The following is a 53759-nucleotide window of genomic DNA, read 5'->3' as shown; positions in this document are numbered from 1 at the left end:
GAGCACGGCTCCGCCCAGCCCGTTGCTGCGCGAGCCGCCGTACCCGCCGCGGCCGTAGCCCACGGGGGAGTCGTAGAAGCGGTCCACGTCCATCTGGGCCGCACGCTGGGCGGAGTCGGCCAGCCGGATGGACTCGTTGGCCTCGGTGAGGGCGCGCTCGGGGTCCGAGTCCCGCAGCCGCTGGGCGAGCTCCAGGTGGCGCTCGGCCTCCGCGAGCTCGGTCCGCGCCTGGGCCCCCACCCCGCCGCGGCGCGCCCACACGTAGTCGGACGCCGTGGTCAGGCTCGCCTGCGCGCTCACCAGCGCGTGGGAGAGGGTCTCGCGGGCGGAGCGGGCGCGGTCGTTGGCGTCGCGCACGCCCTGCAGCCCCTTGTCCAGCTCGGCCTTCGCCTGGGCGAGGCGTCGGGTGGCGCCCACCGGGTCGTAGTGGCCCGAGGACATCTGCTGGGTGACGGTCTGCAGCACGGAGCGCACTCCCGCGGCGGCACCGGCGAGCTCCGGGCGGGAGCCCTGCCGGACCAGGCCCTCGGCCTCCGCGACGTCCCGCTGGGCGATGCTCACCGCGTCCTTGAGGGACTCCTCGGCGCGGGAGAGTTCCCGGCGCGCGTTCTCCACCGAGGTGACGAGCCCCTCCGCCTGGCCCTGCGCCTCCTCCGCCGCGCGGATGTTCAGCACGGCCTCGGATACGCGTCCCGCGTCCAGGTCCTGCTGGGCGCGCGCGGTCGCGGAGTCCGCGAACTCGAGCCGCTCCCGCGCCTGCTGGCCGTTGTCCCGCACGGGTGCCAGGGCGGCGTCGTCGTAGCGGGAGTGCAGGGACACCAGCAGGGACTCGGCGTCCTGGAGGCGGGGGCGGGTGCCCGCCACCGCCGCGCGCACGGCCTGCAGCGCGTCCGGGGCGCGCGTCTCCAGCTGGCGCAGCTGGGAGAAGTTCTGCTCCTGCTCGGCCAGCGGCGCACGGGCCTGGCGGGTGCGCTCGATGATCTCCCCGAGCCACGCCCGCTGCTCGGCCTCGGTGTCCGGGATGTCGTCGTCCAGCTTCTGCTGCAGCTCGAACGAGGCGCGCATGTGCTCCTTGGCGCGCGCGAGCGCCTCCTCGAACGGACGGGTCTGCTCGCTGCCGTACTGCAGCTGCGCGAACGCGAGCTCCTGCTCGGAGTGCTGGATGGCGTTGTCCGCCTCCACGAGCGCCGAGCCCGCCTGCTTGTGCAGCTCCGGCAGCGGCACCTGCGGCTGCTGCGGGGCGCGCTCGCCCTGGGCGGCACCCGTCTGCTGGGCCCCGTCCCGACGACGACGCCGCGAGCGCGCCACCCCGAACGCACCCACCCCGATGGCCGCCGCACCACCGGCCACCACGAGGGCGGTGACACCGACGCCCGTGCCGCCCAGCTCGTGGTTGATGCCGTCGACCGCGCCCTGGGCCGCGCCGTCCCAGTCGCGGGTGCTCAGGGCGGGAGCGATGTCGTCGTTGTAGATGGTCTTCTGGTCCTCGCGGGAGAGGGGGCCCGCGGAGCTGGCGGCGAAGCGGGCCTGGCGGCTCGAAGTGGCCACGGCCAGCACGGCGTCGTTGGTGCCGAAGCCGTTGGCCTTGGCGAAGTCCTGCACCCACTGGTCGGGATCGGTGGGGTCGGTGAAGCGGTCCACGTAGACCACGTAGAGCGTGATGTGGTGCTTCTGCGCCACCTCCGCGATCCCGCTCTCCAGCTGCGAGGTGTTGCCCAGCACCCCGGCCTTGTCCACCACGCGCACTCCGGCGTCAACTGTGGAGGGCGCTTCGGCGACGGCCGCGGGGACGGCCAGGAAGTACGCCCCCGACAGTGCGGTGGCCGCCAGTGCGCGGCGCCAGACGGTGCGTGAGCTCATGTCCTGTGTTCTCCTCGTGGTCAGCCCGGACGGGCCCAGGGCGGTCGTGGAGGGCTTCGACGCACTGCGGTCCGCTCCACAGAATACGCGGTGGGCCCACCACGGTCACCCGCTCAGGCGGCACCGGGTGGACCATCAGGAAACTCCCCGAAATCCGCCAGTTCTCACAGCCCCAGCACAGTCGGGCGGGGCATACTGGGCGTCCTGACCGCGCCGGAGCGCACACCCGGACAGAGGCTGACCAAGGAGAGAACATGGCTGATTCCCACGATCCCCGCACCGGGGACGATCCCCGGCGTCCCGTGCCCCGGTACGGGGAGTACGGTCCCGCGGGAGCCGGATCCGGCAGTGACGGCTCCCCGTGGCGGTCCCGGGACGCCACCGAGCCCATCCCGTCCGCCGGACGCGGCGACGACTCCTACTACGGCGTCCAGAACGGGGGCTCGAGCGCCCCCGGCTACTCCTACGGCTACGACGGCGGCCAGGGCGGCGGGAACGTCCCGCCGTACTCGGGCGGACCCGGCCAGGGCGGCTATCCCGAGGGCTCTCCGCAGGGCGGCACCGCCACGGCCAGGAAGCGCACGTTCGGTGCCGGGACCATGGTGGCCGGACTCGCGCTCGCGGGTCTGCTGGGAGCCGGGGTTGCCGTGGGCACGGGAGCCGTGGGCACCGAGAACTCGTCCGCCACGAGCACCAGCAGCTCCCCGGTGATCGTGAACGACACCGACTCCGTCAACGAGATCACCGCCGCCACGCAGAAGGCGTCCCCGTCCGTGGTGACCATCTCCGCCACGTCCGGCAGCGAGTCCGGCACCGGCTCCGGCGTGGTCCTGGACGACCAGGGCCACATCCTGACCAACACCCACGTGGTCACCCTGGACGGGGCGAGCTCCGACGCCAACCTGGAGGTCCAGACCTCGGACGGCTCCGTGCGCAAGGCCACCACGGTGGGCACCGACCCGGAGTCCGACCTCGCCGTGATCAAGGTGGACCCGAACGGCCTCACCCCCGCCGAGTTCGGCGACTCCGGCAAGCTCAACGTGGGTGACGCCGCGATCGCCATCGGCGCACCGCTGGGGCTGAGCGGCACCGTCACGGACGGAATCGTCTCCACCCTCAACCGCACCATCGCGGTGGCCTCGTCCGCCGCGCAGGACACCCCGGACGACTCCTCCCAGCAGAGCCCGGGCGGACCCCAGGACTTCTTCTTCAACTTCCCGGACAACGGGCAGTCCGGATCGCAGTCCGCGAAGTCCAGCGTGTACCTGAACGTGCTCCAGACGGACGCGGCCATCAACCCCGGCAACTCGGGCGGTGCGCTCGTGAACGCCCAGGGCCAGGTGATCGGCATCAACGTGGCCATCGCCTCCGCCGGGGGCTCCTCCTCCAGCGACTCCACGGCCGCGGGCAACATCGGCGTGGGCTTCTCCATCCCGTCGAACACCGCAAAGCGCGTGGCGGACGAGATCATCAAGGACGGCAAGGCCACGCACGGCTACCTGGGGGCCTCGGTCTCCGCGTACACGCCGTCGGGGAGCACCTCCGAGGCGTTCTCCTCCGGCGCGAAGGTCCGTTCGGTGGCCTCCGGCTCGCCCGCCGCGGACGCCGGGCTCAAGGCCAACGACGTGGTCACCAAGTTCAACGGCAAGTCCATCACGGACGCGGACGCGCTCACCGCAGGGGTGCGCGAGCTCGCGGCCGGCTCCACGGCGGAGATCACCTACCGCCGCGGCAACGACGAGCGCACCGCCACGGTCACCGTGGGCGACGCCGCCGCGCAGCAGAGCAACTGACGCTCCTCACCGGGGCGGGTCCGGGCTCCACCGGCCCGCCCCGGTGGGTGCCGCGCCCCGCAAGGCCGCGGGCGGCGTCGTCCCGAGCGGTGCGCGGGTGGTTCACACGCCCTGGGGAAATCCCAGCTGGCGCCACGCCTCGTAGAGGGCGATCGACGCCGAGTTGGCCAGGTTCAGGGACCGCCTGCCCGGGAGCATGGGGATCCGCACGCGCTCGGCCACGTGCTCGTCCGCGAGAACCGGCTCCGGCAGCCCCGTGGACTCCCGGCCGAACAGCAGCACGTCCCCGTCCCGGTACTCGAGATCGGTGTGCCGTGTCCCGGAGTGGGACGTGAACGCGATGACCCGCGCGTCCCCGAGCCGCTCCCACAGGTCCTCGACCGTGGGGTGCACGTCCATGACCGCGAGGTCGTGGTAGTCCAGTCCGGCGCGGCGGAGGTTGGCGTCGTCGAAGTTGAACCCCAGCGGCTCCACCAGGTGCAGGCGTGCGCCCGTGCACGCGGCCAGGCGGATGGCGTTGCCGGTGTTGCCGGGGATCTCGGGGGAGTGGAAGACGAAGTGCAGCATGGCTGCGAGTCTAGGGCGGCACCGGGCCGCCGCGGGTCGGGGCGTCGGGGGCGTTCGTAGAATGGGGCCATGCCCGCACCCCGCGTCTACATGGACCACGCCGCCACCACCGACATGCTGCCCGAGGCCGTCACCGCCTTCGTGGCCCAGGCCCAGCGCGGCGGAAACCCGGCGTCCCTGCACGCCGGGGGCCGCTTGGCCCGCATGGCCCTGGAGACCGGGCGGGACGCCGTGGCGGCGGCGCTGAACGCGGAACCCGTGGAGATCATCCTCACCTCGGGCGGCACCGAGGCGGACAACATGGCGGTGCTCGGGCTGTACCGGGCCGCGCGCGAGGCCGAGCCGCGGCGCCGCGTGATCGCCCTGTCCACGGTGGAGCACCACGCGGTCTCCGAGGCCGCCGAGTGGCTCGCCGCCCACGAGGGTGCGGAGCTCGTGTGGCTCGGCGTGGACGCGACCGGCCGGGTGGACCCGGGAGCGCTCGAGCAGCTGCTCGCCGAGCGCGCGCAGGAGGTGGCCCTGGTCACCGTGATGTGGGCCAACAATGAGGTGGGCACGGTGCAGCCCGTCCGGGAGCTCGCGGCGCTGTGCGAGCGGGCGGGGGTCGCGTTCCACGTGGACGCCGTGCAGGCGTTCTGCGCCGTGCCCGTGGACGCCCACCTGCCCGGGATCAGCACGCTCGCGGTGTCCGCGCACAAGCTGGGAGGGCCCATGGGAGTGGGCGCGCTCTACGCGCCGCGAACCGTGAAGCTCTCGGCCACGAGCTTCGGTGGGGGACAGGAGCGCAGCGTGCGCTCGGGGACCGTGAACGCCGCGGGGGCGGCCGCGTTCGGCGCGGCGGTCGAGGCCGCCGGGCGGGACGCCCGCACCGAGTTCCTGCGCCGCGCCACCCTGCGCGACACCCTCGTGGCGGGCATCCGCGAGCGCGTGCCGGAGGCCGTGCTGCGCGGTCCCGAGCCCGGCTCCCCGGAGGAGGAGTGGGAGGCTCCCACCCGGCTGCCCGGCAACGCCCACTTCACCTTCCCGGGCTGCGAGGGCGACTCCATGCTCTTCCTGTTCGACGCCGCCGGGGTGGCTCTGTCCACGGGCTCCGCGTGCAGCGCGGGGGTGCCACGTGCTTCCCACGTGCTGCTGGCCATGGGGGTGGACGAGCAGACCGCCCGCGGCGCGCAGCGCTTCTCCCTGGGACACTCCAGCACCCCCGAGGACGTCGCGGCGGTGCTCGACGCCCTGCGGGATGTCCACGCCCGGGCCAGGGCGGCGGGGCTGTCCGGGCACGTGCCCGGGTTCTCTGCCTGAGGAGACCTCCGCCGCGGCGCACCACCCGGGGCGGCCGTGGCACGGGGAATAGCACCCGGGAGAGCGGCGTTGTGCCAGGGATCCCACGAGAGAGACTCCAGGAAGGGAACTGCGTGCGCGTACTTGCAGCGATGAGTGGCGGGGTGGACTCCGCGGTGGCCGCGGCCCGCGCGGTGGACGCCGGGCACGACGTGACCGGTGTCCACCTGGCCCTGTCCCGCACCCCGGGGACCCTGCGCACGGGCGCGCGCGGGTGCTGCACCATCGAGGACTCCCGGGACGCGTGGCGTGCCGCCGAGAAGCTGGGGATCCCGTACTACGTGTGGGACTTCTCCGAGCGCTTCCAGGCGGACGTCGTGGACGACTTCGTGGCCGAGTACGCCGCGGGGCGCACCCCCAACCCGTGCATGCGCTGCAACGAGAAGATCAAGTTCGCGGCCCTGCTGGAGAAGGCCCTGGCCCTCGGCTTCGACGCCGTCTGCACGGGGCACTACGCCAAGGTGGTCACCGGCGCGGACGGGCACAAGGAGCTGCACCGCGCCGCGGACTGGGCGAAGGACCAGTCCTACGTGCTGGGCGTGCTCACGGCCGAGCAGCTCGAGCACGCACTGTTCCCGCTCGCCGAGACCCCCTCCAAGGCCCAGGTGCGCGCCGAGGCGGAGCAGCGGGGGCTGTCCGTGGCGAAGAAGCCGGACTCCCACGACATCTGCTTCATCCCCGACGGCGACACCCGGGGCTGGCTCGCGGACCACATGGAGCTGGAGCCCGGCCAGATCGTGGACACCGAGGGCCACGAGCTCGGGGAGCACCGCGGCGCCCAGGCCTACACCGTGGGACAGCGCCGCGGGCTGCACATCGGCCGCCCCGCTCCGGACGGCAAGCCCCGGTTCGTGCTGGAGATCCGGCCCAGGACCAACGAGGTGGTGGTGGGGCCCGAGGCGCTGCTGGCCATCGACGTCATGGAGGGCATCCGCCCCTCCTGGGCCGGTCTGCCACCCCGCGAGGTCCAGGCCCTGCGGGCGGACGGCCGCTCGGAGGAGTTCGCGGTGACGGTGCAGGTGCGCGCCCACGGGGACCCCGCGCCTGCCAGCGCGTGGCTCACCCGGGAGTCCGGTGAACCGCGTCTGCACGTGCGGCTGGACGAGTCGCAGCGCGGCGTGGCACCGGGACAGACCATGGTGCTCTACCAGGGCACCCGCGTGCTGGGCCAGGCCACGATCGACGCCGCGTACGCGGACCGCGCGGCGGTTCCCGCGCGCTGACCCGCGTCCACTGGGGCCCGTGCGGCACCCCGTTTAGAGTGGGGGGATGACCCCCAGCAGCGATCCCGCCGACCACGCACCCGTCGACCCCGCCGCGAGTGCCGCCGCGCGCCAGGCCCCGGACTCCGCGCTGGAGCAGCTGAGCGCCATCCGCGGGACCATCGACAACATCGACGCCGCGCTGATCCACATCCTCGCGGAGCGCTTCAAGGCCACGCAGCGCGTGGGGCGCCTCAAGGCCGAGAACGACCTCCCGCCCTCCGACCCCGAGCGGGAGAAGGCCCAGATCCAGCGGCTGCGCCACCTCGCGGAGGCCGCGCACCTGGATCCGGAGTTCGCGGAGAAGTTCCTGACCTTCATCATCAGCGAGGTCATCCGCCACCACGAGGCCATCTCCGAGGACCGCCGGCGCGGCACGGACGCATGAGCGCCTTCGCCGCGGACGCGACCACCGCCACCCTCACCCGGGCCCTGCGGGGCACCGACCCCGTGGAGGCGTTCACCGTGCTGCGCGGTGAACTGGGCGCACCCCACCGGGCCGCCGTGCCGCTGCTGCCCGAACGCGGTCCGCAGGCGGAGCTCGCGGCGCGCACGTGCGCCGTGCTGGACTCCCTGTACGCGGACCGCCAGCCGCACGGGTGGCGTGTCAGCGGGGTCCCCGGAGACGACTCCCGCCAGGCGCGCGCATTGCTCGCGAGCGACCTCAACGTGGTGGCGGACGTGCTGGGCGCGGAGTCCGGTGCGGACACCGGCCCCGTGGTGTTCTCCCTGCTGGGCCCGGTGTCCCTGGCCGCCACCGTGCACGTCCACAACGGGGAGAAGCTGCAGTCCGACTCCGGTGCACGGCGGGACCTCACGCAGTCGTGGTGCTCCGGGCTTCCCGCTCTCCTGGCGGGTCTGCGCCGCAACACGGACGGGCGGGACACGGTGCTCGTGGTCGAGGAGCCCCACCTGGAGCCGGTGCTCTCCGGCACCATCCCCACGGCCAGTGGCTACCGCACCCTGCGCTCGCTGCCGCCCCACGAGGTGCGCGCCGCCCTCACGGACGCGGTCTCCGCCGCGCACGCCGCCGGCGCGACCGTGGTGCTCGCCGCCGGGACGCCCACCGCGCGCTGGGCCCGCGACACAGGTGCCGACGCCGCCGCTCTCGCCCTGCCCCCGCTGGACCCCGTGCTGTGGGAGCCCCTCGCCGCCCTGCACGAGGCGGGGGTGGGCCTGTGCCTGGACTCGGTCCCCGTCACGGGGCGCGGGCCGGTGCGCCCGCTCGTGGAGCGGGTGGTGCGGCCCTGGAGCGAGCTCGGGATGGACCCTGCGGCGCTGCTGGGGACGGTGCTGGCGCCGTCGTCGGAGATCTCCACGCTGACCCCGCCCGAGGTGCCCGGCGCCCTGCGGCGGCTCACCGACGTGTGCAGCGCGCTCACGGAGGTGTGCGGCGAGGGATGAGCCCTCCCAGGCCGTAGACTTCCACCGGTAGGACGCGGGGCGTCGGCCTCGGCCGCCCCCGCCGGCACGTACGAGGGCGAAGGCGGGCATGAAGGCGCGAATTCTGGTGGTGGACGACGACGCCGCGTTGTCCGAGATGATCGGCATCATTCTGTCCTCGGAGGGCTTCGAGCCGGTGCACTGCTACGACGGTTCCAGCGCGCGGGACGTCTTCCGCGCCTCGGAACCGGACGTGATCCTGCTGGACCTCATGCTGCCCGGGATGGACGGCATCCAGGTGTGCCAGCAGATCCGGGCGGAGTCGGACGTTCCCATCGTGATGCTCACCGCCAAGTCGGACACCGCGGACGTGGTGCGCGGGCTGGAGGCCGGAGCGGACGACTACGTCCCCAAGCCCTTCAAGCCCGCGGAGCTCGTGGCGCGCGTGAAGGCCCGGCTGCGGCCCACCGACCGCGGCACCAGCCAGGAGATCACGCTGGGGGACATCGTCATCGACGTCACCGGGCACACGGTGACCCGCGGCGGCGAGGAGATCGCCCTGACCCCCCTGGAGTTCGACCTGCTGACCACGCTCGCACGCCATCCCCACCAGGTGTTCAGCCGTGACGAGCTGCTGCGCGACGTGTGGGGCTACCCGCACGCGGCGGACAACCGGCTGGTCAACGTGCACGTCCAGCGGCTGCGCTCCAAGGTGGAGCGGGACCCGGAGAACCCGGAAGTGGTGCTCACGGTGCGCGGCATCGGCTACAAGGCCGGCGGGCACCCGCACCGGTGACGCCCGCCCCGGCGCGCTCCACGGCCACGGTCCCTCCCGTGCGCCGCCGTCCCAAGCGGTTCCGCAGGATCCGGTTGGCGCGGCGCACGGTGCTCCGACGCTGGCGCCAGTCCCTGCAGTTCCGCGCGATCGCCGTGGCCCTGTCCCTGACCACCGTGGCGTTCCTCGCCACCGGCAGCTTCCTCTCGCACCAGATCGCGGACCGGCTGTTCACCGACCGCCTCAACCAGGTTCTGGAGGAGGCGCGCGGTGACATCGACACCGCCCAGGCGAGCTTCGACGCCTCGGACGCCTCGGACCGCACCGAGGTCCAGGCGCTCATCAACTCGACCCTGGGCAGCCTGAGCCAGGACGCGGGATCCCAGGACCACCGCTGGATCCTGATCCCCCTGGACCAGGGCACGGGCCAGTCCTTCGTGGGCGTGCAGACGGAGAGCTCGTGGATGACCTCGGCCACGGTTCCGCAGCAGCTGCAGCAGCGCGTGGAGGGCGGTGACGGCACCTACTGGCAGCCGGCGTCCGCGCGCATGACGGAGAACGGCCCCGAGCAGCCCGTCATCGTGATCGGGGACGTGGTGCAGCTGAACCAGAACTCCCGCTACGGCCTGTACTTCGTGTACGACTTCTCCGACCCCCAGGCCACCCTGGACTCCATCCACGCCGTGCTCCTGCTGTCCATGGTGGCGCTGCTGCTGCTCGTGGGCACCGTGGTCTGGTACGTCACCCGGGAGGTGGTGCGCCCGGTGTCCGGCACGGCGCGGGTCTCCCAGCGGCTCTCCGAGGGGGACCTGGACGTGCGGCTGCAGGTGCGCGGGACCAACGAGGTGGCCCGGCTGTCCCGGTCCTTCAACAAGATGGCGGACTCCATCCAGACCCAGATCACGCAGCTGGAGCAGCTGTCCTCCATGCAGCAGACCTTCGTCTCGGACGTCTCCCACGAGCTGCGCACCCCGCTGACCACCGTGAAGATGGCCGCGGAGGTGCTGTACAACGCCCGCGAGGACTTCGACCCGGTCAACCGCCGCTCCGCCGAGCTGCTGCACAACCAGGTGGACCGGTTCGACTCCATGCTCTCGGACCTGCTGGAGATCTCCCGGTTCGACGCCGGCGCCGCCCGCCTGGACACCGCCTCCACGGACATCTTCACCGTGATCTACGACGTGGTGGAGGCGGCCGCCCCGATCGTCCTCACCTCCGGCTCGGAGCTCACGGTGCGCTCCACGCTGACCCGGTGCGTGGTGCAGATGGACCAGCGCCGGATCGACCGGATCCTGCGCAACCTGGTGACCAACGCCCTGGAGCACGGGGAGAGCGAGCCCGTGGACATCTACGTCGCCGCGAACGCGAACTGCGTGGCCGTGGCGGTGCGCGACTACGGGATCGGCATGACGCCGGACCAGGTCACCAAGGTGTTCAACCGCTTCTGGCGGGGAGATCCCGCGCGCGCCCGCACCGTGGGGGGCACGGGGCTGGGGCTCGCGATCGCCACGGAGGACACCCGGCTGCACGGCGGGCGCCTTGAGGCGTGGGCGGAACCGGGCAACGGCGCGTGCTTCCGCCTCACCCTCCCGCTGCTGCACACGCAGCCGCTGGACCCCGAGCTGCCCAACCCCCTGCCCCTGCCCCCGGCCGACCGCTTCACCGAGTCCACCGCCCGCGTCACGGACACAGGGTCCCTGCAGCTCACACCCCCGGCGGTGAAGGCCGTCCCCGGGTCCGCGGCCGTTCTGGAGTCCCCGCCCGCTCCCGCCGACGACGCCGCCGGGTCCGGTCACGGCGGCGTCGGCCCCGCGGTGGCGGGGCACCCCGAGCCCGCATGGCGTGGGGCCCCGGATTCAGGGTCCACGGCCGTCGCCGGAACCGGCGGGACGGCGGACGGGGGCAGGCACACAGGATCGGGCCCCGCGCAGCGCGGAGCCGGGACGGAGGAACCATGAGCCCACGGGGCGCAGCGTCCACCGGGGGAGACCCCGCGGCGGAGGCCGCGAGCATCTCCCGCACCCGCGGAAGGCGGTGCGCCACCGCCGCCACGGTCCTCGCCGTGGCCTTCGCGCTGTCCGCGTGCGGTGCCATGCCCAGCTCCGGTCCCGTGCACAGGGTCATCGAGCCCACCGGGCAGTCGCAGCAGAGCGACATGCCGTTCAACCCGCAGGCCCCGCGCGCCGGAGCCACCGCGCAGGAGGTCGTGGAGGGCTTCCTGGCCGCCGGCGTGGGCGCCCAGGACGACTACTCCGTGGCCCGCCAGTACCTCACCCCGCAGCTGGCCACCACGTGGAAACCGGATGCGCGGGTGCTCATCCACTCCGGCGAACCCACCACGGTGCCGCGCCTGAACGAGGGCGAGTTCCGCACCACCACGGAGGTCAGCTCCGAGCTCGGGGCGAACGGGGTCCTCACGGCCCAGCCCAAGGGCAGCACCCGCGTGCTGGACTTCGCCCTGACCTCCGTGGACGGCCAGTGGCGGATCTCCAGGGCACCGGACGGGGTGCTGGTCCCGGAGACCGACTTCCGTCAGATCTTCTCGCCCGTGGACCTCTACTACTACTCGGCGCAGGACGGGAAGACCCTGGTCCCGGACCCCCGCTGGTTCGCCAAGCGCCCCACGGCGTCCACGGCGGCGGTGCGTGCGCTGCTGGACGGGCCTGCCAGCTACCTGGGGGACGCCGTGAAGAGCGCCATCCCGCAGGCCGCCTCCCTCTCGCGCTCGTCCGTGCCGGTCTCGGGCGGGACGGCCGCCGTGGACCTCAGCCTCTCGAACTTCGATCCGGCGGACGTGGAGCAGGCGCGCCGGATGGAGCGGCAGCTGCGCGCCACCCTGCGGTCCGTGCCCACGGTGGAGGACCTGCACCTCACGGTCGACGACGCCCCGGTGGAGTCCTCGGGCAACCAGGACGTTGACCCGGCCAGCTCCGCGACCGTCCCGAACCGGCAGATCGGGGTCTCGGACAACCAGCTGGCCTTCTTCCAGGGAGGGCAGACCGAGAAGATCCAGGACCTCTCCCTTCCCGCTGGGGCCGTGGTCACCAAGCCGGCAATGGGCGCCGAGGCCTCCACGTTCGGCTTCGTGGACACCGAGGACTCCGCCGTGTACACGGTGAGCCCCGGGAAGACGCCGCAGCGGCGCTGGTCCGGGGACAGGCCCACCCGCCCGAGCTTCGACACCCTGGGGTGGGTCTGGGGCTCGGACCGCTCCGGGGCCGTGCACGCCGTGCCCGCCGCCGCGGACGGATCCGGCGGGACCGTCTCCGCGGAGTGGCTCCAGGGCCAGCACGTGGCCTCCCTGCGGATCTCCCGCGAGGGCAGCCGTGCCCTGGTGGTCACCACGGACGACAGCTCCTCCCGCGCGGTCATCAGCATCGCCGGGGTGGTGCGCGACGCGTCCGGGCGGCCCACGGGCCTGGAGAAGGGCAATGCCGTGGCCGCGGACGTGGATGTGAATACCGCCCAGTGGATCGGAGCGAACGAGTTCGTCACCACCGCGCTGAACCAGGACGGCAACGCCCAGCCCCGCCGCTACACGGTGGCCGGCGAGCACGACGACCTCCCGTCCCTGACCGGGGTCACCTCGATCGCCGGGGGCAACGGGTCCGCCGCGGTCTACGGCGCCTCCGACGGGCGGCTCTACATGCTCACCGGCAGCTCCTGGGCGCTGCAGAGCGAGGACGTCACCGACACCGCGTTCGCGGGCTGACCGGGCCGCGGCCCCGTCCGGGCCCTGGGGTCCGTCCGCCGTGCGGGCCGCCCTCCCCATGGGCGCTGCGCAGTGGCACCCTGCCCCGCCACGGGGTGGGCTGGTGGCATGAGCACCCGACTCCGCCCACCGTCCTCGAGCGGCAACGCCCGCACCGGGCGGAACCGACCACGGCTCGGGTCGGAGGGGCAGGGCCGGACGGAACGCGCCACCCGGGGAACCGCACCGGGAGAGGCCTGGCGCGCGGCCGCGTGGGACCGCACGGCCATCCGGTGGGGCACGTGGTGGTCGCAGGCCCTGGAGCTGCTCCTGCCCGTCTCGTGTGCTGTGTGCGCGCGCCCGGGGGCCGCGCTGTGCCACGGCTGCCGCGTGCTCCTGCGGCGCACCGCGGCTCAGCCGGGACAGGTTGTGCCGCCGGCTCCGCTGGCCGCCGCGGGGGTGGCCGTCTACACCGCGGGCCGGTACGAGCACGAGCTGGCCTCCGCGCTGCTGGCGTTCAAGAACGGTGGACGCACGGATCTCGCGCCCGTGCTCGCCGCCGCGCTCTCCCCGGTGCTGGCCGCGGCGGCTCGGGAGCTGGCACCCGCGTCCGGGACCCTGCACTGGGTGCCGGTGCCCACGAGCGCGCGGGCACGGCGTCGTCGCTGGTTCGATCCCGTGGCCGTGGTTCTCGACGCCGCCGCGGTGCCCGCCCGCACCGAGGTGCGCCATGTGCTTCGGCACCGGGGCCCGGTGCTGAAAGGCGGGGCGGCGCAGAAGGGCAGGGGGCGCGGTGAGCGAGCCCGGGCCATCCGTGGTGTCATGCGCGCCCGGGACGTGACCGGACGCACGTGCGTGGTGGTGGACGACGTCCTCACCACGGGAGCCACGGCCTCGGAGGCCGTGCGGTGCCTGCGCGCGGCCGGGGCCACGGTCCCCGCGGTGGTCACCCTGGCCGGAGTGCGGGTGGTGCGCCGGGAGAACGGCACGTGAACACCGGGTGACGAGATCCGTGAATTACGTCACGTTTTCATCTAGCGTGGGAGCACGGGAGGCATCGAAGGTGTCCCGTGCGGGAGAGCAGCAGATCCCGCGCCGTCCTCAAGTCGTGGAGGCTCTCATGGAACTGAACATCCAAGGCCGCAACGTCACCCTGCCGGAGCGCTTCAAGGAGTACGCGCAGGAGAAGAGCGAGCGGTTCCGGCAGCTCGGCGACCAGATCCAGAGCATCGAGGTCAAGGTCACCAAGGAGAACGCGTCCTCCGGGCACCAGGGCATGCGGGTGGAGCTCACCGTGGTGGGGCGCGGCCCCGTGCTGCGGGCCGAGGCGCGCAACGACGACAAGTTCGCCGCGTTCGACGAGGCCTACGCCAAGCTCGTGGAGCAGCTGCGCCGGGCCCGCGACCGGCGCAAGGTCCACCGCGGTGGCCACCAGAGGCCCGTGGCCGTGCACGAGGCCACGGGGGCGCTGCCCGTGGTCTCCACCGGTCCGTTCCCCGGCTTCGCGTCCGAGCAGGCCCTGGCCGCCGCCGAGGACGAGGCCTTCGACACCGAGCACCCCCTCAGCGAGGCCCCCACGCCCGTGGAGATCCGGCGCAAGCGCTTCCCCGCGGAGCAGGTCTCCGTGGACGAGGCCGTGGACAGGATGGAGCTCGTAGGCCACGACTTCTTCCTCTTCGTGGACCGGGAGACCGGGGAGCCCTCCGCCGTGTACCGCCGCAAAGGCTGGGAGTACGGCGTGATCAGCCTCAGCAGCGACGGCCGCGCCGAGGACGAGGGCACCCGCGCCTACCAGGCGGAGGCACCCGCCTCCTGAAGCCGTGCCGAGTCCGCTGCACCCCGGCGGGCAGGGACGGGCCCCGCGAGCACCGCGCGGGGCCCGTCCCGCTGTCCGGGCCCCGTCCAGACTCACTCACGTACACTGTTCGGCGGTGCACCCGCTGTCGGTTCCGGTGCCCACCACTGATCTCGGAGGAGCGAACACACGTGGCGTCATTCCTGGAAACGGTTCTCCGCACGGGGGACAAGCGCGTCCTGAAGCGGCTGAGGACCTACGCCGACGCCGTCAACAGCCTGGAGGACAGCTTCTCCGCCCTCTCCGACGCCGAGCTGCGTGCCGAGACCGACTCCTTCCGGGAGCGCATCGCGGACGGCGAGTCCCTGGACCGGCTGCTCCCCGAGGCCTTCGCCGCGGTGCGGGAAGCGGCGTCGCGCACCCTGGGGCAGCGCCACTTCGACGTCCAGATCATGGGTGGTGCCGCGCTGCACCTGGGCTACATCGCGGAGATGAAGACCGGTGAGGGCAAGACGCTGGTGGCCACCGCGCCGGCCTACCTCAACGCCCTCACGGGCAAGGGCGTGCACGTGGTCACCGTCAACGACTACCTCGCGGAGTACCAGGCCAACCTGATGGGCCGTGTCTACCGCTTCCTGGGGCTGGAGACCGGCGTGATCCTCGCCGGTCAGGATCCCGCCGCGCGCCGCGAGCAGTACGCCGCGGACATCACCTACGGCACCAACAACGAGTTCGGCTTCGACTACCTGCGCGACAACATGGCGTGGAGCAAGGACGAGCTCGTGCAGCGCGGGCACAACTTCGCGATCGTGGACGAGGTGGACTCCATCCTCATCGACGAGGCCAGGACCCCGCTCATCATCTCCGGTCCCGCCTCGGGGGAGGCCAACCGGTGGTACCGGGAGTTCGCCACCGTGGTCCAGAAGCTGCAGCCCGAGACCGACTACGAGGTGGACGAGAAGAAGCGCACCGTGGGCGTGCTCGAACCCGGCATCGAGAAGGTCGAGGACTGGCTGGGCATCGACAACCTCTACGAGTCCCAGAACACCCCGCTGATCGGCTTCCTGAACAACGCCATCAAGGCCAAGGAGCTGTTCCGCAACAACAAGGACTACATCGTCTCCGGCGGTGAGGTGAAGATCGTGGACGAGCACACCGGTCGTGTGCTCGCCGGGCGCCGGTACAACGAGGGCGTCCACCAGGCCATCGAGGCCAAGGAGGGCGTGGAGATCAAGCCCGAGAACCAGACGATGGCCACGATCACCCTGCAGAACTACTTCCGCCTGTACGACAAGCTCTCCGGCATGACCGGCACGGCCCAGACCGAGGCCGCCGAGTTCATGAACACCTACGAGATCGGCGTGGTGGCCATCCCGCCGCACCGCGGCATCGCCCGCGAGGACAAGCGGGACGTGGTCTACAAGAACGAGGCCACCAAGTACGCCGCCGTGGTGCGCGACATCGAGGAGCGCCACGAGAAGGGCCAACCCGTGCTCGTGGGCACGGCGTCCGTGGAGAAGTCCGAGTACCTCTCCCGTCTGCTGGCCAAGCGCGGGGTCCGGCACGAGGTGCTCAACGCGAAGAACCACGCGCGCGAGGCCGCGATCGTCGCGCAGGCGGGCCGCAAGGGCGCCGTCACGGTGGCCACCAACATGGCCGGGCGCGGCACGGACATCATGCTGGGCGGCAACGCGGAGTTCAACGCCGTGGAGAAGATGGCCGAGATGGGGCTGGACCCGGAGCGGGACGCCGAGGAGTACGAGGCCAGGTGGCCCGAGGTCCTCGAGGCGTGCGAGGCGGCCACCGCGTCCGAGCACGACGAGGTCCTCGAGGCCGGCGGACTCTACGTGCTGGGCACCGAGCGCCACGAGTCCCGCCGCATCGACAACCAGCTGCGCGGGCGCTCCGGCCGCCAGGGGGATCCCGGGGAGTCCCGGTTCTACCTCTCCCTCTCCGACGACCTCATGCGGCTGTTCAACCCCGGTGCCGCGCAGCGTCTGATGGCCATCGCGCCGGACGACGTCCCCGTGACCGGGCGGCTCATCACCTCCGGGATCGCCAACGCGCAGAACCAGGTGGAGGGCCGCAACGCGGAGCAGCGCAAGAACGTGCTGAAGTACGACGACGTCCTGAACCGCCAGCGCGAGGTGATCTACAAGGACCGCAGACGGATCCTCATGGGTGACGACATCGCCGAGCAGATCCAGCAGTTCACCGAGGAGGTCATCACTTCCGCAGTGGCCGAGCGCACCCGCACGGGCCACCCCGAGGACTGGGACCTGGACAAGCTGTGGACCGCGCTGCGAGCCATCTACCCCGTGTCCCTGACCCCGGAGGAGGTCGTGGAGGAAGCGGGCGGCCGCCCGCGGCTGACCTCCGACTTCCTGCAGGAGCAGATCCTCTCCGACGCGAAGGTCATGTACCAGGAGCGGGAGGACCAGCTGGGCTCCGAGGCCATGCGCAACCTGGAGCGGCGCGTGCTGCTCTCCGTGATCGGGCAGCGGTGGCCGGAGCACCTCTACGAGATGGACTACCTCAAGGAGGGCATCGGGCTGCGGGCCATGGCCCAGCGCGATCCCCTCGTGGAGTACCAGCGTGAGGGCCACGCCATGTTCCAGGAGATGATGGCGGCCATCCGGGAGCAGACGGTGGTCACGCTGTTCAACCTGGAGGTCCGCACGCAGCGCACCGGCGCGGACGGCGGAGCGGTGGAGCTGAGCACCCCGCAGCGTCCCGCGTTCCTGCAGTACACCGCCCCGGACGAGGACGGCGAGCCCCAGGCAGCCGTCGAGACCGGGTCCCCGGCCGGGGACGGCGCGGCCACCGCGCAGCGAGGTGCGGCAGCCGGATCCGCACCTGCCGACGGTGGAGCCGCCCCCGGGAGCGCCGGTGGCAGTGCCGCGACGGAGCCCGACGACGCCGTGGACACGGGCGCCAACCGCGCCCAGCGTCGCGGCAAGGCGGGCAGGGGCGGCAAGAAGAAGGGTTCCTCCGCCGCGAAGCGTGGCTCACGCCGCTGACGGCAGCCGGTGACGTGGCGGGTCATCCCACTTCCAGGTGGGTGACCCGCCACTGCCGTGCCACCCGCTCGATGCGCAGGGCCACTGCCCGCGTGCGTGCGGCCTCGTCGATCACGAGCGACGCCTCCCAGCACCCGGGAGCCGGGCTGCAGACCCGCACCCGGCGGACCCTGGCGGCACGGTGCACGTCGAAGAGCGCGCGACGCTCGGGGCACTGCTCCTGCACGAGCTTGAGCATGGCGGCCCGCTGCGCGAAGCGTTCCACCACCTCTGGGTCCGTCCAGCGGGAGAGCTGGGACGCGGGCCGGGTCCCCGCCAGGATCTCCACGGCTGCCTGTCCGATGCTCCGGGCGATGGCGCCCACCCGCTCGGCGTCGTTGCGACCCGTCAGGGCGGCGGCCGAGCGGTCCCTGCGCCAGGTGTAGCCCCCGGCGGGAGTGCGGGGTGCGGACTCCGGGATGGTGAGGGTCATGGCGTTCTCCTTCGTGGGTGTGCTGCTCTGGGTGGTTCGTGTGAGGTGTGGTGTTCGGGGGCGTGCGGACACGGTGCGCGGGGTGGTCCTCACCGCGCGCCGCCGGTCGGGTCCAGCACCTCGGGGGGCACCCGGAGCTGGTCCCCGGGTCGGATCAGGTCTCCGTGCTGCGCGAGGCTGTTGTGCTCGAGCCATGACGTGAGGTGGTGGTAGACGGTCGCGTCGGAGGCCCCCGGGCCCAGGAGCTCCGCCGTGAGGTCCCACAGGGTGTCCCCGCTGACCACCGTGAGCGTGCCGTCCACCACCCGGGTGCGGGCCGGCGCCGCACTGACGGGGGCGGCACCAGGTGTCCCGGTGGCCACAGCGGCGGAGCCACCCGCGGGCAGGTGCGTCGCGGACGGGGTGTCACCGGCGACGCCCCCGTCGGTCGTGGCGCCGCCGTCAGCCGCGTCTGCCGTCTCGGCTTCGGGGGCCGTCGCGTTCGACGCCGCCCGGTCACCTCCCGGCGTCCCCGGCGTTGCGGATGGGGCTGGGGCTTCTGCAGCGGCATCCGGGGTGAGGACCCCGGTGCCGCTTCCGTCGTCCGGGGTGCCGACCTCGGGGCTCTCGCCCTGCACCGTACCGGACCCGTGGTCGGCGGCCGGGGCGAGCTGCTCGGTCCCCGAGGCGGCCGGGGACCAGAAGGGGTCCAGGGCGGCGTCGTCCGCGTGGGCCGGAGCCACCGCGATGAGCTGGGCACCCACCAGGGCCGCGGCCGTGCGGGCCACCAGGCCGGGTGTCAGCCGGGCCGCCCAGCGCTCGAGCGGGGTCCAGCGCAGTCTGCGTGCCAGGGCGCCCACACCGAGCATGAGCAGACCGCCGAGCCACCAGCCGGCCACCGCCAGGCAGGCACCCGCCGCGAGGACCGCCACGAGGAGCTCGGGGTGGGACCCGGTCTCCGCCCGCTCCAGTGAGTGCACGTGCGCCCAGCCGAGCGCGCCGAGGACGGCCGCGAGCAGGGGCACGAGCAGCCACCCCGCCTCCGCGCGAGCGGGCGCCTGTGCCTGTTGCGTCGATCGCTCGAAAGCCGCACGTGGCATTTTCGCCTCCGATGTTGTCATTTGATGTCGTTTGACATTTTTAGATCATTCACGTGATGAGTGCGGGAGTCAATGATCCATGCGATCACATGCAGGTTTCCCCTGGAGCGGCTGGGGGAACGGACCCCGGCGTCGTAGCCTGTGGCGGGGATGGGGCGGGCCTGAGCTGGTCCGGTTCTGAGCTGGGCGGAAAGTGTGCGCCGGAGACGAGCCCGCCGGAACCGCGGCGGAGGACAGGGCACGGGCAGGGGAGCAGGCGCGGTCACGGGAACGTGCCGACCGCTCTTCCCAGCGCGGTGCAGGAGAGGAGAGCGGACCATGCGGTGGGACGAGCTGTTCGAGGACATGGAGTCGCAGCTGGCCCAGGCCCGGGTGCGAGAGGTGGAGCAGGAGGCGGCGGAGACTGCGCGCGCGGAGCTGTCCCGGTTGACCCTGGTGGAACGCCTGGCCGCGCACCGGGAGGGGCGGGTGCGGGTGCGCCTCGTGCACGGGGACGTGCTCGAGGGTCTGCTGGTGGACGTGGGCGCGGGCTGGGTGGTGATGCGGGAGGGGCCTGTCCAGCACCTGGTGCCGCTGCACGGCGTGGTGTGGTGGGAGGGCCTGCCCCGGCGCTTCGAGATGCTGCCGGAGCGCTCGACCGTCCGCCGGCTCGGCATGGGACACGTGGTGCGTGCGCTCAGCACGGCCCGGGTCCACGTGCGGGTGGTCGTCCGGGAGCATCCCGGGCACGGGGAGCTGGAGGGCACCGTGGACGCCGTGGGGCAGGACTTCTTCGACGTGGCCGTCCATCCCGGGGACCAGTTCCGACGCCGCCGCGCCGTGCTGGGTCAGCGCACGGTCACCTTCCAGTCGGTGGTGGTGCTCTCCTCCCTGGACCCGGGATGAGTCAGTGCAGGGACCCCTCCCGCACCGCGGTCTGGGTGCGCTCGTAGCCCTGCTGGATGTACTCCTCGAGCTTGGCCTTCTCCACGCGCCACTGCCCGCGCCCGCCCACCTGGATGGCGGGGAGCTCACCGGAGCGCACCATGGCCCTGGCCTGGGGGACGGAGATCGAGAGGATCTCGGCGACGTCCGCCAGGGTGAGGAATCGTTGCTGCGTCATGTCGGTGCATCACTTCCTTTGGTGCTCTTCGATGCTGAATCATCGGTCCTTGGCGCACATTGTCCCATGTGGGGCTGGGAGAACACGGTTATCAACAGGGATCGCGGGGGTTCCGGGCGTGGGCCGCTCCGTCCACATGCGCCACGTCACACTTCCGGGGGAGTCTTTCGGCCGGGCACACTCGGGGGAGCCGGCGGGGGCCGGCGGCACAGGGGGAAGGACACGGACCATGTCAGTCAGCGCACCGCAGGACCGCGCAGCACCGGGGGCGCGCAGCGCGGCCCGGTTCCGGAAACCGTCGTGGCGGGACCCGCGCCTGCTCGTGGGACTGCTGCTGGTGCTGCTCTCCGTCATGGGTGTGGTGCTGCTGGTGGCCACGGCCAACCGCAGCGAGCCGTACTACGTGGCGGCCGACGACCTGCCCGTCGGGCAGCGGATCACGGCCGAGGACCTCACCACGGTGGACGTCCACCTGCAGGACGCCGCCGGTCAGTACGTGCGCGGGGACGAAGTGCTGCGGGAGAACACCGTGGTGACCCAGCGGGTTGCCCGCGGGCAGCTGCTGCCCGCGTCCGCGGTGGGCACGGCGGACTCGCTCGACCGCACGCCCGTGGGAATCGCGCTGGAAACGCCCCTGCCCGCACAGGCCGGGCCGGGCGCCCACGTGGACGTCTGGGTGGCCGCGCCGCGCCCCACGGGCAGGGGCTACGCAGAGCCGAAGAAGCTCGTGACCGCCGCGGAGATCGCCGGGGTGGACACCGCGGACACCGGCCTCGGCGGTTCGGACGGGAAGACCGTGCACGTGCTGGTCCGCCAGTCCCAGGTGGGTCCTCTCGTGGACGCCCTGGGCAACGACGCCAAGGTGACTCTCGTGCTCAACACCGGGGGGAGCGGCTCGTGAGCACCTCCGTGGTCACCCTGGGCACGAGCACGTGGGAGCTCGTGGACCGGCTCGAGAGGCTGCACGGGGAGGTCACCGTGGTGCGCCGCTGCCTGGAGCTCTCCGAGCTGCTGGCGTGCTCCCACACGGGGATGGCGGACGTCGCCGTCGTGGCCGAGGGGGCCGAGGAGCTCACCACCAGCATGCTCCGCCAGCTCGCCGACAACCACCTGCGCGTGCTCGTGGTCGAGGGCCACGACAGCCACCGGCTCGCGGGCCTGGGCGTGGCCGCCGTTCCCGCCGGGGCCTCGGGCGAGGAGCTCTCCCGCCGGGTGCGAGAGGCCGTGGCCGCCCCCGCGTGGCGACCAACCACCGCCCGCGGTGGTTCTGACGGCGGAGACCCACCGGACGGAAGCACCGCTCCTGGCGTCCCGGGGTCCGCGGCCGGCGGGCGTGGTCCTCGCCCGCCCGGTGACGGACCCCGGGGCGGTGACGGCGCGGGCGCGCGCGAGGCGGCGGGCGACGTCGTCGACCGCGGGGACGGTGCGGACGACGCCGCCCGCACGCCCCGTGCACCGGAGGCCGCGGAGCAGGGGTGGGAACCGGACTCCGGCGCCCGCTCAGCCCAGGAGGAGGAGGTCCGGGAGCACCGGCTCGTGGCCGTGTGGGGCCCGGCCGGGGCGCCGGGGCGCACCGTCACCGCGCTGAACGTGGCGGCGGAGGCCGCCCTGCTGGGCCACAGGGTGCTGCTCGTGGACGCGGACACCTACGCCGCGTCGGTGGCTGCGAGCCTGGGGCTGCTGGACGAGGCCGCCGGCCTGGCGCAGGCGTGCCGCCTGGCGGACCAGGGCCGGCTGGACGCGCCCGGTCTGGCGCGGTGCGTCACGCGCGTCTCGGTGGCCGGGGGCTCCGTGGACGTGCTCACGGGCATCACCCGCCACGACCGCTGGCCCGAGCTGCGCGGCTCGGCCCTGGACCTGGTGCTGGAGCGCGCCCGGGAGGAGTACGAACTCGTGGTCGTGGACACCTCCTTCAATCTCGAGCTGGACGAGGAGATCACCAGTGACTTCCTGGCCCCGCGCCGCAACGCAGGGACGCTCGGCGCCGTGGCCGCCGCGGACACCGTGCTCGCGCTGGGCGCGGCGGACGTCCTCGGTGTGCCCCGTCTGGTGAAGGCGCTGCCAGACCTCGAGGAGGCGGCGCCGGACGCGCGGGTGGTCTTGGCGGTGACCAAGCTGCGGCCGGCCGCGGCCGGCCGCTCAGCCGCCGCGGCCGTCACCGAGGCGTGGGAGCGCTTTGCCCCGGGGCACGGCATCGCGCACACCCTCGTGTGGGACCCGGCGGTCTGCGACGACGCCCTGCTCGCGGGCGCGGTGCTGGCCGAGACGGCGCCCCGCAGCGCCCTGCGGCAGGAGTACACCGCGCTCACCCGGGCGGTGGTGCGGGACGCGCACCCCGAGGTGTCGGGCGGCGGCGGGGCCCTGGGCGCCACGCCGGCGCGTACTAGGCTGGGGCACCGGATGGGAGCCTGGCTGCGCCGGGACAGGACGTAGAGAGGCGAGGACGCCATGGCATTCACGGACCCGCTGCGGGGGGTGGCGGACTTCGACGCGGGGGACGCCGAGTGGCTGCACCTGCTGGTCGGGGACTGGCAGCTGGTGGCGGACCTGGGATTCGGCGACCTGCTGCTGTGCTTCCCCCGCGCCGTGGTGCCGGGGCGGGAGAACCCCACGGGGCGTCCCGTTCCGGAGGAAGGTGGCGAGTTCCTGGTCCTGGCCCACGCGCGCCCCACCACCGGGCCCACCGCGTACCAGAAGGACATGGTGGGCGAGGTCGTCACGGGCTCCGCCGCACGGACCCTGCGCCGGGCCTGGATCGACCGTTCCATCGAGCGGGCGGGCTCCTCGGAGTGGTCCAGTCTCGCCTCCCGCTCCGTGACCCTGGTGCCGTTGGTGCGCAACGGGCGCACCATCGCGGTGGTGGGTCTCACGGCGGATCCGCAGCACGACCGTCTGCCCTCCCGCATGGAGCTGGTCTACCGGGAGTCCGCCGCGGACCTGCTGCGCATGGCGAACCAGGGGACCTGGCCGGACTTCGCGGTGCGCAACGACTCCCGCCGCGGGGCGCCGCGCGTGGGTGACGGCATGCTGCGCCTGGACGCCGCGGGTGTGGTGGAGTTCTGCTCGCCCAACGGGCTCTCCACGTTCCGCCGTCTCGGGCTGGAGGGAGACATCCAGGGGCGCAACCTGCTGGAGGTCGCCCGGGGGCTCCCGCTCGCAGCGCCCGGGGTGGACGAGACGCTCGCCCCCGTGCTGGCGGGCACCATGCCATGGCGCGCCGAGCTCTCCGGGGTGAAGGCCTCCGCCACCCTGCGGTCCATTCCCCTGCGGCAGGGCCCCGACCGCACCGGCGCGCTGCTGCTGTGCCGGGACGTCACCGAGCTGCGCCGCCGGGACCTGCAGCTCGTCTCGAAGGACGCCACCATCCGGGAGATCCACCACCGGGTGAAGAACAACCTGCAGACGGTCTCCGCCCTGCTGCGGCTGCAGTCCCGTCGGATGCACTCGGACGAGGGCAGGAACGGCCTGCAGCAGGCCATGCGCCGGGTCAGCTCCATCGCCCGGGTCCACGAGTCCCTGTCCCACGAGATCTCGGAGGATGTGGACTTCGACGACCTCATCCGCCACCAGGTCAAGCTGGCCGTGGAGACGGCCTCCGCGGCCCAGCACGTGCGAACCCGGGTGCGTGGCACCTTCGGGCGGCTGCCCTCCAAGAGTGCGACCTCCGTGGCACTGGTGGTCAACGAGCTCGTGGCCAACGCCGTGGAGCACGGGCTGCGGGACCGCGACGGCACGGTGGAGCTCGTGGTCACCCGCGGGGAGGACGAGGTCTCGGACACGGGTGCGGTGCAGCGAGTGGTGGAGATCGCCATCAACGACGACGGACGCGGCATGGGTGACGCCGTGATCGAGGAGTCCGGGGTCAGTGCCTACCGGCCACCCGCGGAGGGCGAGGGCCTCGGCATGCAGATCGTGCGCACCCTGGTGGCCAGTGAGCTGCAGGGAAGCATCCGGTGGCAGCCCAGGGAGCCGAGCGGCACGAGCGTGGTGGTCACGGCCCGCTTCCCGCGCTCCGCCTCCCACCGCGGCTGAGTGCCCCGCGCTGGAGAACTCCGAGTGCTGGGCTGAGCACTCACAGGCCCGCGTTGCGACTGTGCGCTGCGGACTGCCGGGAACCGGGCACAGCACCACGGCCCGTGCTCCGTCGGATGTGACGGGGCACGGGCCGTGGTGACGGGCCTCGTTCAGGCCGGGTTCTCGGAGCCGCGGGGCGTCCTTGTCAGGACGCGCGACGGGCGCGGGCGGCGCGGCGCTTGAGGGCGCGGCGCTCGTCCTCGCTCATGCCGCCCCACACGCCGGCGTCCTGCCCGGACTCCAGCGCCCACTGCAGGCAGGTGTCCATGACCTCGCACGACCGGCACACGGCCTTGGCCTCTTCGATCTGAAGCAGGGCGGGACCCGTGTTTCCCACGGGGAAGAACAGTTCGGGGTCTTTCTCCAAGCATGCTGCGCGACTACGCCAATCCATGACGACGACACCGCTCCTCTCAACAGTCGGGGTGAGTCCACCTCAGGGCACCCCGAGCGCGGCGGCAGACGCCCGCGGTGGGAAAACCGGTGGTGGAACACAGAAAAGGCCCGGACGATCGGGCCTTTGGGATGTTTCCAGAAGTTTCCCACGTAAACACACGGGGGACAAGGAAATGAGGGGCACATCACACGGCGGGATTCGCGACCACCGGCCCAGTGTGATATTGCGGGGCCACCCAGATCAGGGTGAGAGCTCGGACACCGCCCGTCACTACAGTGGTGGTGTCCCCACCCCGCACGGAAAGGCCACGCCCATGAGCACCCCGGCACCCAGCTCCCGTTCGCAGGCCCCCGGCACCCGTCCGTGGACCGCCTCGACGGTGACCGTCCTGGTGGCGCTGGAGGCCCTCGGCCTGCTGGTGCTGGCGGCAGGCTTCCTGGTCTCGCTGTTCTCGGGGCACGTCCTGCCCCTGGCGGGTGTGCTCTTCGCCGCGGTCGTGCTCGCCGGAGGATCGGTGTGGCTCGCAGCGGCCTCCAGAGGTGCCTGGCGCGGGCAGCGGTGGCCCCGCGCCGCAATCCTGGTGTCGCAGGCGTTCCTTCTCATCGTGGGGCTCTCCCTGCTGCGGGCGGCGTTCGCCGCGTGGGGTGCTGCACTGGCGGTACTCGCGGTGACCACCATCCTCTGCCTGTTCGCGCCGCCCACGGTCGCCTGGATGCACCGCACGCGGGCGGCCGCCACGGCCTGACCCCGAGAGCCTCTGCCCGTCATTCGTCCGTGGGTCCATCCCCGGGGGGAGCGGCGCGCCGTGTGGGCGTCTGCACCGGTTCCGCCGTCCCGCGGTGGAGCCAGTAGCCCCGACCGGGTGGTCCACCCAGGGCGAGTCCGGCGAGCGAGGCCCCGAACATGTCGCCGTCGAAGGCCCGGCGTGGTGTCAGAAGCAGCGTGTCGGCGTGCTGGCGCCAGGCGGGCAGGGGCGGAAAGGTCGCGAGCAGGGAATCCGTGAGTTGCACGCCCAGGACGATCCGCACCCCCGGGAGCAGCCAGGACGGCTGAGGGGGCGGGACAGGGGAGGGGTTGCCCGGTGAGGACCCGTGGTGTGCGACCGGGTGCTCCGTGGCCGCCCACGGTCGGGGATGCCACGCCCCGGCGAGCGCGCGGAGTGCCTCAGGAGTCATGCGCTCCGCGTCGTCCAGCAGCAGGGTGACCGCCCGGTGCGGGTGCTCGAGGGAACGCAGCAGCGCGTGGACCTCCTCGGCGTCGCGGGGCGCGGCGCGCACCACGCGGTGACGAACGCCGTCGTCCCCGGCGCGCCGTGGTGCGTCCGGGGCGAGGCCCGCGCGGGCGGCGTCCAGGAACGTGGAGCGTCCCGACCGTGCGGGGCCCGCAACCAGGAGGGTGGCCCCGGGTCCCCACGGGTGGACCGCAGGGGCGCCGTCGCGGGTGACCCCGAGGAGCAGGCCCGCCGGGTGGCACCGTGGCGCCGCCCAGGTGCGCGGCAGCGGGAAGCATCGAGGCCAGTTAGTGCCCCCGGGCGAGGCCGTTGTCCCCGTGTTCCCCGCGGACGCCGGCGCCGCGCGGGTGCCGGGTCCCTCGGCGACCTGCACCACGGCCATCTCGTCACCGCGCGGTGGCGGCCCGGCCTCGCTGGGGGTCTTCTCCCCGTCGGCTGCGGGGCGGGAGACGGGCCCGCTGACGGCAGCGCGGTGCTCGTGGGGGGTGAACGGTGGCAGGCGCGGCCAGTGCAGCAGAGCGTCGGGAGCCTGGCCCCCGGGGAAGTACAACCGGTTCGGTCCCACCTGCGAGCCGCGGCCGGCCACGAGCGTGCGGTCCCCGGCGAGCAGTGCGGAGAGCCCCCGCGCGGGTCCGGAGACGAGCAGCGCGAGCATCTCGTCCTCCAGGTGGGACCAGGGCCCGGCTCGCAGCAGCTGGCAGCAGCGGTCCCAGTCCGTCACGGCCAGGACCGCGCGCTCTGCACAAGGCCCCGCGGCGGCGCCGTGCCGTTCGAGGTGCTCGCGCAGCCGTCCCAGCAGGTGGGCGAGGTCCGCGGGTTCGTCCGCGCGGGCGGTGCCCCGCACGGCCGGGTGCAGGGGCTCGCCGTCGGCGCCGAGGAGATCCGGAAAGGCACCGCCTCCGGCCGTCACGATGTACAGGGCCGCGCCGGTTCCGGATGCCGCGGAGGGGGTGGGTACTCGCGACGCAGCGCAGCGCAGGAGCAGGGAGCGCAGGGGGTCCAGCACCGCTTCCGGGCGCCCGACGAGCGCCAGGGGACCGTCCCGCCAGGGGTGCCACGTGAACCGGCCGCACCAGTGCTCGGTGGGGCTCTCCCCGGCGCCCAGGTCCACCGCGGAATCCGGCGCGGCGACGGCGGGAACCCTGCGGGGAAGCCCGGGTGGGACGGCGCCGCTCTTGGAGCCTGGGGCCAATCCCGTCTTGAGGAGCCCGCCTGTGCCGGGGCGTTCGTCAGTCGCACGACCGGGGATCGCCGCACTCCACAGCTGCCGCACGTCTGCCACGCTCTGCACCACGCCCTCGCAGGGGTTGTCGGAATCCTGGCCGCCCCGGGGAGCGTGGCAGCCGGGGCGCGCGGCGTCGTCGGGATCACCCGAGTCCTGGGCCAGAAAATCCCGCGTCAGGAAACACAGGCGCAGGGGTGCGGGCTCCGGCGGGGCGAGCCGTGTGAGCACGACGCACTGCAGCTCCACGGGCGCGCCGTCCCCGCGGTCCAGGAACCCCCGGCCGGGGACGCGGGGCGAGACGCGGGCGGCCGCGACGCTGCCGATGACGTCCAGGGACTCCTGGTCGGTGCGCACCCGCAGGCACAGCGCCTGCGAGATGTTCGCCCGGACGTCAGCGGGCAGCGCACCCTGGGGCCGCTGGGTGGCCAGCACCAGGTGGACTCCCAGGGACCGGCCCACGGTGGCGACGACCGCCAGGTGGTGTGCGGCCTCGGGGAACGAGTCGGTGAGCATCTTGGCCTCGTCCACCACGACCACCAGTTCCCGCAGCGCGGACGAGGCTCCCGCATCGCGGAGCAGCTGCGTCATGCTGTCGTGGCCGTGGGCGAGCAGTACGCGTTCGCGGCGGTGCAGCTCGGAGCGCAGGAACGCCAGCGCGCGCCGCACCTCGTCTGGGCCCAGATCGGTCAGCAGGGTGCTCGGATGGGGCAGCGCGGTCAGCGGGGCGAGTGCGGCACCGCCCTTGAAGTCCACGAACAGGAACTCCAGCCGGCTGGGTGGATACTCGCGGGCGAGCCCGGCCACGAGCGAGCGCAGCACCTCGGACTTGCCGCAGCCCGTGGTGCCGGCCACGAGCAGGTGGGGGTTCTCATCGTCCAGCTCCACGTGCTGCACCCCCGCGCGGGACACGCCGATGGCCGTGCGCAGACCCGCCGTGGCGCGACGCGGGCCCGGCACCCCCGCAGGTTCGGCGCCCCCGGGCTCGACGGTGCGTTGCGGGCGAACACGGGTGGGTGAGATCTCGGGGGCGGGCGTGAGGAGCTCGTGGGAGCCGGTCAGCCGCGGCAGCCCCCCACGGGCCGAGGCGGTGCGGCCCGCGGGGGAGTGCCGCCACCCCTGCAACGCCGCCATGGCGGTCCGCCGGGAGACCGTGTCCGGCACGAAGTCCAGGGTGGAGCGCCGTTCTGCGCCCGAAAGCCCCGGGACGGCCGCGCACGCGTGGGTGCTCAGCCGCAGCCCGTCGCCGGTGGTCGTGAGGGTGGCGTCCGCTCCGTCGGGTTCCTCCCCGAGTGTCACCAGCACCCGGACGGTGCCGGGCCCAAGGGGGTGGCCTTCCGCGGTGTCGGGTGTGAGGACCTCCAGGGTGGTGAGGTGAGTGGGCACCTCGTCCGCGGAGAGGGCGGTCGGGTCCGGGGCCGCCAGGTCTGCCACCGGTGCCTGCCACGGCACGTCCGGGGAGACGCGCAGCCGGTGCAGCGCCGCGGGCCCGGTGAACAGCTGGAGGACGAGGGCGTTGAGCACCCCGACGGTGAGCTCGGGGTCTGCGGCGAGCGCGATTGTGCCCAGTTCGGCGAGGTCCACCAGGACGGGGGCGTGCCCGTGGGTGACGGCGCTCAGCGGGGTTCCGCGCTCGCGCGCCAGCTGTGCGGGGCGGGGCCCGTGGCCCAGGCGGACCCACCGGCGCGGGGGAACACCGGGGGCTGTGGCCCACCCGGCGCGGTTCCCGGCGGGGCTGGCCGTGCCGGGAGCGCCGGTCGCGGCGGGGAACCGGGTGGGGTCTCCTGACCCGGTGCCTCCCGCGGTTCCCACGGGCTCTGGTCGTGGCCCGGGCGGCAGGCAGCGTGCCACGAGGGCGGAGACCGCGGGCGCGGCGTGCTCGCACCGCCGCAGGTCCCGTTCCAGCGCGGCCGCCAGGCGGGTGCGGTTCTCGGCGCGGGTGCCCCGGTCCGCGAACCACCCCGCGACCGTGGTGACGGCGCCCAGTGCGCTGAACACCAGGAAGAACCACCAGTGGGTGAACAGTGCGATCCCAATCCCCGCCCCGAGCGGCAGCAGGCCGGTCGCCATGGCCACCACGGCCCGGCCGCGGGAGACGGCTCCGACAGGCAACGGGTGGGCCGGGTCCGCCTCCCGGGCCGTGAAGCCCGCGGGGGGAGCAGAGGGGTCCCGCCACGCCGCGGTCGAGGCGGTTTCCGGAGGGTCCACGCGCAGCCACGAGACGCGTGTCCCCTCCCGGAGGCACCAGCGGTCGCCTGGACCGATCACCGCGCCGGAGGGGTGCAGTGTCACTCCGGAGTCGCCCACGTGGAGGTGGCTGCCACCGGGGCCGTCCTGCGGGATGGCAGTCGGCTCCTCGTCGGTGAGACGGACGCGGTGGTGCCCGCGCGGCAGACGCAGCCGCGCACCCGCTCCAGCCCCCTCCACGACCGTGAGCTGGACGGCGTCCCCCGTGCCCGCTCCGGGAGGAGTGTTCTCTCTGGCAGGCCGCGGAGCGGGCGACAGACTGTGCCGGTGCGCGCCCGTGTGCCGGCTGGCACTGCCCTCACACGTCCGTCCGCCCTCACCGGCACGGCGCAGCACCACGCAGGCCCCCTCCGTGAGGGGAGGCTCACCCAGGCGCGTGTCCTCCAGGGGGATGCCCTCGACCGTGGCCGTGTGGCCCGCGCCGAGCTGCCGGGTGAGTTCCTCCGCCAGCCGTGCCCCACTGGTTCCCGGGGTGCCCGTGACACGCGCGGGATGTCCCGATGGGGAGTTGTTCCACAGAACCTCGAGGCGCCACTGCATGCCGGCAGTCCACATCCTCCCGGCTCTCGGGACACGCCCCGCACCACGATCGGTGGACGGGGCACGATGTCATGAACCGACGCCCCGCCCTGTGCAGTGCGTGTGCCGCGCGCCCCGGGAGTGTCCGCCCCCACCCCCAGCGGCCACCTCACGATCAGCGCAGACGTGAGACAGTAGGGGCCATGAAACCCCGCAAGGTCGTCATCGTCAGCCGCATCTTCCTCCCCGAGCCCGCCGCGGCCTCGTTCCGCCTGGCAGCTCTTGCTCGGGGATTCGCGGCCGAGGGAGCCCAGGTCACGGTCCTCACCACCCGACCGCCGCGGTCGATGGCGGACACGCCCGTGGACGAGCCCTACGACATCGTGCGGGTCCCGGTGCTGCGGGACAGCGAGGACTACGTCCGCGGGGTGGCCCAGTACCTCAGCTTCGACGTCCAGGCCTTCGCCCGCCTGCTCGTGATGGATGCGGACATCGTGGTGAGCGAGCCGCCGCCCACCACGGGACTCGCGGTGTGGCTCTCCAGTGCGCTGCGGCGTCGTCCGTACATCTGGTACAGCCCGGACATCTGGACCTCCGCCACCGTGAACATGGACGTCCCCGGCGTCGTCACCCAGTTGATGCGCGCCGCGGAGTCCGTCTCCGCGCGGTGCGCCGGCGGTGTGATCACCGTGTCCGAGGCCATGGGGGAGGAGCTGCACCGCGTCACGGGCGCCCGGTGGGACAAGATGTTCGTGGCGGAGAACGGCATCGACACCGCCACCTTCACCCCCGAGGGCCCCGCTGAGCCGGTGCCTGGTCCCTACTTCGTCTACGCGGGCTCCATCTCGGAGTGGCAGGGCATGGACCTGTTCATCGAGGCACTGGCCCGCATCCTCCCCGAGCACCCCGAGGTGACCCTGCAGGTGCTGGGCCGCGGGTCGGACCTGGCTCGCGTGCAGGAGGTGGCCGCGCGGGTGGCACCGGGCAGCGTGGTCTTCCACGGTGTGCAGCCGGGCGAGCGCACCGCCGCGTTCATGCGCGGCTCGGTGGCCGCGCTCGCCTCGGTGATCCCCCACCGCGGGTACGACTTCTCCAAGCCCACCAAGCTGTACGCCGCCGCGGCGTGCGGCACCCCGTCCATCTTCGCCGGGGTGGGTGTCGCCGCCGACCTCGTGACGGACAACCAGCTCGGCACGCCGGTGGACTTCACGCCCGAGGCTGTCGCGCAGGTCATGGAGCAGGCCCTCCAGGACGTCGCCTCGGGGCGCCGCGAGGCCATGCGCGGGCCGCGCAGCGAGTGGGCTCGCGAGCACGCCTCCCTGGCTGCGTCCGGTCGCGCGGCCGCAGCCTGGGTGCTCAGCGGCTTCGCGGGCGCGCGCGGCTGATCCCGGTACCCGCACAGCTCGGCGCCCCTCCGGGGGGCTGCCGGAGCGCGCGGGCGCGGAGAACGACGTCGCCCGCCAGGCTCCGCGTGCCCTTCACCGTGCGCCGTGGTACCCGCCGCATCACCCGCCCGGGCGCGAGTCGCACGGGCCGCGGCCAGCGGTGTCCGGTACTTTTAGCCACGACGATGTCCGTGCATGGATCGCGGAGGACCCTAGGAGGGACACATGAACACTGATCTGGTGGTCGTGGGCTCAGGACTGTTCGGTTTGACCGTGGCAGAACGAGCCGCACGCGAGTTGGGTTTGAAGGTCACCATGATCGACCGGCGGCCCCACCTGGGCGGCAACGCCTACAGCGAGAACGAGGAGCGCACCGGGATCGAGGTCCACCGCTACGGCGCGCACCTCTTCCACACCTCCAACGAGCGCGTGTGGGAGTACGTGAACCGCTTCACGGGCTTCACCAACTACGTGCACCGGGTCTACACCCGCCACCAGGGCGAGGTGTTCCCCATGCCCATCAACCTGGGGACCATCAACCAGTTCTTCCGTGCCGCCTACTCCCCGGGAGAGGCCCGCGAGCTGATCCGCGAGCAGGCGGGAGAGCTGGCCGGGACGGATCCGCAGAACCTCAACGACAAGGGCATCCAGCTGATCGGGCGCCCCCTGTACGAGGCGTTCATCAAGCACTACACGGGCAAGCAGTGGCAGACCGATCCCAAGGACCTGCCCGCGTCCATCATCTCCCGGCTGCCCGTGCGCTACACGTACGACAACCGCTACTTCAACGACACCCACGAGGGCCTGCCGGTGGACGGCTACACCGCCTGGCTCGAGCGCATGGCGGACCACCCGAACATCGACGTGCGCCTGGACACGGACTTCTTCGACGACACGCAGGAGTTCTCCAAGGCCAACGTGGTGGGGCAGGTCCCCGTGGTCTACACCGGCCCGGTGGACCGCTACTTCGACTACGCGCAGGGCGACCTCTCCTGGCGGACCATCGACCTGGAAGAGGAGGTGCTGGACATGGAGGACTTCCAGGGCACCTCGGTGATGAACTACCCGGACGCGGACGTCCCCTACACCCGCATCCACGAGTTCCGGCACTTCCACCCCGAGCGTGACTACACCAAGGACGCCACGGTGATCATGCGGGAGTTCTCCCGGTTCGCGGAGAAGGGTGACGAGCCCTACTACCCGGTGAACACCTCGCAGGACCGCGAGAAGCTGCTCGCGTACCGGGACCTGGCCCGCGGCGAGTCCTCGGTGCTCTTCGGAGGGCGCCTCGGCACGTACAAGTACCTGGACATGCACATGGCCATCGGCTCGGCCCTGTCCATGGTGGACAACACGATCGCACCGCACTTCACCGCCGGTGCGCCCCTGACCAGTGGAGGAGTGGACCAGTGAGCCAGGAGAACGCGAAGCGGGCGGGACAGACCGGGGCGGGCGGGACCGAGGGCCAGGAGTACCTGTCCAGGATCACCTCCGAGCCCGGCACGGCCACGGACCTGCGCGAGGTCGCGCGGGTGGTGTTCCCGGCCAACAAGGACCTGGACGCCCTGCCGCTGTACATCGACGGCCCCATCAACAAGGAGGGGCCCTCGTCCGCCGGTTCCGACACCGCGAACCAGCACCCGGACGACATCATCTCCCGCCGTTCGGTCCGGATCCGCCCGGGCCGTCGCGTGTCCTTCGGCTCGTACTTCAACGCCTTCCCCGCCTCCTACTGGCGTCGGTGGACGGTGGCCGAGTCGGTGGTGCTCCGCGTCCGGACCTCCGGCGCCGGTTCCCTGATCGTGTACCGCTCCAACGCCCGGGGGGTGTCCCAGCGTGTGGAGGACCGCCGCGTGGAGGGCTCCACCACGTGCGAGTTCGAGCTCACCCTCGCGCCCTTCGGCGACGGCGGCTGGTACTGGTTCGACCTGATCTCGGACGAGGAGGGCATGACCCTGGACGCGGCGTCATGGCTCGTGCCGTCCCAGGGCCGCCCCGTGGGGCGGGTGACGCTCGGCGTGACCACGTTCAACCGGCCCGACTACTGCGTCAACACCATCCGGACGATTGCCGAGGCGGACGGTCTCGACGAGGTGCTGGACGAGCTGATCATCGTGGACCAGGGCAACAAGCTGGTCCAGGACGAGCCCGACTTCCCCTCCGCCGAGACGGCGATGCGAGAAAAGCTGCGCATGATCCGACAGGGCAACATGGGCGGTTCCGGCGGCTTCGCGCGCAACATGTACGAGGTGGTGGAGGGCCGCAGAACACCGGACGGCGTGCAGAAGTCCGACTACGTCCTCATCCTCGACGACGACATCCTGCTCGAGCCCGAGGGGGTGCTGCGCGCCGTGGCGTTCGCCGACATGTGCCACACGCCCTCCATCGTGGGCGGGCACATGTTCGACATGTACAACAAGCCGCTGCTCAACGCCTACGCGGAGGTCGTGAACCCGTACCGCTTCCTCTGGGGTCCCATCGAGGACCTCGGCGGCGTCGACTTCGCGGAGCGCGGCCTGCGCTCGCGGCCGAAGCTGCACCGGCGGTGGGACGCTGACTACAACGGCTGGTGGATGTGTCTGATACCGCGCAGCATCCTGGAGGACATCGGACTCTCGCTGCCCGTGTTCATCAAGTGGGACGACTCCGAGTACTCCCTGCGCGCCAAGGCGGCCGGCTACCCCACCATCTCGCTGCCGGGCGCCGCGGTGTGGCACGTGTCCTGGGCGGACAAGGACGACGCCGTGGACTGGCAGGCCTACTTCCACGAGCGCAACCGGCTCATCGCCGCGCTGCTGCACTCGCCGTTCGCCAAGGGCGGTCGGATGCTGCGCGAGTCCATCACCACGGACACCAAGCACGTGGTCTCCATGCAGTACTACCCGGCCAAGTCCGTGCTGCTGGCCATCCAGGACGTGCTGGAGGGTCCCGAGCGGCTGCACGAGATGCTGCCCACGCGCATGCCCGAGATCCGCGCCATGAAGGAGCAGTACTCGGACGCCCGCGTGGTCAAGGACCCGGCGGAGCTGCCCCCGGTGCGGCGTGCCAAGCCGCCCAAGACGATGGCGGCACCCAAGTCCCCCACCAAGGCGCAGCTCATCCCGTGGGCGGTGCGCACCGTGCTGAAGCAGACCCTGCGTCCCGTGCGCAGCATGGCGAAGGACTACCCGGAGGCCAGCGTGGCACACATGGACGGCCACTGGTCCTACCTGGCCACCCTGGACTCGGCGGTGGTCTCCAACGCGGAGGGCACCGGGGCATCCTGGTACCGCCGGGACCCGGCGCAGGTGCGTGAGCTCATGGCGGAGAGCGTCAAGCTCCACGCGGAGCTGCTCTCCCGCTGGGACGCGCTGAGCGAGCAGTACCGCGCCGCGCTGCCGGAGATCACGTCGGTGGACGCGTGGGCGCGCACCTTCGCGGAGAACGGCCCCGCACAGTAATCCAGCCACCGCTCGACGCCGCACGCCCACCTGCGCGTGCGGCGTCGGCGCGTGTCCGGTGCCCGCACCGGAAGAACGGACCGTGCCAGGAAAGGACGGCAGATGGAAACCCAATCTCCCACCACGCACTTGCGGCCCCCGGGACAGGACCGCGGCCTGAGGGACGTGTTCGCCAACAGGTTCCTGCTGCGGCTGATCGTGGACAAGGAGATCCAGATCAGGTACCGCGGCACCGTGCTGGGCCTGCTGTGGTCCTACCTCAAGCCCGGCGTGCAGTTCCTGGTGTTCTACATCGCCATGGGCGTGTTCCTGGACCTGAACCGGGGGATCGAGAACTTCGCGGTCTACCTCTTCTCCGGCATCGTGGTGATGAACCTCTTCGGGGAGGTCTTCGGCAACGCCTCACGCTCCGTGGTCGCGAACGGCGGTCTGCTCAAGAAGATCTACCTGCCCAGGCAGCTGTTCCCCGTGTCCAACCTGCTGGTGGCGATGATCCACTTCGTGCCGCAGCTGGCCATCCTGCTGCTCGCGTGCTTCCTGACCGGATGGCACCCCGGGATCAAGCAGCTGCTGGCCGTGGTGGTGGGCACTGTGATCATCTCCGTGTTCTCGCTCGCACTGGGCATGCTGTTCACCACGTTCAACGTCTTCTTCCGGGACGCGGAGAACATCGTGGACCTCATCATCATGGTGTCCACGTGGGCCTCTCCCGTGCTCTACATGTGGACCATGGTGCGGGACAAGCTGTGGGACTGGGTGTACTACGTCTACATGGTGAATCCGCTCACGGTGGCGGTGGAGCTGTTCCACTACGGCTTCTGGTTCCCCACCACGGACTCACCCCAGATCTGGCACGTGCCCCCGCACCTGCTCACCGGGTGGACCCCGCTGGCCATCGTCACCAGTCTGATCCTCTTCTTCCTGGCGGACCGTCTGTTCCGCTCGCAAGAGGGCAACTTCGCGCAGGAGCTGTGAACCATGCCTAGTTCAGCCACCCAGCACACCCCGCAGCACACGGACGCGGATCTGGCCATCCGGGTGCGGCACATGACCAAGGAGTTCGTGCTGCGTCACACGCGCTCCATGAAGGAGGCGTTCGTGTGGCTCGTGAAGGGCCGCAGGGGCGATCTCACGGCCAAGTTCACGGCCCTGAACGACGTCTCCTTCGACATCCACGACGGCGAGACCGTGGCCCTCCTCGGGTTCAACGGCTCCGGCAAGTCCACCACCCTGAAGATGATCTCCGGAGTGATGAACCCGGACTCCGGGGAGATCCTCACGCGGGAGAAGGTGGCCGGGCTGATCGAGGTGGGCGCCGGTTTCCACCCGGACCTCACGGGCCGGGACAACGTCTACCTCAACGGCGCGATCCTCGGGATGACCAAGGAGGAGATCGACGAGAAGTTCGACGACATCGTGGCCTTCTCGGAGATCGCCGAGTTCATCGACACCGAGGTGAAGTTCTACAGCTCGGGCATGTACCTGCGCCTCGCGTTCTCCGTGGCCGTGCACACGGACCCCGAGGTCTTCCTGGTGGACGAGATCCTCTCGGTCGGGGACGAGCCGTTCCAGAAGAAGTGCATCGGCCGCATCAAGGACCTGGTGCGCCGCGGCAAGACTCTCGTGGTGGTGAGTCACGACCTGAACCTGGTCATGGACATCTGCGAGCGCGGGATCGTCATGGACCACGGTTCCAAGGTCTTCGACGGCGACGTCTACGGTGCAGTGGCGCACATGCGCAACCAGCCGGTGGAGGACGTCCGCCGGGAGCACGAGGAGGGTCTGGCCCGCGCGCTGGAGGACAAGCGCCGCAAGCGCGAGTGGCAGGCGAGGGAGGCCGAGGAGCGCGGCGAGGAGTTCGTGCCCCAGTACGACCCGGACCTGGACGGTCCCCTGGCGGGCTGATCCCCACCACCGCCCGGACGACGACGGCGCCGCGAGAGTCCTGCTCTCGCGGCGCCGTCGTTATGCGGAGGGGCGTGGATCGGGGGAACGCTCAGCCGCAGCCCACGACCTTGTACAGGACGCTGCCGCCCTGGCGGTCGATCTCCTCGTAGTGGTCGCCGGGGACGTCGTGGACATTCGAATAGGCGGGATAGTCGTACCTGCCGGGTGTGCTGGGCACCAGGGCTCGGTCCCCGAAGTCCAGGACGTAGTCGATGCCCGACTCACGCACCGCGCTGCATGCCTCGGCGGATGCTGAGGGATCCCCCAGATCCTTGCTCACGGTGGCCTCGGCGGGCGTCGGGTGGGTGAAGATGTGGGGAGATGTGACGTGGCGGTCGGCGACGCCGTAGGCCAGGCTCGCTCCGGTCCACGGGTTGACCCCGATGAGAGCGTCCTCGGGGACGTCGCGATCCAGACGCGTGAGGAGTGCATGCTCGTCGGGGGTGAGCCCGTATGAGCCAGCATCCACGTGAAAGGCCTCCCGCAGGTAGACGTCCATCGTGCGGAAGGGAACCTCCTGGGTGGCGGGCAGCATGAGAATGCAGAGAACAACCCCGACAACCAGTTCACTGGGGGCTCGCCACCGCATGACCCTGTCCGATGCGATGTGGAGGGGGAAGAACACATCCGCGACGGAGGTGACCAGTATGGCGGTGAGCATCACACCGGTCATGGCGAACAGCGCCGCCAACCGGGGAGAGTCCTCGTACCACGGGCCCACGAGCCACGTGCGGAAATCCGCATCGGGTGCTCCGGCGGCGTAGATGTAGAGAACGAGCGTGCTGACGTGCAGGAGCGCGAGCCAGAGATACTTCCGGCGCCAGACGGCCACGATGAGACCGGAGATCGAACCGATGGCGTACGCCCAGGGGATCTCGTCACGGCCGTTGGGCGCGAGGAGGAGGGCTTGTCCCACGGCCGTCGTCAGGCCGGTGTCGGATCGACGGTTGTAGTCCGTCTGCAGGAGGGTCCAGATCAGCGCGAACACGGCCACCGTCGCCAGGATCACGATGATCCCGATCAGCAGTTTCCGGTAGTAGCGGCCAGCACTGCTCCCACGGACCAGGGATGGGTGCGTGAAGTTCTCGGCGGCCCGCCGGATGCGCCACCCGCTGCGGCACCCCACCATCAGGGCGGTGGCCACCAGGAGGGTCGCCAGGGCGTTGGGCTGGGCGACCCCGAGTGCGCCGACCGTGGCGAGAACGACCACCGCGCTCTGGCCCCTGCTGGTGGGCAACCTGCGGATGACGCCCGTGAGGGAAGCCATGACGGCGACTGCCAGGGGGAGGAGGGACAGCGACAGGATGTTCGGCAGCAGAGGGCCGTAGTTCAGCAGAGCGAACGGGAAGGAGCTGAAAGCTGCGGAACCCACCCCGGCCACGACCAGCGGCAGGGGTCGGAACCCCGTGATCGTTCCCACAGCAGTCACAAGGGCGAGCGGCCAGACGACGCAGCACACCACGAGGATCACCGCATTGGTGGCCACGAAGACGTCGTCGTGGGTGGTCCCCATGGCCAGAGCCCCGAGGCTGTGCCACAGCGCGGGATAGAAGGAGTAGGACTTGCTGGGCGAGATCATCGTCCCCAGAGTCAGGGACGAGGCGCTGCCCGTGTCGAGGATGAACCTCACGGCGTTCAGGTGGAACAGCACGTCGAAACGCTGGGGAAAAGACCCTGCACCGGACATCACGTCCCGCAACCGGGTGCTGATGAGGTACCCGCCGATTCCGGCGGACAGAAGGGCGACCAGCAGACCGTGCCACGGGATGGGGTGCTCCGCGTCCACCGGTCGACGGTAGACATCGCGGAAGTGGCCCCTCCAGCCACGGTTGAGCCCGCGGTTCTTGCGCCCTCGCACGAGCACCATGACGACGGCGACCAGAACCCAGACCACCACGCACCCGGCAAGGACCGTGCCCCAGTGCCAGGGCAGGTGCAGAAGGCCGAGAACCATGGCCAGGCCACCCAGGACGGCGGCCGAGCCCAACGGGGCGAAGAGCAGTGAACGGGCCCGGGAGGCGGCCAGCGCTCTCCACAACCCGTAGCCGGGGAGGAAGAGCGCGACGGTGACCCACACGATGGAGAACAGGCCAATGTTGGGAAGCAAACGCGTTTCCTTCGACAGGGGGGGGAGATGGAGGATCTGACGCAGTATATCGTCGGGGCTCAAGGAGTCCCCCGAGAGGGCTGACGGAACTCTGCAGGGTCCGCGGACTGGGCTGGAGGTGCCCGCCAGGGACTCCCCTTCACCCTGTGGAACAATGGGCGCCGTGAGTCGAGCGTGGATTGTGATGCCCGTGTACAACGAGGCCGAAGTGGTGGGGGAGGTCCTGGAGACCCTCCGGGAGACCTTCCCGCACGTGGTGTGCGTGGACGACGGCTCCCGTGACGACTCCGCCCGGATCTGCCGGGAGGCCGGGGCGGTGGTGGTCCAGCACCCCATCAACCTGGGTCAGGGGGCGGCGCTGCAGACCGGTTTCGAGTACGCGCTGCAGGACCCGGACATGGACTGCGTGGTCACCTTCGACTCGGACGGTCAGCACCGTGTGGTCGATGCGTACGACATGGTCCAGCGCATCCGCTCGGGTGAGGCCGAGGTGGTCCTGGGGTCACGTTTTCTGGACGACCGCACCCAGGTCTCCACGCTCAAGCGCCTGGTGCTGCGCACCGCCGCGTTCGTCTCCAGGTTCACGAGCGGCATGGACCTCTCGGACGCGCACAACGGCCTGCGGGCCATCAACCGGGACACGGTGGCCAGGCTGCACCTGAAGCAGAACCGCATGGCGCACGCCTCCGAGATCGTCAACCGCTTCGCGGAGCTGCAGCCCCGGTGGGTGGAGCACCCCGTGGAGATCATCTACACCGACTATTCGCGCGGCAAGGGCCAGTCCCTGCTCAACGGCGTGAACATCCTGGCCGAACTGTTCGTGAAGTAGCGGGGCGCACGCATGACCATCGTGGTTCAGATCATCCTCATCCTGGCCGTGGCCTACGGCGCTCTCACTCTGGTGCGCGGCGGGGCCAACGCCAAACACCAGGCCATCCGGCGGCTGTCCGCCGTGGCGTTCTTCCTCTTCGCGGCCGTGTCCATCCTGATCCCGAACCTGGTGTCGCACGCGGCGCGTCTTCTCGGCATCGGCCGCGGCACCGACCTGGTGCTCTATGCGCTGGTGGTGCTGTTCATGGTCTCGCAGTACACCGCAGCCCAGCACCGCCGTGACGAGGAGGTCAGCATCACCCGCCTGGCACGCCACATCGCCATCGCGGAGGCGGAGAAGCCCTGGGAGGCCGACGCCGCCCACGCGGACCGCGCCTCGGTCCGCACCTTCGCCGCGGCGTCGCCGACCACGCGTCCGGTGGACGTGCCCCACACCGGCCCCGTCGGCCCGGATGCTGACCACGACGCCACCCGCGGGGGTTCCACGGCCGTCTGAGCCTGGCGAGTCGCTGGGGAAACCCTGCGCTTTCCATGTGGATGCATTCTGCGTCCGAGCATGACATGCGCCACTCGAGGTGTCGGCGCAGGTCAGCGGGATTATCCACAGAAGCCCGCTCGGACCGTGTCCAGCGCCCCGATTTTCCCCTAGCGTTCCCCAGAGATGACCAGGCAGTGACGGGTTCGGGGGAACCCCAGGGGGAGACATGGCCACCGGTGTGACCGAAGATGCGATCGGGCTGATCGAGGCGGACGTGCGCGAGCAGATCCGCCGCAGCGGGGTGGACCCGCTGCTGCAGGTGGAGCCCACCCGCCAGCTCGTGGCCTCCGCGGTGGCGGAGTACGACCTGCGCTCGGCGCGCACGGGCATGCCCCGGGTCCAGGACCTGGACGCGGCGTGCAAGGCGGTGCTGGACCTCGTGGCGGGGTACGGGCCACTGCAGCCGTACCTGGACGATCCCGAGGTCGAGGAGATCTGGATCAACGGTCCGTCGGAGATCTACGTGGCGCGCGGCGGGGAGTCGGAGCTCACGAGTCTCGTGCTGAGCGAGTCCCACGTGCGCACGCTGGTGGAGCGGATGCTGAAGTCCTCCGGGCGGCGCCTGGACCTCAGCTCGCCGTTCGTGGACGCCTCCCTCCCGGACGGTTCTCGGCTGCACGTGGTGATCCCGGACGTCACCCGCGCCCACTGGGCCGTGAACATCCGCAAGTTCGTGGCGCGCGCCCGCCGGCTCCAGGACCTGGTGGCCCTGGGCTCCCTCACCGTGCAGGCCGCGGACTTCCTGAACGCCGCGGTGGACTCCGGGCTCAACATCCTGGTCTCGGGCGCCACCCAGGCCGGGAAGACCACCATGCTCAACTGCCTCTGCGCGGCCATCGGAGCGCGGGAGCGGGTGGTCACGGTGGAGGAGGTCTTCGAGCTCAAGGTGGCGCTGCGCGACGTCGTGGGGATGCAGTGCCGCCAGGCGAATCTGGAGGGCACCGGCGAGATCCCGCTGCGGCGGCTCGTGAAGGAGGCGCTGCGGATGCGCCCGGACCGCCTGGTGGTGGGGGAGGTGCGCGAGGCCGAGAGCCTGGACATGCTCATCGCCCTGAACGCCGGGCTGCCCGGGATGTGCTCCCTGCACGCCAACTCCGCACGGGACGCCGTGACCAAGATCTGCACCCTTCCCCTGCTCGCCGGGGAGAACATCAGCAGCGCGTTCGTGGTCCCCACCGTCGCCTCGTGCTTCGACCTGGTGGTGCACTGCCACCGCGACCCCACGGGCCACCGCTACGTCGCGGAGATCCTGGGCATCGGCAACCGCGTGGAGAACGGTGTCATCGAGACCTACCCGATCTTCCGGCTCCAGGACGGCACCCTGCGGCCCGTGGCCTCGGAGGTCCCCGCCGCGGAGAAGTTCGTGCGCGCCGGCCACACCCCCGCAGCCCTCATCCACGACGACGACGCCGCTCACCCCACCGCGCGGCAGCGCCCCTCCGAGCGGGTCACCACGTCCGAGGCGCAGGTCCACGCGGGGGACACCGTGGAACGGGATCGCGCTGGGGCATCCGGGGGAACCCCGGCAGCGCCCCGGCCAGCGGCGGGAAAGGACCCCTCGGGAGCGCAGGGGACCCGGCGCAACCGCTCCGGGTCCCGGAACCGGGCCGCGGCCCGTGACGGCGGGAGGGCGGCGTCGTGAGCGCGCTGGTCGGAGCAGTGCTGGGGGTCGGCATGTTCCTCATCTGGTGGTCCTTCTGGGGTCGTTCTCCGGTCATGCGCACCCGGCACGCGCGGACGGGCAGGTTCCGCACCCTGCTGCTGCAGGCGGACCTGCCGGGTGTCTCGCCCGGCGCGTTCGTGGGGGTGAGCCTGCTGCTGGCCACCATCGCCGGGGTGCTCATCCTGGCGGTGACCTCCGCGGCGGTGTTCGGGCTGTGCGTGTTCCTGGTGACCCTGTTCGTGCCCCTCTGGTTCGTGCGCCACCGCGCCCGGCGGCGCACCGCGGTGCTGCGGGAGGTGTGGCCGGACGTGGTGGACCACCTGCGCTCCGCGATCCGCGCGGGCATGGGGCTGCCGGAGGCGCTCATGCAGTTGCAGTACCGCGGTCCGGAGCCCCTGCGGCCGGCCTTCGCGCGCTTCGCCGCGGACTACCGCGCGAGCGGACAGCTCCACGGCTCCCTGACCATGCTCAAGAACCGGCTCGCGGATCCCGTGGCGGACAACATCGTGGAGGCGCTGCGGGTCACCCGCGAGGTAGGCGGCACCGACCTGGGGCGGCTGCTCGGGACGCTCTCGGAGTTCCTGCGGGAGAACGAGCGCACCCGCAGCGAACTGGAGGCGCGCCAGTCCTGGACGGTGAACGCCGCGCGCCTGTCCGTGGCCGCACCGTGGCTGATCCTCGGACTGATGGCCACCCAGCCTGCCGCCGTGGCCGCGTACAACACCCTTGCCGGGGCTGCGGTGCTGATCGGCGGGCTCGCCGTCTCGGTGCTGGCCTACCAGCTCATGCTGCGCCTCGGCGCCCTGCCCGCTGAACGGCGGGTGCTGCGATGAACGTCACCGTGACCGCGGGCCTGCTGGGTCTCGTCCTGGCCCTCGGGCTGTGGCTCGTCCTCAACGCCGCCAAGGCCGTGGGAGCACCCACCTTCGCGGACCGCATCGCGCCGCAGCTGCGCGCGGCCGAGCTCACCAGTGCACTGGGAGGTGGTCCCTGGACCTCGCGCCGGGACCGCGGGCGGTCCCTCACGGGGGCGGCCGGTGGCGTCGCGATGGAGTGGATCCTGCGACGTGCCGCCCCGCTGTTCGCCAACGCCGAGGTCCTCGGGCGGCGCCTGGTCCGGGACGGTTCCCGCAGAGACGTGATGGACTACCGCGCCGAGCAGGTGGTGTGCGCCGTTCTCGGTGCCGCAGCAGGCGGTCTCTGCGGCCTATTGCTGGTGCTGCGGGCGGACGTCAGCGTGGCCATCGTGGCCGTGGGCACCGTACTGGGCGCAGGCACGGGGGTCTGGGTGCGCAACGGTGCGCTCACCCGCAGCATCCGGCGCCGCGAGAAGCGCATGCTCGCGGAGTTCCCCGCGGTGGCGGAGCTCATGGCGCTCGCCGTGGGGGCGGGGGAGAGCACCGTGGGCGCCCTGGAACGGGTGTGCCGCGTGGCCGAGGGCGAGCTCGCCGGAGAGTTCCGCGCCGTCCTCGCCCAGACCCGTGCCGGTTCCGGTCTCACCACGGCGCTGCAGGACTTCTCCGCCAGGACGGACGTGGTGGCGCTCGGGCGGTTCGTGGACGGCATCGTGGTGGCCATCGAACGGGGCACACCGCTCGCGGACGTGCTGCGCGCGCAGGCCCAGGACGTCCGCGACCACGACAAACGGGTGCTGATGGAGGTGGCCGGGAAGAAGGAGATCGCCATGCTCGTCCCGGTGGTCTTCTTCATCCTCCCGCTGAGCGTGGTGTTCGCGGTGTTCCCCGGACTGGCGGTTCTCGACCTCGGGTTCTGACACGAGCCCTGACTGTTCACAACGAAGGAGACGATCATGAAGTACCTGTTGCCCTGCTGGACGGCCCTGCTGCTGGCGGCGAGCACGCTGCTCGCCGGAGGCAACCGGGAGGACGATCCCGATCGCGGGGACGTGCCCGGCTGGGTCATGCTGACGCTGATGTCCGCGGTGCTCGTGGCCGGGCTGCTGCTCATCGCCCGTCCGGCACTGGAGGGGCTGTTCCAGGATGCCATCGACCGCGTCTCCGGCCTCTGATTCCTCCCGGGGCCCGGACGCCGGCAACGCCGTGGCGGAGTACGTCATGGTCCTGGGCCTGGCCATCCTGCTGTTCGGGATGATCCTGCAGGTGGGCTTTGCGCTCCACGTGCGCAACACCCTGATCGACGCCGCCGCCTCCGAAGCCCGCTACGCGAGCCTCGCGGACCGCACGGACGAGGACGGCATCGCCCGCACGCGCGGGATCATCGCCGACACCGTGGGGGAGGGCTACGCGCAGGACGTCACGGTGTCCCGCACCAGGGTGGGGGAGCTGCCCGCGGTGGAGATCCGTGTGGTGGCCCCGCTTCCCGTGGTGGCGGCTCTCGGTCCACAGAGGTCCCTGGAGGTGAGCGGTCATGCCGTGGACATGGACTCGTGAGCGCCGGCTCTCCGCGGAGGATCCGGACCGCGGCAGCGCCGTGGTGGAGTTCGTGGGCCTGGGATTGCTGCTGCTGATCCCCATCATGTACCTGGTGGTCACCGTGGCCCGCGTGCAGGCCGGGTCCTTCGCGGTGGTCGCGGCCGCCGAGCAGGCCGGTCAGGCCGTCTCCGTGCTGGAGGCCAGGGACCTCGGTGCCGCGGGTGTTCACGACGTCGCGGCGGTGGCGGCCCGGGACCACGGCTTCGCACCCGAGGACCTCACGGTCACGGTGTCCTGCTCGGACGGCTCGTGCGAGACGCCCGGTGCTGTGGCCACCGTGCACGCGGTGGTCACGGTCCGCCTCCCCGGGGTACCCGGCTTCGTGACGGCGAACGTGGCCAGCCTGTCCTCGGACGTCACTGTCATCTCGGGGCGGTACTCGTGAGGTGGATGCGTGAAGCCGGGGGCGGCGGGAGAGCCTGGCTCCGGGTGCGCCATGTCCGGAGCGTCCGGGAGCTATCCGGGGGAACCGCGCCGCACGCCGACGCGCACCGGACACCGGGCGGTCGCCGGAGCACGAACGCGGGCCAGGCCCTCGATGACCCCCCGAACACCGATGGCCCCCCGAACGCGAAGGCGAACAGCCGCGGGAACAATCCCCAGGTTCTCCCGGAGGACCCGGACTCCGGACAGACGACCATCGTGCTGGTCGGGTTCGCCCTGGTGACCCTGCTGCTCGTGGTCACCGTGCTGGCCATCACCAGCGTGTACGTGGGCCAGCGGCAGCTGCAGTCCCTCGCGGACCGGGCGGCCGGTGCCGCGGCGGACACCTTCACGGACGTGGACCGTTCGGGATCCGGACCGCCCACGCCCATCCTCACCAACGACGGGGTGGCCGGCGCCGCCACGAGCTATCTGGGCACCGTGGGCGCGTTCCATCAGGTCAGCGACCTCACGGTGGGCGCCCCCACGGGCTCCGCGGACGGCACCACGGCGCAGGTCACCCTCGCGGCTGTGGTGCACCCGCCCGTGGTGAACGCGATCATTCCGGCCGGGGTCCCCATCAGTGCCACCGGGGATGCCCGAGCGGTGATGCGGCGCTGACGGCGGCAGATTGCTGCGGGGCGTACGAGGAGCCGTGTCGAGACGCGACCCGGTGCACCGGGCAGGGGCAGTTTCCCTGCCGTGTGGAGAGATGCACCACATCCCATGCATCCGCATTGCTATGTTGACGCGTCATCAGTATTTTTATTTCCATGACAAGTAAAACTGCCATGACCGACTTCCGTCTCCCCTCGGAGCACTCCGCACCTGCTGCGCCTGCCACCTCCGCGGGTGCTGTCACCGAGCACCACCGGACGCACCACGCCACGCACGCCGTGTCCCTGGGTCTGCTCATCCTGCGCGTGGTCCTGGGCATCACCTTCGTGATGCACGGCTGGCAGAAGGTCTCCGAGTGGGGGATCGCGGGCACCACCGACAGCTTCGAGGGCATGGGTGTTCCCGCCCCGGCCGCGTCCGCCGTCTTCGCGGCCGTGGTGGAACTCGTGGGCGGCATTGCCCTGATCCTGGGTGTGCTGACCCGCATCGTGGGCCTGCTGCTCGCGCTCGACATGCTCGGCGCGCTGGTCCTGGTGCACGCCTCCTCCGGGTTCTTCGCCTCCGGCGGCGGGATCGAGCTGGTCCTGGTGCTCGGCGCGGCCGCCCTCGCCCTCGCGTTCACGGGCCCGGGCCGCTACGCCGTGGCCCGCGTGCTCCCCGCCACCGGTGCAGGACGACTCCTCTCCTGACCCCTCGGGGGCCCGGCGTAGGAGAGGCGCCCGCGCGGTGCAGCTGCCACGAGAAGGGCCGGGGCGGCGTCGTTGTCCGACGACGTCGCCCCGGCCCTGTGTTGCGCCCGTCCCCTCAGCGGCCGCGGAACACCCCGAGGGCGCGCAGCGGCAGGCTCAGCCAGCGCAGCGGCGGGAGGAGCAGGGCGAGCCTCAGCAGCCTGCGCCCGCCCTGGTGCCGAACGGTGCGCAGCAGCTCCCTGCGGAGTGCGGGGCCGAGGGTGGTGCGGGAGGAGCGGAACATTGGGCTGTGGTCCTTTCGGAACGGTTCTGACGGGTGTGGTTCAGGGTGCGGGCCGGTCCCGTGGTGCGCGGGAACGGGCGGGGTCCGAGGCCCCACGACGGGCCAGGTCCAGGGCTGCAGGAACGGGCGGGGACCGTGGCGCGGGGGGCAGGCGGCGCGCACAGGTCGGTGGGCCATGCGCGGTGACCTCAGTACTTCTCGGCGTCACGGGGCAGGGCCGCAGAGGTGTCGAACGCCTCGCGCGCCCCCACCGTGCCCTCCCGGTCGATCACGGTCACGTGCTGGGGCGAGCCGCGCCGGGAGCCTCCGGAGATGTGGGCGCCGGTGTCCGCGACCACGTTCAGCAGCTCCACGCCGGAGCCCACGTGCACGCCGTCCAGGAGCACGCAGTTGCGCACCACAGCACCGGACTCGACCACCACGTTCTCCCCGACCACGGAGTGCTCCACGGTGCCGGCCACGTGCGCGCCGGGAGCCACGAACGAGCGGGTGACCGCGGCGTCGTCCGCGATGAAGCCCGGCAGCAGGGGAGCCTGGCCGCTCCAGATGGGCCAGGCGGGGTCGTCCAGGGTGGCGCCGTCCCCGTCCAGGAGCTGCTGCTGCGCGGTCCAGTAGGACTGGATGGTGCCCAGGTCCATCCAGTAGCCCGTGTGCCGGTGCTCCACCACGGTGTGGTGCTCCATGACGTGGGGGATGAGGTCCTCCCCGTAGTCGCCCAGCTCGCCGAGCTGGTCCTGAAGGTGCTCCAGGGCCTCCAGCAGGACGTCCGTGGTGAAGAGGAACATCTCCCCGGCCACCAGGTCCCCCTGCGGCTCCTCCGGCTTGTACGCGAAGTCCGTGACGTGGCCGAACTCGTCCGTCTGCACCACGCTGTAGCGGGAGGGGTCCTCGCGGACCTGCGTGGTGACCATGGTGAGGTCCGCGCGCTTGCTCAGGTGCGTGCCCACCACGTCCCGGAAGTCCACCGTGTAGAGGTGGTCCGCGGAGAGCACGAGCACCAGGTCCGGGTCAGCCTCCCGGATCAGGTCCGCCTGTCGGAAGATGGAGTCCGAGTTGCCGGTGGCGAAGCCCTCCCCGTCCGCACCCTGGTAGGGCGGGAGCACTTGGAGGCCGCCGTGGGAGCGGTCCAGGTCCCAGGGGCGTCCGCCGGCCATGTAGGCGTTGAGGTCGTGGGGAAGGTACTGCTGCACCATCCAGACGTCCGTGATGTGGGAGTGCACCAGGTTGGACAGCGAGATGTCGATGAGCCGGTAGGTGCCGCCCACGGGCAGCGCGGGCTTCACCACGTGTTCGGTGAGGGGACCCAGCCGGGAGCCCTTCCCTCCGGCGAGGACCAGTGCGAGCACGGTGGGACGTTCCATCGTCAGTCTCCTTAGCAGGGGGAATCGCTGCTGAGCCTACCGACTCCCGGGGCGCGGGGGCCATGACGTAAAGTGATCTGCCATGGCCTCCATTGACTACCCCGCAGAAATCCGCGCCCTCCGCGCCACCTACGAATCGGTGGCCGCTGTCAGCGACGCCGAGACGCTGCAGAAGGAGATCACGGAGCTGGAGCAGCAGGCGGCCGCGCCGGACCTGTGGGACAACCCGGACGAGGCCCAGAAGGTCACCTCCCAGCTCTCCCACAAGCAGTCCAAGGTGGACCGGCTGGCCAAGCTGGAGAGCCGCATCGACGACCTCGAGGTCATGGTGGAGCTCGCGGAGGACGAGGATGACCAGGAGACCCGGGACGCCGCCGCGGTGGAGCTGGAGTCCATCCAGAAGGCGCTGTCCGAGCTGGAGATCCAGACCCTGCTGGCCGGCGAGTACGACGAGCGCGAGGCCGTGGTGACCATCCGCTCCGGTGCCGGTGGCGTGGACGCCGCGGACTTCGCGGAGATCCTCATGCGCATGTACCTGCGCTGGGCCGAGCGCCACGGGTACCCCACCAAGGTCCTGGACACCTCCTACGCGGAGGAGGCGGGGCTGAAGTCCGCCACGTTCGAGGTCAAGGCGCCGTACGCGTTCGGCACCCTCTCGGTGGAGGCGGGCACGCACCGACTGGTGCGCATCTCCCCGTTCGACAACCAGGGCCGTCGACAGACCTCGTTCGCCGCGGTGGAGGTCATCCCGCTGATCGAGTCCGACGACACCGTGGAGATCCCCGAGTCCGAGCTGAAGGTGGACGTGTTCCGCTCCTCGGGCCCCGGTGGACAGTCCGTGAACACCACGGACTCCGCGGTGCGCATGACCCACGTGCCCACCGGGATCGTGGTGTCCATGCAGAACGAGAAGTCCCAGATCCAGAACCGCGCCGCCGCGCTGCGCGTCCTGCAGTCCCGCCTGCTGCTGCTGCGGCAGGAGGAGGCGGACGCCAAGAAGAAGGAGATGGCCGGGGACGTCAAGGCCTCCTGGGGGGACCAGATGCGCTCCTACGTGCTGAACCCCTACCAGATGGTCAAGGACCTGCGCACCAACTACGAGGAGGGCAACCCCTCCTCCGTGTTCGACGGCGGGATCGACAAGTTCATCGACGAAGGCATCCGCTGGCGCGCCGGAGCGCGCCGCGAGGGCGACGACTGAGCCCCCGGCAACCCAGCGCGGTCACCCGTTCCGTGAGCCGCCTCCCGCGCGGAGGAGCAGATCCGGGACGCGGACGCCGCGGTGGTGCGGGGGAGCGAGCAAAGGAAGAACGGGCCGATGGCCAAGAAGAACGCTGACGACGGCCGCCAGATCGTGGCCAACAACAAGAAGGCGCGGCACGACTACACCATCCACGACACCTACGAGGCCGGTCTGGCGCTCATGGGCACGGAGGTGAAGTCGCTGCGCATGGGCAGGGCGTCCCTGGTGGATGCGTTCTGCCAGTTCGACAGCCGCGGGGAGCTGTGGCTCGAGCACGCCCACATTCCGGAGTACCTGCAGGGGTCGTGGACGAACCACTCGGCCCGGCGGCGTCGCAAGCTGCTGCTGCACCGCTCCGAGCTGGACAAGATCGCGGGCAAGACGCGCGAGGCCGGCTACACGATCATCCCGCTGTCCCTGTACTTCGTGCACGGCAAGCGCGTGAAGGTGGAGATCGCGGTGGCGCGCGGCAAGCGCGAGTACGACAAGCGCCAGACCCTGCGCGAGAAGCAGGACAACCGCGAGGCACAGCGCGCCATGCGCTACCGCAACATGCGGGGCTGACCCGGGCCGCCCGTCCCCCTGCGCCGCCCGCGACACGATCGGGAGTCGACCACCGCGCAGCGCGGGAACCCCTACGATGGGTGCTCACCGCGGCCGATGTGGCCGGGGACACCCAACGGTTTCAAAGGGGATCACCGTGACACCACCATCCCGTGCTCAGGCGACGGACCGCCGTCTCACCCCTCTGGTGCTGCGCAGCGCTGTCGTGGCGGCGCTGGGCGGGTTGCTGTTCGGCTTCGACACCGCCGTCATCTCCGGAACCACCAAGTCCCTCACCGAGGTCTTCGACCTCTCCGGATTCGGTCTGGGCTTCACGGTGGCCACGGCACTGATCGGCACGATCATCGGTGCCCTGTCGGCCGGGCAGCCGGCCAACAGGTTCGGACGCAAGAAGGTGCTCCTGGTCATCGGGGTGCTGTACTTCGTCTCCGCCATCGGCAGTGCGGTGGTGTCCGACTGGTACCTGTTCATGCTCTTCCGCTTCCTGGGCGGGATTGGGGTGGGAGCCGCCAGCGTGGTGGCCCCCATCTACACCACCGAGATCTCCCCGGCGCGCCAGCGGGGCCGCCTGGTGGGTCTGGTGCAGTTCAACGTGGTTCTGGGGATCCTGCTCGCCTACGTGTCCAACTGGGTCATTGCCACCTGGATGGCCGGTGACGTGGCGTGGCGGTGGATGTTCGGGATCGAGGCGGTTCCGGCCCTCGTGTTCTTCGCGCTGGTCTTCACCGTTCCGGAGAGCCCCAGGTGGCTGTACATCCGGGGCATGGTGGAGCGCTCCCGTCAGGTTCTCGCGCGGCTCACCTCCACGGAGGCGGAGCTCGAGGCCGAGTTCGCGGAGATGGAGAAGAGCGCCAGGCAGGAGCGCGAGCAGTCCTCGGCAACGCTCTTCACCTCGTCCCACCGGCGCACCATCCTGCTCGCTGTGGCGATCGCGGCCTTCAACCAGCTGTCGGGCATCAACGCGGTGCTCTACTACGCCCCCGACATCTTCACGATGGCCGGGGCCAGCGGGGACGTGGCGCTGCTGCAGTCCATCGCGGTGGGTCTCGTGAACCTGCTGGCCACCATGGCCGCGCTGTTCGTGATCGACAGGTTCGGCCGCAGGCGGCTCATGCTGGTGGGCAGCATCGGGTACCTCGTGTCGCTCGGGGCCATCGCCCTGGTGTTCCTCACCGGGGACGGTCAGTTCGGTCCGGGGCGGGCCATGGTCGTCCTGGCGGGACTCGTGGTGTTCATCGCGTCGCACGCGTTCGGACAGGGTGCCGTGATCTGGGTGTTCATCGCCGAGATCTTCCCCACCAAGGTGCGTGCGCAGGGGCAGGCGCTGGGCAGCTTCGTCCACTGGTTCTTCGCGGCCGTCACGTCGTGGACCTTCCCCGGCGTGGCCGCCAGCCTGGGGGGCGGGGTCGCGTTCCTGGCGTTCTTCCTGTTCATGGTGCTCCAGCTCGTGTGGGTTGTGAAGATCATGCCCGAGACGAAGCAGGTGCCCCTGGAGGAGATGGCGGATACCCTGAGCCTGCCCCGCACCCAGCGGCGGTCCTAGCGCCGGTTCCCCGGGACCCGCGGGCCCCGGAGGCCCTGTCCTCCGGGGCCTTCTCACGGCCGGGTCCTCATGCCAGGGACAGGTGCCGCCCGGCCCACGTCCTGCGCAGCCAGCGGTCGTGGGAGGCGACGACGACGGTCCCCGGGTACCCCGGCAGGGCCGCCTCCAGCTGCGTGGCGAGCACCAGGGAGAAGTGGTTCGTGGGCTCGTCCAGCAGCAGCACCTGTGGCGGGTCCGCGAGCAGCACGGCCAGCGCCAGACGACGCCGCTGTCCCACGCTCAGCGCGCCCAGCCGCCGGTTCTCGTCCCGCCCCGCGAGCAGTCCGAAGGTCCCCAGCGGCACGGCATCCGCCCGGTCCACTCCAATGCGGTCCGTGTAGACCTGGGCGACGGTCCGGTCGGGGTCGGCGTCCGCGAGGGTGTCGTCCTGACCGAGCAGCCCCACGCGCACACCCGGGGCGCGGTGCACGGACCCGCTCGTGGGGTCCAGCCCGCCCGTGAGGAGGCGTAGGAGCGTTGACTTGCCCGAGCCGTTGGGCCCGGTGAGCAACCACTTCTCGCCGGCGCTCACGGCCAGAGAAACCGGTGCGAGCCGGTGTGCCACTGCCGCTCGGGAGGCCGTGAGCATGGGCCCGGACGCCCGGAGGTGGCGTGCGGCGTCGTCGTCTGCCGCGGTCAGACCCCGGAAGAACAGCTCCTGCGGTGGCCTGCGCACCTGCGCCTCCTCCAGCGCGGCCAGGCGCGAGCGGGCGTCGTTGACGCGCCGCGAGACCACGGTGGCGTTCCGGTCCGCGTAGAACTTCCTGGCGGCCCGTGCTTCCGTGCGCGGGGCCCGGTCGGGGTGACCCACCCTCTGCTGCTCCTTGACCGCGGCCCGCAGCTTCTGCAGCTGCGCCTGCTCGTCCCGGTAGGTGCGTTCCCAGCGCTCGCGGGCGTCCAGTCGTGCCAGCACGTACTGCGAGTAGGTGCCGCTGAACCGCGTCACGCCGATCCCCGTGCCTGTGCCGTCACCCACCAGGTCCGCGGTCGTGGCGTGCGGGCGCGGCGCCGGATCCAGGTCCACGAGCGAGCCGACGGTGGCGTCCAGGAACGCGCGATCGTGGCTCGCGAGCAGCACTGGGCCGGGCCACGAGCGCAGCGTGCCGGACACGTAGTCGAGGGCGGCGTCGTCCAGGTGGTTCGTGGGCTCGTCCAGCAGCAGCACGTCCGGGGCGCGAAGCAGTGTCCAGGCGAGGGACAGGCGCGCCCGCTGGCCGCCGGAGAGCTCTCCGGTCCGTCGGTTCCGCGGAATGTGAGCCAGGCTGAGCCCCTCCAGTGCGGCGTCGATCGTGGTGTCCACGTTCCACGCGCCGGTGCGCTCCGCGGCCTCCAGTGCGTCGGCATAGTGGGCGCTCGCCCGCTCGTCGTGCGGTGCGGCGGCCAGGGCCTGGGCAGCGTCGTCGACGGTGCGGGCCGCCTGGCGGGTGGGGCGCACCGCGTTCTCCACGGCCTGGGCCACGGTGTCCTGCGGCGCGAAAGGTGGTTCCTGGTGCAGCAATCCCACGCGGGCGGCACCACCCCCGGGGCCGACGGCACGCACCGTTCCGGCATCCGGCGCCCGGAGACCCGCGAGGATGCGCAGGAGGGTGGACTTGCCGGAGCCATTCTCGCCGATCAGTCCGGTGGGGCGACCGGCTGCCACCGTGAAGGAGATGTCCGTGAGGACACGGTGGGTGCCGTACGACGCGGAGACGCCGTCCACAGCCAGGTGCGTTCCGGTGGACGTGGCCGGGTGGGCGGATATGTCCCGGCGTCCGGGCACGGGGGAGCTCAGGTGGGATGAGTTCACGGGAGTCCTCTGACGGTCGCGGTCCCCGCCGGGCGGTGGCCTCGGGCGCGGGGATTCGGTGGGGACTCATCGGGACATGGCCCCCACCGTAGGGCACGGGGCGGGGGAGGACAAGGTCCCGGCGTCGCGGTGACCGGCCCGGGGGTTCGGGCTGTCCGGCGGGGATGTTGACGGGCGGGCGCGAGCGGACGTACGCTGGGCTGTCCACGACGCGGGCAGAGAATGTTCCGCCGAGTGGACGCTCATTGAAAAATGAATACGGGGATGATCGGTTTCGACGATGTGAGTTGAGACAGGGGAAGCGGGTCGAGGATGCAGAGTCATCTCGTAAACGCTCTCTGTAAAAATATAAGTGCCAAATCCAAGCGCACTGACTTCGCTCTCGCTGCGTAAGTAGCCTGAGCAGTCTGTCAGCCCAGGTTCACCTTCGACCTGGGACCTGACATCAGCTAGAAGGTCACTGCTCTGGACGTACGTCACGGACGTCCAGGGGACTTCTACGTGACTGAGTCCGGCGGCCACTCGTGTGCGAGATGGCCGGGACTGAGAAACCTGCAAGCACACTGCACCCGGAGAAGCCCTGACAATGCTGCATCGGACGGGGGTTCAATTCCCCCCATCTCCACAAATGGTGTCCTCGGACACCCTGAACGCCTCGGGCCCTCGGGTCCGGGGCGTTTTCCATGCCCTGGGGTCTCGTGCCGAGCGTCGGCAGGACCCCTTCACCGCTCCCGTACCGGGCAGGCCCGTGTGAAACACTGGCTCAGGACACGGATCACCACGACCGAAAGGCAGGCGTTTCCATGAACGAGCGTTCCAACGAGCAGTCGGGGTCCTCCTCGGCCTCGGGCAGCCGGCAGCCGGAGTACGGGCAGTACGCCCAGGACCCCGCTTCCGGGACCGGCGGGGAGCAGCACCCCGACGAGAACCGGTACGGCCAGTACTCCACCGGGGGGCAGGGGTATTCGGACCAGAACGGCCAGGGCTACGCCAACGGCGGCTACACCGGCGGCCAC

45 protein-coding genes, 1 other RNA gene and 1 pseudogene are annotated in these 53759 nt (G+C 71.7%); 36 read left to right on the top strand and 11 right to left on the bottom strand.

Annotated elements, in window-relative coordinates; genetic code table 11:
- A partial coding sequence (locus Q4A22_RS03900) for a TPM domain-containing protein (protein ID WP_303177379.1) occupies positions 1-1860 on the bottom strand: 1860 nt, incomplete at its 3' end.
- Between the two features lie 254 nt (positions 1861-2114).
- On the opposite strand from Q4A22_RS03900, the gene Q4A22_RS03895 reads away from it, so the two are divergent.
- On the top strand, positions 2115-3653 hold the full coding sequence (locus tag Q4A22_RS03895) for a S1C family serine protease (RefSeq protein WP_303177377.1): 1539 nt from the start codon (positions 2115-2117) through the stop codon (positions 3651-3653).
- Positions 3654-3755: 102 nt separating this feature from the next.
- On the opposite strand, the gene Q4A22_RS03890 is transcribed toward Q4A22_RS03895, so the two are convergent.
- Positions 3756-4220 carry a tRNA (cytidine(34)-2'-O)-methyltransferase gene (locus Q4A22_RS03890; protein ID WP_303177375.1) on the bottom strand — a complete coding sequence of 155 codons (465 nt, stop codon included), beginning with the start codon at positions 4218-4220 and terminating at the stop codon, positions 3756-3758.
- A gap of 69 nt (positions 4221-4289) precedes the next feature.
- Between Q4A22_RS03890 and Q4A22_RS03885 the strand changes: the two genes are divergently transcribed.
- The 10 genes from Q4A22_RS03885 to secA all read left to right on the top strand — a co-directional run bounded on the left by Q4A22_RS03885 (position 4290) and on the right by secA (position 17484).
- A complete protein-coding gene (locus Q4A22_RS03885; protein ID WP_303177374.1) occupies positions 4290-5519 on the top strand; it encodes a cysteine desulfurase family protein in 1230 nt (409 codons plus the stop codon).
- Between the two features lie 113 nt (positions 5520-5632).
- Positions 5633-6781, top strand: coding sequence for a tRNA 2-thiouridine(34) synthase MnmA (gene mnmA / locus Q4A22_RS03880; protein WP_303177372.1), 1149 nt, complete (start codon positions 5633-5635; stop codon positions 6779-6781).
- 46 nt (positions 6782-6827) lie between these two features.
- The gene (locus tag Q4A22_RS03875) at positions 6828-7208 is read left to right on the top strand and encodes a chorismate mutase (protein ID WP_303177371.1); all 381 of its coding nucleotides are present in this window, start codon (positions 6828-6830) and stop codon (positions 7206-7208) included.
- Positions 7205-8224 carry a hypothetical protein gene (locus Q4A22_RS03870; protein ID WP_303177369.1) on the top strand — a complete coding sequence of 340 codons (1020 nt, stop codon included), beginning with the start codon at positions 7205-7207 and terminating at the stop codon, positions 8222-8224. The genes Q4A22_RS03875 and Q4A22_RS03870 overlap by 4 nt, the downstream gene beginning before the upstream one ends.
- Before the next feature lie 88 nt (positions 8225-8312).
- The gene (mtrA, locus tag Q4A22_RS03865; RefSeq protein ID WP_303177368.1) at positions 8313-8999 is read left to right on the top strand and encodes an MtrAB system response regulator MtrA; all 687 of its coding nucleotides are present in this window, start codon (positions 8313-8315) and stop codon (positions 8997-8999) included.
- Positions 9000-9037: 38 nt separating this feature from the next.
- Complete coding sequence (gene mtrB / locus Q4A22_RS03860; RefSeq protein WP_303177361.1) at positions 9038-10936, top strand: MtrAB system histidine kinase MtrB; 1899 nt, start codon at positions 9038-9040, stop codon at positions 10934-10936.
- Positions 10933-12690 carry an LpqB family beta-propeller domain-containing protein gene (locus Q4A22_RS03855; RefSeq protein WP_303177356.1) on the top strand — a complete coding sequence of 586 codons (1758 nt, stop codon included), beginning with the start codon at positions 10933-10935 and terminating at the stop codon, positions 12688-12690. Before mtrB ends, Q4A22_RS03855 begins: the two co-directional genes overlap by 4 nt.
- A gap of 108 nt (positions 12691-12798) precedes the next feature.
- Entirely contained in the window at positions 12799-13662 is an 864-nt protein-coding gene (locus Q4A22_RS03850) for a ComF family protein (protein WP_303177353.1), read from the top strand.
- 127 nt (positions 13663-13789) lie between these two features.
- Positions 13790-14485, top strand: coding sequence for a ribosome-associated translation inhibitor RaiA (gene raiA / locus Q4A22_RS03845; RefSeq protein WP_303177350.1), 696 nt, complete (start codon positions 13790-13792; stop codon positions 14483-14485).
- A gap of 170 nt (positions 14486-14655) precedes the next feature.
- Positions 14656-17484 carry a preprotein translocase subunit SecA gene (gene secA, locus Q4A22_RS03840; protein WP_303177349.1) on the top strand — a complete coding sequence of 943 codons (2829 nt, stop codon included), beginning with the start codon at positions 14656-14658 and terminating at the stop codon, positions 17482-17484.
- Positions 17485-17506: 22 nt separating this feature from the next.
- Here the strand turns inward: secA and Q4A22_RS03835 are convergent, their stop codons facing one another.
- Both Q4A22_RS03835 and Q4A22_RS03830 read right to left on the bottom strand, forming a co-directional pair.
- Complete coding sequence (locus Q4A22_RS03835; protein ID WP_303177348.1) at positions 17507-17956, bottom strand: Rv3235 family protein; 450 nt, start codon at positions 17954-17956, stop codon at positions 17507-17509.
- Positions 17957-18045: 89 nt separating this feature from the next.
- Complete coding sequence (locus Q4A22_RS03830; protein WP_303177347.1) at positions 18046-19035, bottom strand: hypothetical protein; 990 nt, start codon at positions 19033-19035, stop codon at positions 18046-18048.
- 318 nt (positions 19036-19353) lie between these two features.
- Here Q4A22_RS03830 and Q4A22_RS03825 point away from each other — a divergent pair, with 318 nt between their 5' ends.
- A complete protein-coding gene (locus tag Q4A22_RS03825; protein WP_303177345.1) occupies positions 19354-19920 on the top strand; it encodes a hypothetical protein in 567 nt (188 codons plus the stop codon).
- Between the two features lies 1 nt (position 19921).
- Here the strand turns inward: Q4A22_RS03825 and Q4A22_RS03820 are convergent, their stop codons facing one another.
- On the bottom strand, positions 19922-20137 hold the full coding sequence (locus Q4A22_RS03820; protein ID WP_303177343.1) for a helix-turn-helix domain-containing protein: 216 nt from the start codon (positions 20135-20137) through the stop codon (positions 19922-19924).
- 229 nt (positions 20138-20366) lie between these two features.
- On the opposite strand from Q4A22_RS03820, the gene Q4A22_RS03815 reads away from it, so the two are divergent.
- The 3 genes from Q4A22_RS03815 to Q4A22_RS03805 are packed head-to-tail and all read left to right on the top strand — an operon-like array spanning position 20367 to position 24169.
- Complete coding sequence (locus Q4A22_RS03815) at positions 20367-21038, top strand: SAF domain-containing protein (protein WP_303177341.1); 672 nt, start codon at positions 20367-20369, stop codon at positions 21036-21038.
- Positions 21035-22570, top strand: coding sequence for a ParA family protein (locus tag Q4A22_RS03810; RefSeq protein ID WP_303177339.1), 1536 nt, complete (start codon positions 21035-21037; stop codon positions 22568-22570). Before Q4A22_RS03815 ends, Q4A22_RS03810 begins: the two co-directional genes overlap by 4 nt.
- Positions 22571-22585: 15 nt before the next feature.
- Complete coding sequence (locus Q4A22_RS03805) at positions 22586-24169, top strand: sensor histidine kinase (protein ID WP_303177337.1); 1584 nt, start codon at positions 22586-22588, stop codon at positions 24167-24169.
- A gap of 187 nt (positions 24170-24356) precedes the next feature.
- Here the strand turns inward: Q4A22_RS03805 and Q4A22_RS03800 are convergent, their stop codons facing one another.
- On the bottom strand, positions 24357-24605 hold the full coding sequence (locus tag Q4A22_RS03800; RefSeq protein WP_085107600.1) for a WhiB family transcriptional regulator: 249 nt from the start codon (positions 24603-24605) through the stop codon (positions 24357-24359).
- A 316-nt stretch (positions 24606-24921) separates the two neighbouring features.
- On the opposite strand from Q4A22_RS03800, the gene Q4A22_RS03795 reads away from it, so the two are divergent.
- Positions 24922-25353 carry a hypothetical protein gene (locus Q4A22_RS03795; RefSeq protein ID WP_303177335.1) on the top strand — a complete coding sequence of 144 codons (432 nt, stop codon included), beginning with the start codon at positions 24922-24924 and terminating at the stop codon, positions 25351-25353.
- Between the two features lie 19 nt (positions 25354-25372).
- Here the strand turns inward: Q4A22_RS03795 and Q4A22_RS03790 are convergent, their stop codons facing one another.
- Positions 25373-29269: an FtsK/SpoIIIE domain-containing protein gene (locus Q4A22_RS03790; RefSeq protein ID WP_303177333.1), complete on the bottom strand. Its 3897-nt coding sequence runs from the start codon at positions 29267-29269 to the stop codon at positions 25373-25375.
- 761 nt (positions 29270-30030) lie between these two features.
- Here Q4A22_RS03790 and Q4A22_RS03785 point away from each other — a divergent pair.
- From Q4A22_RS03785 to Q4A22_RS03765, 5 genes are all read left to right on the top strand, one after another.
- Positions 30031-31212, top strand: a complete 1182-nt coding sequence (locus Q4A22_RS03785) for a glycosyltransferase family 4 protein (protein ID WP_303177332.1) — start codon at positions 30031-30033, stop codon at positions 31210-31212.
- A 225-nt stretch (positions 31213-31437) separates the two neighbouring features.
- Entirely contained in the window at positions 31438-32625 is a 1188-nt protein-coding gene (gene glf / locus Q4A22_RS03780; protein WP_303177330.1) for a UDP-galactopyranose mutase, read from the top strand.
- Positions 32622-34652, top strand: a complete 2031-nt coding sequence (locus Q4A22_RS03775; RefSeq protein ID WP_303177329.1) for a glycosyltransferase — start codon at positions 32622-32624, stop codon at positions 34650-34652. Before glf ends, Q4A22_RS03775 begins: the two co-directional genes overlap by 4 nt.
- A gap of 102 nt (positions 34653-34754) precedes the next feature.
- Positions 34755-35627: an ABC transporter permease gene (locus Q4A22_RS03770; RefSeq protein ID WP_303177327.1), complete on the top strand. Its 873-nt coding sequence runs from the start codon at positions 34755-34757 to the stop codon at positions 35625-35627.
- A gap of 3 nt (positions 35628-35630) precedes the next feature.
- The gene (locus tag Q4A22_RS03765; protein WP_303177326.1) at positions 35631-36557 is read left to right on the top strand and encodes an ABC transporter ATP-binding protein; all 927 of its coding nucleotides are present in this window, start codon (positions 35631-35633) and stop codon (positions 36555-36557) included.
- A 91-nt stretch (positions 36558-36648) separates the two neighbouring features.
- On the opposite strand, the gene Q4A22_RS03760 is transcribed toward Q4A22_RS03765, so the two are convergent.
- Positions 36649-38706, bottom strand: a complete 2058-nt coding sequence (locus Q4A22_RS03760) for a DUF6541 family protein (RefSeq protein ID WP_303177324.1) — start codon at positions 38704-38706, stop codon at positions 36649-36651.
- 154 nt (positions 38707-38860) lie between these two features.
- Between Q4A22_RS03760 and Q4A22_RS03755 the strand changes: the two genes are divergently transcribed.
- The 10 genes and pseudogenes from Q4A22_RS03755 (at position 38861) to Q4A22_RS03710 (ending at position 45921) form a co-directional block, all read left to right on the top strand.
- Positions 38861-39535 (top strand): glycosyltransferase family 2 protein, encoded by a 675-nt coding sequence (locus tag Q4A22_RS03755; protein ID WP_303177323.1) that lies wholly within the window; start codon positions 38861-38863, stop codon positions 39533-39535.
- A gap of 12 nt (positions 39536-39547) precedes the next feature.
- A complete protein-coding gene (locus Q4A22_RS03750) occupies positions 39548-40033 on the top strand; it encodes a DUF2304 domain-containing protein (RefSeq protein ID WP_303177321.1) in 486 nt (161 codons plus the stop codon).
- Positions 40034-40241: 208 nt separating this feature from the next.
- A pseudogene (locus Q4A22_RS03745) lies at positions 40242-41471 on the top strand (CpaF family protein); the annotation flags it as partial.
- Positions 41472-41713: 242 nt separating this feature from the next.
- A complete protein-coding gene (locus Q4A22_RS03740; RefSeq protein WP_303177320.1) occupies positions 41714-42571 on the top strand; it encodes a type II secretion system F family protein in 858 nt (285 codons plus the stop codon).
- The gene (locus tag Q4A22_RS03735) at positions 42568-43512 is read left to right on the top strand and encodes a type II secretion system F family protein (protein ID WP_303177319.1); all 945 of its coding nucleotides are present in this window, start codon (positions 42568-42570) and stop codon (positions 43510-43512) included. The genes Q4A22_RS03740 and Q4A22_RS03735 overlap by 4 nt, the downstream gene beginning before the upstream one ends.
- 36 nt (positions 43513-43548) lie before the next feature.
- Positions 43549-43767: a hypothetical protein gene (locus tag Q4A22_RS03730; RefSeq protein ID WP_303177318.1), complete on the top strand. Its 219-nt coding sequence runs from the start codon at positions 43549-43551 to the stop codon at positions 43765-43767.
- Positions 43739-44149, top strand: a complete 411-nt coding sequence (locus Q4A22_RS03725) for a TadE/TadG family type IV pilus assembly protein (protein ID WP_303177317.1) — start codon at positions 43739-43741, stop codon at positions 44147-44149. Before Q4A22_RS03730 ends, Q4A22_RS03725 begins: the two co-directional genes overlap by 29 nt.
- Positions 44127-44576: a hypothetical protein gene (locus tag Q4A22_RS03720; protein ID WP_303177315.1), complete on the top strand. Its 450-nt coding sequence runs from the start codon at positions 44127-44129 to the stop codon at positions 44574-44576. The genes Q4A22_RS03725 and Q4A22_RS03720 overlap by 23 nt, the downstream gene beginning before the upstream one ends.
- A 254-nt stretch (positions 44577-44830) precedes the next feature.
- Entirely contained in the window at positions 44831-45235 is a 405-nt protein-coding gene (locus Q4A22_RS03715; protein WP_303177403.1) for a pilus assembly protein TadG-related protein, read from the top strand.
- A 152-nt stretch (positions 45236-45387) separates the two neighbouring features.
- Positions 45388-45921: a DoxX family protein gene (locus Q4A22_RS03710; RefSeq protein ID WP_303177314.1), complete on the top strand. Its 534-nt coding sequence runs from the start codon at positions 45388-45390 to the stop codon at positions 45919-45921.
- A 115-nt stretch (positions 45922-46036) separates the two neighbouring features.
- Here Q4A22_RS03710 and Q4A22_RS03705 read toward each other — a convergent pair whose 3' ends face one another.
- Together Q4A22_RS03705 and Q4A22_RS03700 are read right to left on the bottom strand one after the other, a co-directional pair.
- Complete coding sequence (locus tag Q4A22_RS03705; RefSeq protein ID WP_303177313.1) at positions 46037-46204, bottom strand: hypothetical protein; 168 nt, start codon at positions 46202-46204, stop codon at positions 46037-46039.
- A 188-nt stretch (positions 46205-46392) separates the two neighbouring features.
- Complete coding sequence (locus tag Q4A22_RS03700; RefSeq protein ID WP_303177311.1) at positions 46393-47565, bottom strand: glucose-1-phosphate adenylyltransferase family protein; 1173 nt, start codon at positions 47563-47565, stop codon at positions 46393-46395.
- Between the two features lie 82 nt (positions 47566-47647).
- On the opposite strand from Q4A22_RS03700, the gene prfB reads away from it, so the two are divergent.
- The 3 genes from prfB (at position 47648) to Q4A22_RS03685 (ending at position 50915) form a co-directional block, all read left to right on the top strand.
- Positions 47648-48766, top strand: a complete 1119-nt coding sequence (prfB, locus tag Q4A22_RS03695; RefSeq protein WP_303177309.1) for a peptide chain release factor 2 — start codon at positions 47648-47650, stop codon at positions 48764-48766.
- 117 nt (positions 48767-48883) lie between these two features.
- Positions 48884-49372, top strand: coding sequence for an SsrA-binding protein SmpB (gene smpB / locus Q4A22_RS03690; protein ID WP_303177307.1), 489 nt, complete (start codon positions 48884-48886; stop codon positions 49370-49372).
- A gap of 136 nt (positions 49373-49508) precedes the next feature.
- Positions 49509-50915, top strand: coding sequence for a sugar porter family MFS transporter (locus tag Q4A22_RS03685; protein ID WP_303177305.1), 1407 nt, complete (start codon positions 49509-49511; stop codon positions 50913-50915).
- 67 nt (positions 50916-50982) lie between these two features.
- Here Q4A22_RS03685 and Q4A22_RS03680 read toward each other — a convergent pair whose 3' ends face one another.
- Positions 50983-52716: an ABC-F family ATP-binding cassette domain-containing protein gene (locus tag Q4A22_RS03680; RefSeq protein ID WP_303177402.1), complete on the bottom strand. Its 1734-nt coding sequence runs from the start codon at positions 52714-52716 to the stop codon at positions 50983-50985.
- A gap of 287 nt (positions 52717-53003) precedes the next feature.
- Here Q4A22_RS03680 and ssrA point away from each other — a divergent pair.
- Together ssrA and Q4A22_RS03670 are read left to right on the top strand one after the other, a co-directional pair.
- Positions 53004-53371, top strand: a transfer-messenger RNA (tmRNA) gene (ssrA, locus tag Q4A22_RS03675).
- A 175-nt stretch (positions 53372-53546) separates the two neighbouring features.
- The coding region (locus tag Q4A22_RS03670; RefSeq protein ID WP_303177304.1) for a hypothetical protein at positions 53547-53759 on the top strand (213 nt) is incomplete at its 3' end.

Source organism: Kocuria sp., from assembly GCF_030530945.1.
Classification (GTDB): domain Bacteria; phylum Actinomycetota; class Actinomycetes; order Actinomycetales; family Micrococcaceae; genus Kocuria.
This window is presented reverse-complemented; position numbering and strand designations above follow the sequence as displayed.

What these genes read in the sequence shown, in the direction of transcription:
- Q4A22_RS03895 (WP_303177377.1), top strand. Translation starts at nt 2,115, where the DNA reads ATGGCTGATTCCCACGATCCCCGCACCGGGGACGATCCCCGGCGTCCC.
- Q4A22_RS03890 (WP_303177375.1), bottom strand. Translation starts at nt 4,220, where the DNA reads ATGCTGCACTTCGTCTTCCACTCCCCCGAGATCCCCGGCAACACCGGC.
- Q4A22_RS03885 (WP_303177374.1), top strand. Translation starts at nt 4,290, where the DNA reads ATGCCCGCACCCCGCGTCTACATGGACCACGCCGCCACCACCGACATG.
- Q4A22_RS03875 (WP_303177371.1), top strand. Translation starts at nt 6,828, where the DNA reads ATGACCCCCAGCAGCGATCCCGCCGACCACGCACCCGTCGACCCCGCC.
- Q4A22_RS03870 (WP_303177369.1), top strand. Translation starts at nt 7,205, where the DNA reads ATGAGCGCCTTCGCCGCGGACGCGACCACCGCCACCCTCACCCGGGCC.
- mtrA (WP_303177368.1), top strand. Translation starts at nt 8,313, where the DNA reads ATGAAGGCGCGAATTCTGGTGGTGGACGACGACGCCGCGTTGTCCGAG.
- Q4A22_RS03855 (WP_303177356.1), top strand. Translation starts at nt 10,933, where the DNA reads ATGAGCCCACGGGGCGCAGCGTCCACCGGGGGAGACCCCGCGGCGGAG.
- Q4A22_RS03850 (WP_303177353.1), top strand. Translation starts at nt 12,799, where the DNA reads ATGAGCACCCGACTCCGCCCACCGTCCTCGAGCGGCAACGCCCGCACC.
- raiA (WP_303177350.1), top strand. Translation starts at nt 13,790, where the DNA reads ATGGAACTGAACATCCAAGGCCGCAACGTCACCCTGCCGGAGCGCTTC.
- Q4A22_RS03835 (WP_303177348.1), bottom strand. Translation starts at nt 17,956, where the DNA reads ATGACCCTCACCATCCCGGAGTCCGCACCCCGCACTCCCGCCGGGGGC.
- Q4A22_RS03830 (WP_303177347.1), bottom strand. Translation starts at nt 19,035, where the DNA reads ATGCCACGTGCGGCTTTCGAGCGATCGACGCAACAGGCACAGGCGCCC.
- Q4A22_RS03825 (WP_303177345.1), top strand. Translation starts at nt 19,354, where the DNA reads ATGCGGTGGGACGAGCTGTTCGAGGACATGGAGTCGCAGCTGGCCCAG.
- Q4A22_RS03820 (WP_303177343.1), bottom strand. Translation starts at nt 20,137, where the DNA reads ATGACGCAGCAACGATTCCTCACCCTGGCGGACGTCGCCGAGATCCTC.
- Q4A22_RS03815 (WP_303177341.1), top strand. Translation starts at nt 20,367, where the DNA reads ATGTCAGTCAGCGCACCGCAGGACCGCGCAGCACCGGGGGCGCGCAGC.
- Q4A22_RS03805 (WP_303177337.1), top strand. Translation starts at nt 22,586, where the DNA reads ATGGCATTCACGGACCCGCTGCGGGGGGTGGCGGACTTCGACGCGGGG.
- Q4A22_RS03800 (WP_085107600.1), bottom strand. Translation starts at nt 24,605, where the DNA reads ATGGATTGGCGTAGTCGCGCAGCATGCTTGGAGAAAGACCCCGAACTG.
- Q4A22_RS03795 (WP_303177335.1), top strand. Translation starts at nt 24,922, where the DNA reads ATGAGCACCCCGGCACCCAGCTCCCGTTCGCAGGCCCCCGGCACCCGT.
- Q4A22_RS03785 (WP_303177332.1), top strand. Translation starts at nt 30,031, where the DNA reads ATGAAACCCCGCAAGGTCGTCATCGTCAGCCGCATCTTCCTCCCCGAG.
- glf (WP_303177330.1), top strand. Translation starts at nt 31,438, where the DNA reads ATGAACACTGATCTGGTGGTCGTGGGCTCAGGACTGTTCGGTTTGACC.
- Q4A22_RS03770 (WP_303177327.1), top strand. Translation starts at nt 34,755, where the DNA reads ATGGAAACCCAATCTCCCACCACGCACTTGCGGCCCCCGGGACAGGAC.
- Q4A22_RS03765 (WP_303177326.1), top strand. Translation starts at nt 35,631, where the DNA reads ATGCCTAGTTCAGCCACCCAGCACACCCCGCAGCACACGGACGCGGAT.
- Q4A22_RS03755 (WP_303177323.1), top strand. Translation starts at nt 38,861, where the DNA reads ATGGGCGCCGTGAGTCGAGCGTGGATTGTGATGCCCGTGTACAACGAG.
- Q4A22_RS03750 (WP_303177321.1), top strand. Translation starts at nt 39,548, where the DNA reads ATGACCATCGTGGTTCAGATCATCCTCATCCTGGCCGTGGCCTACGGC.
- Q4A22_RS03735 (WP_303177319.1), top strand. Translation starts at nt 42,568, where the DNA reads ATGAACGTCACCGTGACCGCGGGCCTGCTGGGTCTCGTCCTGGCCCTC.
- Q4A22_RS03730 (WP_303177318.1), top strand. Translation starts at nt 43,549, where the DNA reads ATGAAGTACCTGTTGCCCTGCTGGACGGCCCTGCTGCTGGCGGCGAGC.
- Q4A22_RS03725 (WP_303177317.1), top strand. Translation starts at nt 43,739, where the DNA reads ATGCCATCGACCGCGTCTCCGGCCTCTGATTCCTCCCGGGGCCCGGAC.
- Q4A22_RS03720 (WP_303177315.1), top strand. Translation starts at nt 44,127, where the DNA reads ATGCCGTGGACATGGACTCGTGAGCGCCGGCTCTCCGCGGAGGATCCG.
- Q4A22_RS03710 (WP_303177314.1), top strand. Translation starts at nt 45,388, where the DNA reads ATGACAAGTAAAACTGCCATGACCGACTTCCGTCTCCCCTCGGAGCAC.
- Q4A22_RS03705 (WP_303177313.1), bottom strand. Translation starts at nt 46,204, where the DNA reads ATGTTCCGCTCCTCCCGCACCACCCTCGGCCCCGCACTCCGCAGGGAG.
- Q4A22_RS03700 (WP_303177311.1), bottom strand. Translation starts at nt 47,565, where the DNA reads ATGGAACGTCCCACCGTGCTCGCACTGGTCCTCGCCGGAGGGAAGGGC.
- prfB (WP_303177309.1), top strand. Translation starts at nt 47,648, where the DNA reads ATGGCCTCCATTGACTACCCCGCAGAAATCCGCGCCCTCCGCGCCACC.
- smpB (WP_303177307.1), top strand. Translation starts at nt 48,884, where the DNA reads ATGGCCAAGAAGAACGCTGACGACGGCCGCCAGATCGTGGCCAACAAC.